We start from the raw sequence: 57,671 nt of genomic DNA on the forward strand, positions 1-57,671 counted from the left end.
GGAACTTTAATTTAGAATATATCGGTGGTATTGAGGATGAGTTATTCTATGAATTACGAAAGGAAGGTATAATCGAGCCTTGGTTTGATTATTATAGCGATTTTCGTTGGGGAAGCGAGATTATAGCTCGTATACTTTTGAAGTTACAACAAAGACCTAAATCAGCGGCTTTGCAGAAAGAAGAAAAGGAGTTTGCTGCTATTCTGCAAAAAGCTGTTGATGCAAAAGCTGGAGTACTGGCGTTTGGTGATTAGCGCAAATTACCAGTTGATTTTTAGAAAGTATGGAAGACAAGTATAAGTCAATAGAGACACTGAAGAAGGTAAGTGATTTGATTGTTAAGACTAATTGTTCTGTTAGGCTTAAAGTAATTGATAATTCAGAGCCTGAAAGATGGGGAGGGATGGTAGGGTTCCCAAGTATGAATTATCTTGAAATCAATGGTCCTGTCCATGTTGGTGAAATAGAATGGTTAGATATTGACCCAATTGAGGTAAAGCATATTGGAAGATTAGTAAAGCCTAAGATTATTGATCATCAAGATTCTTTGTCTTCTTCTTTAGAAGAAGTGGGTTTGGAATATGTTATAGTTGATGGTGTATTTCGAATATTTATAAAGAATATATCATAGCAAATAGTACTACTGTCTGGTATGATTTATATAGAATAAGACGCTTTTGCTATGAGTATACCTGTTCTTTCTTATAACTTACATGATAATATTGTTGAATGTTTTAATTTCAATTCTATACGTGGCCGCCTGATAATACTCATTTGGGATAAGTTAGTAGATAGTCCAACGATTGTCTGGCGGCAACTGACTATTTCAGGTATTATAAATATCAAAGAGGTTGGGAAATATCAGAAGCGGATTGCTGATGATTTGGATAAAACACAACGTGAAACCTTCAGTTATAGGATAGACGAGTTTAAGTACTGTGATAAACCCAAGTCTGAGACAAGGAATTTGCACCTGTCATTAGATATCGATCATTTAGGTACACTAACGATAAACTGTGCAAAGTTTACTATTCAAGTAATAAATAGAAAGCTGTAGAAGCTTAAAACATAACGCCCCCTCATTCGTCTACCATACCATGAAGATCAAAGCTATTGTAACCGGCGCGACCGGCATGGTGGGAGAGGGCGTGCTGCACGAATGCCTGAACCACCCTGATGTGGAACAGGTGCTATCCGTCAGCCGCAAACCGAGCGGCGTGACGCACCCAAAGCTGCGCGAAATCGTGCACAGCGACTTTCAGGATCTGTCGCCCATTCAAGACCAGCTTACCGGCTATAACGCCTGCTTTTTCTGCCTAGGCGTGTCATCGGTGGGGATGAAGCAGCCGGAGTACCGCCGCCTGACTTACGACCTGACGCTGCACTTCGCCGAAACGCTGCTGCCCCGCAACCCCGACCTCACGTTCTGCTACGTATCGGGTGCCGGCACCGATAGCACTGGCCACGGCCGTAGCATGTGGGCCCGCGTGAAAGGGCAAACGGAGAATAAACTGCTGGGCCTAGGTTTTCGCCAAGCGTACATGTTTCGGCCCGGCTTCATGAAGGCAACACCGGGCTTGAAGAACGTGTTACCCATGTATAAATACACCAACTGGCTCTATCCAATACTTCGCAGGTTCACGCCGCAGTACGTTTCCACGCTGCAAGAGCTAGGTTTGGCCATGATTAACGTCGTGCGCGAGGGCTACTCGAAATCGGTGTTGGAAGTGCCAGATATAGTAGCGCTGGCAAAAGCCTGAAAGTCTGTACAAAATAAAAGGCCGTCATGCTGAGCTTGCCGAAGCATCTCTACCGCAATGCTAACTTCTAACGTCAGCAACGAAGCAGTAGAGATGCTTCGGCAAGCTCAGCATGACGGCCTTTATCTAAAGCTTGCTACTATTTTCAGCGCGGACGTATACCTAGGCTAATCCTTCGCTAGCCTTTTATATTTGGTATGAAACGGCGTTTGCTGACACTGCCAGAGTTAAGCTTGATCCTCTTCCTGTTGCGCGACAAACCGGCCGCAGAGAAGTTTTTGGCTTGGCTGCCCATTGCAGAAGTGGAAGAACTAGCCGACGGCGGCATGGGTAGCTTACGGTTTGTGAGCAGAAAAGACGAGCAGCGCTTAGGACAAAAGATTGCTGAACTGCAGTTCCTGGACGAGGATGGCGTGCCGGTGCTGGTGTCTCTTTACCTAGATCAGGAAGGGGCACTATATGAATTAGATAGCTGGAAAACGGACTATTCGCCCCTGAAGCGAATTCCGCTTTTCTGACCTAGCTTCGCACTATTGGCACTTCTCCTTGCGGCGTGTATCAATGATGTGCACGATCTTCCAGCCGTCGGTGTACTTCACCAGTTGAAACGAGTCGTAGCCGCAGTGGCTGAACTTGCTGCCCAGGTAGAACTGGTACGGCGTCCAGACGCTGGCTAGGTTGGCGTCGATAAGCACCCGCTCGAAGGTGATGCGCTCATCCCAGACCTCGGTGTGCGGTGTGCCGACGGCTTTTAGGAAATCGTTGGTTTTTTCGACGCCGAGCTGCGTATTACCATTCCGGTTGCTGATGGTGTGCAGGACCACACCCGGAGCTAGGGTGCTGCGCACGAGGGTACTATCACCCCGCCGCATACCATCGAAGAAGGTAGTAACAGTCTTTTTAATAGCTTCTGTTTCGGCGGCGGGTTGCTGGGCGAAAGCGGTGGTGCTAACGCCGAATAGTAACAGCGACAATAACGTCTTCATAATTTAGGAAGAAAGAATGTAGCGCGAAGCTCCGGCTTCGCGTATCGTTGAACGATAATCAGTAAGCTGTGTGCTGACGTGAGTCGTTCAACGACGCGCGAAGCCGGAGCTTCACGCTACAGACTACACGAGCACAACGGTAAAATTATGTGCTGGTTTCCGAGAGCAAAACGCTAGGAAGTAAGTTTGTGGATCGGAAGCTGTACTGTTGTTAGTTTCTGTTTCGGCCCTTGCTCGTACCATCCATGAAAATTCGTCGCACGTTCGACATACTAACGCACCTTACTACCCGCGCACCGCAAGCTAACTGCCTGGTTGCCAAAATAAACGGTAAATGGCAGCCGCTGAGCGCACAGCAGGTACAAGAGCAAGCTGACCTCGTGAGCCTAGGTTTGCGCCAACTCGGTGTGGAGCCTGGCGACAAAGTCGCTATCATCTCGGCCAACCGCCCCGAGTGGATGCTAGCCGATTTTGGTATCGCGCAGCTAGGGGCCGTAAGCGTGCCCATGTACCCCACCATCACCGTGGAAGACTACCGCCACATCTTCACTGATGCTGACGTGAAGGTGGTGCTGGTGTCTGACCAAAAGCTGCTGGCCCGCGTGCACGAGGCCACCGCCGACCTCGCCGAAGCTCCCGAGCACATTTTTACCTTCGAGAAGGTTGTGGGTTCGCGCCACTTCGGGGAGCTGCTGTCGATGGGGAAACTAGGTAGCATGGAGGAGCTGGAGGCAGAAAAAGCCGCTGTGCAGCCCGATGACTTGCTCACACTCATCTACACCTCCGGCACCACCGGCCGGCCTAAAGGCGTGATGCTCTCGCACGAGAACGTGCTGAGTAACTGCCGCGACCTAACCAGCTATCTGCCATTGCCCGAACAAGCAAAAGCGCTCAGCTTCCTGCCGTTGTCGCACATTTTCGAACGTACGGCCACCTTTCTCTACCTCATGCTCGGCTTCTCGATCTACTACGCCGAGGGCATGGAGCGCATCGCCGACAACCTGCGTGAGGTGCAGCCCCAGGTGTTCACCACCGTGCCGCGCCTGCTGGAGAAGATCTACGACAAGATTGTGGCCACTGGCTCGAAGCTAACGGGTGTGAAGAAGAGCCTGTTCTTCTGGGCCTTGAACCTAGGTCTGAAATACGATACCCAAAAGAACCTAGGTTTCTTCTATAACAAGCAGCTAGCCTTAGCCAATAAGCTCATTTTCAGTAAATGGCGCGAAGCCATGGGTGGAAAAGTTGAGTTCATTGTATCCGGTGGTGGCGCGTTGCAGCCGCGCCTAGCGCGGGTGTTATGGGCCGCGGGCGTGCGGGTGATGGAAGGCTACGGCCTCACCGAAACGTCGCCTGTTATTGCGGCCTGTCGCCCCGAGCCGGAGAATAATATGATTGGTACCGTAGGACCGGTGTTGCCTCACGTTGAGGTGAAAATCGTGCCAGACGGTGAAATCTTGACCCGCTCGGCCTCGGTGATGAAAGGCTACTACAACCGCCCCGATCTTACCGCCGAAGCCATTGACGCCGAAGGCTGGTTTCACACTGGCGACATTGGCGAGTTTATGCAAGGCCGCTTCCTGAAAATCACCGACCGTAAGAAGGAGATGTTCAAGACCTCGGGCGGTAAGTACATCGCCCCGCAAGTCATTGAAGCCAAGCTTTCGGAGTCGCCGCTGATTGAGCAGGTGATGGTGGTAGGAGAGAACCAGAAATTTCCTTCTGCGCTGCTCGTGCCCGCGTTTGCTGAGTTGCGTGCCTGGGCGCAAAGTCACGGTCTACCCACCAACCTTTCTGATGCGGCCCTAACGGCCCACGCGCAAGTGCAGAAGCTTTATGAAGGCTTGGTGCACCAGTACAATGCTAGCTTTGCCAACTGGGAGCAGGTTAAAAAAGTAGTGCTATTGCCTACCTCTTGGAGCGTAGAAACCGGCGAGCTGACCCCTACCATGAAAGTGAAGCGGAAGGTAATCACCGCCAACAATTTGCCGCGCATCGAGGCGCTGTATAGCTAAGTAGTGCTAGGTTGAAGTTAGAAGCTAGCTCCCCTCCTTTTTTAAGGAGGGGGTTGGGGGTGGTTTCAATCGTTGAATGATCCTAGTATCCAGAAGCTAGCTTTAGTTTTCTAGCTTTAGCTGACCACCCCTAGCCCCTCCTTAAAGAAGGAGGGGAGCTAGCTTTTTAGCTTTGTTTTAGACCTAGTTGTGGCCGCAAAAAAGCTAAGAAATAGCCGCTAAATTCTTCTATCTATTTATCTTTCTGGCAAATCTTTCCGGCCTGACCGGTGTTATTAATGCGTACTAAAAGACGACGACATGAACGGCCGCAACTTGTTTAATCTCGGTGAAGTGTTTGGCTACTTCTTTCGCAAGCACGACCCGAACCGCAAAACTAATTTCAACCTGCGGACTATGCACTTCATCAACAAGCTCTCGATGAGCATGTTCTTGGTGTGTCTGCTGGTGATGCTGTACCGCTTGTTTACGCGCTAATTTCTGCTGAAAATGAACATCGAAGATCTGCGTGATTACTGCCTGCTAAAAGTTGGTGTGACAGAAGACATGCCCTTCGGTGATAATACGCTCGTGTTCCGAGTAGGAGGTAAAATCTTCTTGCTCACGGATGTTAACACCTACGCGAGCATCAACCTGAAGTGTGACCCAGAGCGCGCCGTCCAACTCCGCGAGGAGTTCGACTACGTGCTACCAGGTTTTCACATGAATAAAAAACACTGGAACACCGTGCTCATTGGCACCGGTGTCACTAATCGACAACTCCGTGAGTGGGTCGACCATTCATACGACCTCGTGCTAGCTTCGCTGCCGAAGGCTCAGCGGACCACGCTCCTGGAAGCATCGGAGTAGCTCAACGGTATTAGAATAGACTGCATTACTGATCAGGACTGGCCCACGCCAGTCCTGATTTTGTTTTCGGCTGATGCAGAGATGCTTACTTGTATCTCGGGCATTGCTGATGTTGTTCGATTCACAGTGATGCGAGGTGTGTGAGGAGATGAACATGTGGAGCGTAAAGCCTAGCTAAGCAGCCGATTTCTGCCCAAAGTGCCGGGGTTCTTAAAAATGCAGCCATTTTTGATCATCAAGTGCTTGCCTACCTAGGTAGGTAACGCTTGGTGTGGAACCACACTTTATCTCCTCGGTATTTATGAAGAAAGGCTTACTCGTGCTGTGGCTATGTTGCCTTTCGGTGTTAGGGGTTGCTCAATCGCCGCAGCGCTTCTTCCCGAAGGAATTGCTAACGCAGATTGGCGTGTATTACTACCCCGAGCATTGGGACGAAAGCCAGTGGGAGCGAGATATTAAGAAGATTGCCGACCTAGGTTTTGAGTACATCCACGTGGGCGAGTTTGCTTGGGTGTTTATGGAGCCACAAAAAGGCAAGTACGACTTTCGGTGGTTGGATAAAGTGGTGGACCTGGCGGGCAAGTATAAGCTGAAGGTCATTATGTGCACGCCGACTTCTACGCCGCCCGTGTGGCTCACGCAAAAGCACCCGGAGATTTTTATCCGCAACAGCGAAGGCCAAACGGCTTTTCACGGCTCGCGCGATAATTACTCGACATCCAGCGACGTGTACCGAAAATACACGGCGCAAATTGTAGCGGAGCTAGGCAAGCGCTACGGCCAGGATGCCCGCGTAATGGGCTGGCAACTCGACAATGAACCCGCTCGCTCCGTGGACTATAGCCCCGTCTCCGAGAAAAAATTCAAGGAGTGGCTTAAGAAGAAGTACGTTACTATCAGTGCTCTGAATGATGCCTGGGGTACGAAGTTCTGGAGCATGGTCTATAACGACTTCAACCAGGTTCGCCTTCCAAATTCTCGCTTGCAGTACGGACCTAGCCCGCACGCCGTGCTCGATTCGCGCCGCTTCTCCGCCGACCAGTTGGCCGCCTTCCTCGACTTTCAGGCCCAGACGCTGCGCAAGTACATCGGCAAAGAGCAGTGGATTATGACCAACTACACCAGCCTGCGCGACGACCCGGGCTACGATCCGCAACGCACCAATAATCTGGATTTTACGTGCTACACCAACTATCCCGTGCATGGCACCGGCGAAATGCTCGGTGACAAAGGCTTTCGGGTGGGCTCGATGGCTACGCTGGCCTTTATGAACGATTATTACCGCACGGTGCGCGGTGTGTACGGCGTGATGGAGTTGCAGCCGGGGCAAGTAAATTGGGGCAGTATCAACCCGCAGCCTGAGCCAGGTGCAGTGCATATGTGGCTGTGGCACACGTTCATGGGCGGTACTACGCTGAACTGCACCTACCGTTTTCGGCAGCCGATCTATGGCTCGGAACTCTACCACTATGGCATCGTGAACACCGATGGTGTGACGCCTACCCGCGGCGGCCTGGAGTTTTCTAAGTACATCCGGGAGGTGAAAGAACTGCGCAAGCAGTATAAGCCGAACCTAGCGCCGCCTGCCAGCTATACCAATCGTCGCACGGCCCTTCTGATGAGCATCGAGAACTTCTGGGACCAGAATATTCAGCGGCAAACCTCGCAGTGGCAGCCCTACGACCATGTCACGAAGTACTTCAAAGCAATCAAGTCCCTCGGCGCACCGGTTGACTTCGTGACGGAGCAATCGGATTGGTCGGCTTACAAAGTGCTGATTGTGCCTGCGTATCAGTTGGTTGATAAAGAACTGATAGCCAAGATCCGGCAGTATGCGGACCAGGGCGGTCAGGTCGTGATAAGCTGCCGCACGGGGCATAAAGACAAGAACGGCCACTTGTGGCAAGCGAAGTGGGCCGAGCCAATCTCCGAGCTAATCGGCGGAGATGTAGCGTTTTTCGATCTGATGATGCCCACTACCGAAGGGGAGGTGTCCTTCGCTGGCAACTCGTACAAGTGGAACAACTGGGGTGACGTGCTGCAGCCTAACCCTAGCACGCAGGTACTAGCTACCTATACAAACCAGTTTTACAACGGTAGCGCCGCCGTTTCCCAAGCTAAGCAAGGCAAAGGCACCGTCACCTACATCGGCGTCGATACCAACAGCGGAGAGTTGGAGAAAGCAGTGCTGCAAAAAGTGTATCAAGGCATTGGTATTCAGACCACTGATTACCCAGCAGGCATCAACGTAGAATATCGCGATGGTTTTTGGGTGGCCGTCAATTATTCTTCTAAGCCGTATACGCTGCCATTGCCAGTGACCAGCAAAATTCTGGTGGGTGAAAAGGTGCTACCTAGCCCTGGGGTCACCGTTTGGACGGAGTAGATTAGCAGCATAGCATGCTCTATCCTAGTTCGCAGAGGCTAGGTGTCGCCCCAACTTCTTGAGTGGTTGCTCAATCAGCCGCCATGATAAGGTAGCTATCAGTAGCAACCCTATAAGCATAGTGACCAGTGCGGCAGGTGAATGTTCCCAAGCTATAACACTGGAGTATCGCATGCCATTGGCTACACGCAACCCCACGTGATGTAGTATGCGGTGCAGTATAACTGGCAGGAATAGGTGGTAGAGATATAGGGAGTAACTAATACGGCCCAGAAAAACCAGTACCGGCGACGCTACGAATCTTTGCAGCTTGCTTGTCTGCATGGTAAGTAAAGTTCCCAGCAGTGCTGCTGAGGCTAAAGCCAGGAGGCTAGGACTCAATGCAACTGCATTAAGTGAATAAGTTGAAAAAGCGAGAACGAGATACAGTAGAGAAAGTATTATGCTGATAGTCAATAAATAAAGAGGTGGTAAACGCAAACTGGTTGACACAAAGCTGAGCAAGGCGCCGCTGGCAAACAAGTCGATAGAAGCTGGCAGAAGAACCAACGCGTATGATGTGCCACTATAAGAAACGAGCAGCCACCGGAGCAAAGGGCCTAGTACAATAAGACCGCTTAATAGCCCTGTGAGATAACGCCGCGGCGTGAGCAAAATCACCAGAGGCCATACCACGTAAAATTGCTCCTCCACGGCTAATGTCCAAAAATGACCGGTACCCTCTCCCCAGGCTTGTTCGTGAAAGAACAGAAAGTTAGTTCCTTGTAATAAGAACCAAGGTAATTTACCCCGCACATAGCTCAGGTTAAGTAGCCAAGCGGTGAGAACAGCTACATAGTAAGCCGGAATAATCCGGAACGTACGACGGAGGTAAAATGCTTTAATACTTTTTTGAAACGTATTAATTTGACGCTCACGACTCAGAATAGTAGTTATGAGAAAGCCACTTAATACGAAAAAGCCAGTTACCCCAATAGTGCCAGTGTCTAGCTGGCCTGTTAAGCTAGGTCGCCAGTGTTGTACAATCACTAGCAAGACGGCAATAGCGCGAAATGAATCGAGTTCCGGTCGATAGGGGAAAGTAGCCGGTTGGGAAGAAGGCGGCATAAGTGATGGGAGAGGAAATACGACTATAGACGTACTATCAGATCGAGGTAGTAAGTATTAAATCAACTAAAAACAAAAAGCTCGACTACCCCGCTCCTTATAGATAGGAACGGAGTAGCCGAGCCTTTTACAAGCTAGGTCATTCTATTTACAGCACCACGTTCACCATACGGCCGGGCACTACAATTACTTTCTTCGGTGTTTTGCCTTCGCTGAATTTCTCAAACACCTCGGAGGCACGTACTTCCTGCTCGATGTTGCTAGCGGGAGCATTGGCGGCAAACGTCATTTTGCCGCGCATCTTGCCGTTGAAGGCGATAGGGTATTCCACGGTGGCTTCTTCCAAGTATTCTTCCTTGAACTCGGGGAAGCTGGCGTAGCTGATGCTGCCAGGCTCATGGCCTAGCTCCGTCCACAGCTCCTCGGCTACGTGCGGCGCGTAAGGCGAAACTACTACCGTGAGCGGCTCTAAGATGGCGCGCTTATGGCAGTTCAGGGCCGTTAACTCGTTCACGCAGATCATAAACGTGCTGACCGACGTGTTGAACGAGAACTTATCAATATCATCGGCAGCCTTGCGGATAGCTTTGTGCAAAGCCTTCAGTTCGGCGGGCGTAGCAGCTTCGTCGGTCACGGCTAGGTTGCCATCTTCGGGGTGGAAGAGACGCCAGAGTTTCTTCAGAAAACCTGATACGCCACTCATGCCGCTGGTATTCCACGGCTTGAATTGCTCCAAGGGACCTAGGAACATTTCATAAAGGCGAAGCGCGTCGGCACCGTACTGGCCAACTAAAACGTCAGGGTTTACAACATTGAACTTGTTCTTCGACATCTTCTCGACTTCAGTGCCGCAGACGTAGGTGCCATTTTCCTCAGTAACAAATTCAGCGTTTGCATAGTCAGGGCGCCACTTGCGAAAAGCTTCTTGGTCGAGCACATCGTTGTCTACAATGCTGACATCGACGTGAAGCGGTGTAGTATCATACTGACCTTTTTTGCCTAGCGTCACAAACTGGCTCGTGCCGTTGATGCGATACACAAAGTTTGAACGGCCCAAAATCATCCCCTGATTAATCAGCTTCTGGAACGGCTCGTTGCTGCTCACCAGACCTAGGTCTTTCAGGAACAGGTACCAGAAGCGCGAGTACAGCAAGTGACCGGTGGCGTGTTCGGCGCCGCCCATGTAGAGGTCCACGGTTTTCCAGTATTCCTCGGCTTCTTTACCCACAAACCGCTCCTGGTTATGCGGATCCATGTAGCGCAAGTAGTACCACGAAGATCCTGCCCAGCCGGGCATGGTGCTTAGCTCGTACTCGTACTGGCCCTGGTATTTCCAGTCTTTGGCCCGACCTAAGGGCGGCTCGCCAGTTTCGGTGGGCTTGTATTCGTCGATTTCAGGCAGTACCAGCGGCAGCTCGCTCTCAGGCAAACCGTAAGCGGTGCCGTCTTTATAATAAATCGGAATCGGCTCGCCCCAGTAGCGCTGACGACCGAAAATGGCATCACGCACCCGGAAGTTCACCTTACCTTTACCCAAGCCTCGCTCTTCCAACCAGCTAATGAGCGTGGTCGTGGCCTCTTTGTAACCTAGGCCGTTCACAATGCCCGAGTTGATGAAGCGGCCTTCTTTGGTCGGGTCAGCTTCTTTTTCGATATCCTTTTGGGCGTCGAGTACCTGAATGATGGGCAGGCCAAAGTGCTTGGCAAAGGTCCAGTCGCGCTGGTCGCCGCTGGGCACGGCCATCACGGCACCGGTGCCATAACCGGCCAGCACGTAGTCGGCTAGCCAAATCGGAACGGGCTCATTGTTGAGCGGATTGAGGCAGTAGCTGCCCGTAAACACACCCGATACGGTTTTCACGTCGGCCATCCGGTCGCGCTCCGAGCGGTGCTTGCTCTGGGTGATGTAAGTTTCGACGGCCTCGCGCTGCTCATCAGTGGTGAGCTGCTCCACGAGTTCGTGCTCCGGCGCCAGCACCATGAACGTCGCTCCATAGATGGTATCGACGCGCGTGGTGTACACCTTAATGTTCTGGCTTGGGTCGTTCTGCAACGGAAAAACCACCTCAGCACCCACCGAGCGGCCGATCCAGTTGCGCTGCATTTCCTTCACCGCTTCGGGCCAATCGATAGTGTCGAGGCCCTGAAGCAGGCGGTCGGCGTAAGCGGTGATGCGCAAGTTCCACTGTGGCATCAAACGACGTTCCACGGGGAACCCTCCGCGCTCCGACACGCCGTCTTTTACTTCGTCGTTCGACAAAACGGTACCTAGGGCAGCGCACCAGTTAACGTAAGTATCTGATTGATAAGCTAAACGATAGGCAAGAAGCGTCGCCATTTGGGCTGGCTCCGACTGTGCCTTCCACCCGTCGGCTGTGAAGCTAGGCCGTCCTTCGTCGTCGCCCGCGGCGCGCACGCCTGCATTGCCGTTTTGCTCAAACTGCGCGATGAGTGTCTCAATGGGCTCGGCGCGGTCCGAATCGAGGTTATACCAGGAGTTGAACAGCTTCAGGAAAATCCATTGCGTCCACTTATAGTACTCGGGGTCGGAGGTGCGAACTTCCCGGCTCCAGTCGTAGCTGAACCCTAGGCTATTCAGCTGCTTGATATAGGTGTCAATGTTCTTCTCCGTGGTAAGCGCCGGGTGCTGGCCCGTCTGGATGGCGTACTGCTCAGCAGGTAGGCCGAACGAGTCGAAACCCATGGGATGCAGCACATTATAGCCCTGCAAGCGCTTGTAGCGCGTTACTATATCGGAGGCAATGTAGCCCAGTGGGTGACCTACGTGCAGGCCCGCTCCCGAAGGATAAGGGAACATATCTAGCACATAGTACTTGGGCTTTTCTGACTGATTATCAGCCTTAAAGGTATTATGCTCTTTCCAGTGGGCTTGCCACTTTTTCTCAATTTCCTCGGGACGATAACCGGGCATAAGCAATGGGGATAGTGCGACTTTTTGAACAGGCGAAATTACAGAAATGCTGGGAAGGAGCAGGATGATTAGTAAAAGTGAAGCCTAGAGCTATAAAAATCAGAATTAGAGCGAGAAAGCTCCCCTCCTTTTTTAAGGAGGGGTTGGGGGTGGTTCCTTGCCATTGAACGAAAGGCTAGCTCTAGGCTTCTAGTTCTAGTCTGACCACTCCCAACCCCTCCTAAAAAAGGAGGGGAGCTTTCTAGCCCTAATCCTGACTTGTTAATTGTTGCGTTTCCAGCGGGTCCTTGCCATCCCAAGTGCCCTCGCTTCGCGTCACCTGGAACCGCGCAAACAGTTCCTCACTGTACCAGCCTTCTTGGCGGGTGCGCTGAATTACTTCGCGGTGCAGCTCGCCACGGTAGGCGTACTGCTGCATGGCCTGCGCCGACTCCCAAATGCTGAAGGTAGCTTGTCGGATCACTGGTAGTTCACCGAGGCCAATGGACGCTAACACGCCCGGCGCATGGGCTACTGCCGCGCTGGTGGGCGCCACATATTTCCAAAAACGTGGTGTTTTGCGCAGCCGAATAGAGGCGCGCGTAAGTACTGCCACCGGGCCTTCTACCTCAGAAATATCTGATTTGTAGTCAAATGGGTTGATCCCGTCCCACAAACCGTGGGCTTTTAAGGGGGCTAGGTCGATGGTCCAGATTTCGGTGCTGCGCCGCTGGTATTCCTGCCAAAGCGGGTGCGTGTCGAAGAACTCGGCGGCCGCCGCCTGCGATTCCCAAACAGCCATCATCCCGTAGCGGTGCAGGTTGGGGCGCAAGCCAAAGCCGTTATCGGCGCCGCTGCCCAGGAGCTTGAAAAAGCGCAACCCCGGAACCCGGCGCAGGGGCTGCTGTGAGGTGCCCATCTGGGCCAAGCCCCAGCGAACTTGCCCCGGCTTCAGACCGAAAATGGAAAGGGTGGTGTGCAAGGCGTATTAAATTAACAGACGAATGTAGCGCGAAGCTCCTGCTTCGCGTATCGTTGACCGACCTGGGCTAGGTTATCGTGCTAGCTTCATCGTTCAGCGATACGTGAAGCGGAGCTTCGCGCCACTTCCTTACCAACAAAAAAGGGCGAGAATTGCTTCCCGCCCTTTGTATCTTCAAGTATAATAGCCTTACTGAGGCGTTACTTGTACGTGCTCGTCGCCGGTGGGCTGATAACGCTCGCCAGTGGCTACCGCTTTCACGTAGCCGAAGGCGTTTACTAACACGTTGCTAGGCTGGTCCCATACCTCACCGCGCTCAATATCAATTTTGAGCAGCGAAATGTTCGGATCATCAGAACCCTTAGGGAACCAAGAGCGCAGGCCCTCCGTCCAGAGGTCTTTGATTTTCGTGCGGTCGTTTACAATCGTGGCGATACCTGAGATTGACACATACAGGTTGTCGCCAGGCTTCGAATAACCTAGGTTTACGTGCTGCTCGCGCTGCACTTCGTCGATCTTAGCAGAATCTTTCTCGGTGAAGAACCACAGAGTGCCGTCTTCATCTGGCTTCTGGGTGTACATCGGACGGCTGTGCAACTGACCATTCGTTTCTGCCGTGGTCAGCATCGCAATTTTGATGTCTTTGATTCTATCAATCAGCTTCGTCACGTCGTGACTTTGGGCAACATGCTCTGCCATAGTGGTAGGTGTTCGTAAGGGTTTTGGTAGTAGGGGAGAGTAGACAGAAATACGGTGGAGTCGGCTGAAGGTTTAGGGTTCGGCATTTCGGCGTACCTTCCGGGTCCATGAATTTCTTAGCGCACCTGCTCCTTTCCGGCTCACCGGCCGCTCCCGATTACGCCGATGTAGTAGTCGGCAACTTTGCCGCCGAGGCCGTGCGGGGCCGCGCTGGACTGCTTGCGTACCCCGCTGCCGTGCAGCGCGGCATCTGGCTGCACCGCTTCATCGATTCATTTACGGATACGCACCCCGTCGTGCGCCGCACCACGGCCCGCCTGCGCACCGCCGGCCTAGGTAAGTGGGCTGGTGTCGTGTCCGATGTTGGCTACGACCACCTGCTGGCCCGCGACTTCTCTCGCTACCACTACGATGCTGCCGAGCCGTTGCCGGCCTTTAGTCAGCGGCTCTATGCGTTGTTGCAAACGCGCCGCCACGAGTTGCCAGAACAGCTTCAGAACATGTTCCAGTACATGCGGCGCGACGATTGGCTGACGGGATATGCTCAGCCTGAGGGCTTTGCACGCGCATTGCTAGGACTGAGCCGCCGCGTGCCTAGCGCCCAAGTGCTCGCTACCGGCGCCGCGGCATTTCTGGCAGATTTGCTAGCTTATGAGGCAGACTTCCAGGAGTTTTGGCCAGAGCTACAGGCAGCGGTACAGCTCGAGCTAGCGAAAGGCTAGTGCAGCGTAAGTTGTACCTAGCTGGCCGGGCAGCAGCAAAAATTAGCAAGCATCGGCGCCGCTTGGCGCTAGCATCACCTGGTTGAGAGCGGCTTTCTGCTGGCGCCAATCGGGCATAAACTGGTCCATCAGGCCCCAAAAGCGGGCATTGTGCAGGCGCTCATGCAGATGCACCAGCTCGTGCACCACCACGTACTCCAAGCAGGAAAGCGGCTGCTTGATGAGCTCCAAGTTCAACCAGATGCGCTTGGCGGCGATGTTGCACGTACCCCAGCGCGTTTTCATCTGTTTGATGGCCCACGCCTTGGCTTGCGCGCCAACCACGGGTTCCCATTTAGCCGCCAAAGCGGGTAGTTGCTCTTTTAATTGGGCGCGGTACCAAGCCGTTAGCACTTGCTGCCGTTGAGCAGCGGTGCTTTCCGCAGGTACATATAGCTCCAAGCACCGCTCTTCTTCACGCAGAACAACCCGCTGACGCCCAGCAGTAGGGTGAATGTGCAAGGTGTAGCCGCGACCCTGGTAGAAGTGGATTTCGCCCGACTCGTAGCGGAATGCTACGGGTTGTTGCCGCTCCGCAAACTTGGCTTGGTGCCGCCGGATCCAGGCTTGGCGCGCTGAAATAAACTCAGTAATCGAAGCGGTAGGTACTCGTAAAGGAGCCGCGACCCGCACCCGCCCATCCGGCGCATATACTGTCAGGCGTAAGGAACGGATGTTTTTTCGGACGACTTCAATGGTCAAATCTTCAAACTGTAAAATCGGCATGTAGGGCGGCGTGGTGGGTGGCGCGAGCAGGTGGCAGCACGAAGGTAAATGTGAATCGGGAATTGAAGCCGCTCCTGCTTAGCTAGGTCGAGGAGTTTGGGACAAGCTAGGGCCTAGTAGGGCCTAGTAGGGAGCAGTCCTATGGTGCTTTGAAACAAGAAACTGAGGCTTCACATAATTATTTGCACTGTTCAGATAATTAGGACCAGGTGTGCGCTAAGTACATGGCAAGTTTGGGGGTGTGAAATAAGCGCTCTAGTGCAACTGGAGAAGAAAAAGAGCACGCCAAGTTGACGCTGCAACGACAACGGAAGCGTAAGAGGCATGCTGCTGGTGAACACAGGGCGGTCAGTACTTCAGGTGAGCTGACGCGTGAACCGCCCTGGTACGTTTGGGATAAACGTACGCATGCCTTGCTCTTTTTCAGCCTTCACCTTCTTACAACCAAGGTAACTGATTGCAAGCTCCTGTTCTGCGCTCAGACACCTCAAATGCCAGCAGAAATGCATAATGCACATAAGGCTGACGACCTCTAGTTATTGAAAACAAAAAACGGGGCCTTGCGGCCCCGTTTTTTGTTTTCAATAACTAGTATCGATTGTTAGTGCATGTGCCCGCCTTCACCGTGCACGTGGCCGTGGTCCAGCTCTTCTTGCGTCGCGTCGCGCACGCCTTCTACTTTACCATCGAAGTGCATGACCATGCCGGCTAGCGGGTGGTTGAAGTCCATCTGCACGGTGTCGGCGCCGATTTCGACGATTTTGCCTTGCATGTGGTTGCCTTCGTTGTCGGCCATGGGCAGGAAGTTGCCCTCTTGCAGCATCTCTTCATCGATTTTGCCATCGATTTCGAACACTTGCTTCGGGATGCTTACCACGGCTTGCTGATCGTAGTCGCCGTAGGCTTGGTCGGGGGTTAGGGAGAAGCTAAACGTCTCGCCAGCGCCTTTGCCGCTTAGTTGATTCTCAAACTCTTCCGGTAGTCCGCTGTGGCCGAAAATAAAGACCATTGGGGCGTCGGCTTCAGCCGACTCTACCAATACTTTCTCTTGGTTTTCGTCGGTCACGCTCAGGTCATAGGTGATAGTGACGACTTTGTTGGGGCTGATCTGGGCCATACTACAGGGGTGGACGGGGTGTCCGTTTTTTGGGTGTTGGATTAGGCAATTGCAATAGCTAGTTACGGAAATAACCTGGAATGTGACGGTACAAGCAAGGAAGACTCCCAAATTCAGCACCTGTCACCAGCAGGATGTAAGATTTTGGCATTGCCCTAACTGCTTTAGCCGCTTTGCGTTAAGCTGAGCATTAAAATAACGTTAAGATGCTGCTAGCCAAAGTACCCGGCAAGCTTAGGCGGTGCTAGACCTGCTCTAAGCCTAGGCTAACCGCAACAGCATCGGCGTTCTGTTTCTAATCGTCTCTACCTGCATGAACCCGAAGTTTCTTCCGCTGCTTCTGAGCGGCGCATTGCTGGCAAGCTGCCAGTCTAATCCGACCAAAACCGAGACTACTACCGCCACTTCCACCGACTCTACGGCAACAGCCGCGGCCGACACCATGGGCGTGCCCGCTGGCAGCATCCCAACGGTTGGCGAGCCAAAGCTGCTATTCAAGCTGCCTGAGAAGTATAACACCCCCGATGGCCTTGCGCTAGCCCCAAATGGCAACGTACTGCTTTCCATCCCGAACCTAGCTAATAACAGCTACCCGGCTGCTATTCTGGAAATCGTAGGAGATTCGGCCAAGCCGTACATAACGGACCTGCCCGCAGAGCCTACCACTAAGAAGGCCGCGCCCATGGACTTAGCGTTTGGACCCGACGGCAACCTGTACTACGCCGAAAACCAGTACGAGAACAGCAAAAAGTTCGTGTCGCGGCTGATGCGGGTGCGTATGCAAAACGGGAAGCCTGGCCCTATCGAAACGGCTGTGGACAGCTTTGCTTTGGCCAATGCAGTGGTGTGGAAGGGGAACAAACTGTATGTGACCGATAGCCAGTGGGACATGCCCGACAACGACAAGGGCAGCGCCGTTATGGTATTCACGCTCGATGAGCTAAAGCGCGGCCGCATTCACCTCAAGCCTAAAACCAAGGACCCACACGTACTAACTACGTTCACGACCAACGTGAACGAAACCGGCGTGGACAACGGAGCTGACGGCCTCGACTACGACAGCCAGGGTAACTTCTACACCGGCTCGTTTGGCGACGGCACCTTCTACAAAATGACACTAAAGCCCGACGGCACGCTGGCCAAGCAAGAAGCCCTGCCCCTGAAAGGCGACAAAATCACCTGCATCGATGGCCTCGTCATCGACCGCGCCACGGATAAGGCTTACATCACGGGTGCCCGTCAGAATGCCATTTTTGTCGTTAATCTGAAAGACAACACCGTAACAACCCTAGCTCAAAACCCCGACACCGATGGTGCCGGCGGCAAACTCGACCAGCCTGCCGAAGTGCTGCTGAAAGGCAAACGCCTCTACATTTCTGACTACGACAACCCCGTGAAGCACTTCGTAAATACGAAATCGGACGCGCCACATACGGAGTCGTACATTGATATAAAGTAAGAGCCACTGCTCACCTATAAAGACAACGAGCCAGCTACTCACAGTAGCTGGCTCGTTGTCTTTATAGGTGAACACCTTTATTGAATGTTCGACCATTCAAACTTTACTTATACTTAGCCATATAAAAGAGGCTATCTACTTATATGCATACTCCTTTAAGTAATCTTCTAGCTACGTTTTTAGGGCTGACCTTAATGCAGTGCAGTTCCGAACCATCTAAAACTTCCACTATTAAAGAGCCAGCTAGCGCAGTAGATTCTGCCGCTAAGGATCCTTCCGTTGGTTCTTGGCAGGTTGAACCCGATAGCGCGAATAAGACGCAAGGTTATGAAGTAGGGACGCTTAACCCTGATTCAAACGCGCCGTACCAAGACGTGAAGCTGATGAACGTTGAGCGTCAGATAGCTAGCTATACGGCACTAATACCCATTCAAGAAACACCAAGCGGGAAGATAAGCTTGCAGGTCGAACTGAACCCGCAAAAGCATTCTATTAAAAAGCTCACCTTGCTATATGCAAGACAAAACCAATGGCATACTATAAAGCAGATTGGTAATGGAGTAGGACATTATAATACGACAAAGCAGCGCTACTATGTAAATGTAGCTTATCAGGAAGTTCTAGAACTTCCTGATAAGCTACAATCTTCTAGCGACTTACGAGAAGTCAATTGCTGGGTTTCTACCCAGACCAATACAGCAGGAATTCAGCACATTGAGCCTGTTAAGTTGTGAGTTTGAGTTGTCTCTGGGCTGCTCGCTCAATAGACCAAACAAGTCTTATTGCATTTCCCAGGCCGTACGGTAGGCACCGATGCTCTCCACATAGTCCAAGAACGCCTTATAAAACTCGTGGCGACCTAGGGTGCCAGAGTCGCCGACGATGAGAAGCTTGCGGCGGGCGCGGGTCATGGCCACGTTCATGCGGCGGATATCGGAGAGGAAGCCAATGTCGCCCGTATCGTTGGAGCGCGTCATCGTGATGCAGATAATGTCACGCTCTTGGCCCTGGAACGAGTCCACAGTGCCGACGCTTAGTAGGCGGTGCGTCACCATCTCGGCTAGCTCGGGACTGTCTTCTACCTTGTCTTTCAAGTAGTTAATCTGGGCGCGGTAGGGGGCAATAACGCCGACGGTGAGCAAATCGGTGAGGTGGTCTTCGGGCACGTATACGCTGAGCAGCTCCGAGAGGCGGCGCAACAACAGATCTGCTTCCTCGGGGTTCGCCACCGAACGGCTTTCTGCAATACCTAGCTCCTGGAAGCCAAAGCCGGCCGTGTCGAGAAACTCCACAGCAAGGTCGGGTGCAAAGCGGAGGTCGTACTCGGCTAGGTCGGCATGAGCCACGCTAGGCGCGGCCACAAGCTTACCGTCGTAGAATTGCTCCGAGCTAAACTCCATAATCTGCTCGTGCATGCGATACTGCACCGTGAGCATGCGTGCCGATTCTGGCTGACGCGTGATGCACTTCTCAAATAGCGTTTCACGCAGACCGTCGCGCGCGGCTTGCTCGCTTTTCACGGTAGGCGGCAGCTGCTGGTGGTCACCAGCCAGTACTACGCGGTTGCCCTTCGTAATGGGAATCCAGCAGCCGGGTTCCAGCGCCTGCGCCGCTTCGTCGATAAACACCGTTTCGTAGGTGAGGTGACGAATGGCGCGGTTGCCGGCTCCCACGAGCGTACAAGTCAGAACCTGCACTTTGTCGAGCAAATCCTCCGTGATGTAGCGCTCTAGGTTGTCAGAATCTTGCAGCATCTGGTGGGCTTGCTCCTTGAGCATGCGGCGCTGCTCACGCTCCTCCCAGCCGAAGTGACGCTTGAACTTGCCCGCCATTTCGCGGTATTGCTCAGCCGTTTGGCGCATAGATTTCAGCTCGGGGTAGCTTCTATGGGCCATAATCTGCGCGTCCAAGGTATGCTCCAGCAGCAGATCCGAAACCCGCGAAGGGTTGCCCATGCGAATCACGTTGACGCCGCGTTCCGCTAGCTTTTCGGTGAGCAAGTCCACGGCCGTATTACTTGGTGCACACACCAGCACGCGCCGCTCGCGCCGGATCGTTTCCAGGATGGCTTGCACCAGCGTGGTCGTTTTGCCGGTGCCAGGCGGGCCGTGGATAATAGCTACGTCTTTGGCCGCCAGCACGTGGCGCACCGCGGCTAGCTGCGACTCATTCAGTGGGCTAGGGTAGTAGAGGGTGGCTTCGCTTTCATCTCGGAAGCGGGCCGGTTTACCACCTAGCAAAATGTCGCGCAGCTCGGCGAGGCGGGTTTCGTAGGCGCCCATCACCTTCTGCAAGGCGTGCTCCATTTCGCGGTAGCTTACCTCGTCGAAGGTCAGATCGACCCCCAACTTGCCTTCGTCAATCCAGTCGGGCAGGTCTTCTTTGTTGGTGGCGAGCAGAATTTTGTTGCGACGCACGGCCGTAATCACGCCGTTGAGCGTGGGGCGGTCGGTAGCAGCGCGGTTGGGAATGTTACCAAAGAGGGCAGCATTGCGGCCTACTTGAAACAAGTGCAAGCTGTTCTGGCTGGCTGGGCGCTCTAGCTCCAGCACCAGCTTGCCGCCGAAGCCGATTTCTTCTTTGGTGATTTTAACAGGATACCAGGTCAGGCCGCGGTGCTGCCGCTCGGCGATGCTGGTTTTAGCGCTCTTGATTTTGAACTGCTCCAAGTCTTCCTGCTGCTCTAGCTTCATGAGCGCTTGGACTTTGCGTAGTTCTTTCTCTAACGCGTAGGGATCGGTATATGTAGGTTGGTCAGGCAAAATGGTACTCGTTATCGGGTCGTTGATAACAACGAAAACGGCAAAAGGGTGGCCGAAGGTCGGGGAGATTTTTGGAATGCTTTAGCTAATCATCCGTTAGCTATGCGTCTGACATATTTATCTAAATCTTACAAGTCTCGAAAGATGGGACAAACCTGCCATATTAATAAAGGCAAGAGCATGACTCTAAGCTGGGTAGAAAATTGACTTTACCAGATTGGAATAGAGTTATATAGTGGATAATGTCATGCCTCAACAAGTGTAGTATAACGTTTTTTCTACGGATAGCAGTTGCGCTTACATGAACTGTTGCAGCTCCTTCCCTTGAATAGCCGCCGCCATCAGCCCCGGAAATTTGTCGGGGGTGCAGGCGAAGCTAGGTATGCCCATGGCGGCTAGCTTCTCCGCTAGGTGGCGGTCGAAGCTAGGGGCGCCATCGTCGCTAAGGGCTAGGAGGACCACGAACGTGACGCCGGCCGCTTTGAGCGTAGCGGCGCGTTTGAGTAGTTCAGCCGAGTTGCCGCCTTCGTACAGGTCGCTGATGAGCACCAGGATTGTATCGGTGGGGCGGGTGATGAGTTGCTGACAGTAGGCAATGGCGCGGTTGATATCGGTGCCGCCGCCGAGCTGGATGCCAAACAGTAAGTCTACCGGATCTTTTAGGTCTTGGGTGAGGTCAGCCACGGCAGTGTCGAATACCACCATGTGGGTGCGCACCGCCCGCACCGACGCCAGCACCGCCCCAAACACGCCCGCGTACACCACCGACGACGCCATCGAGCCACTTTGGTCCACGCACAGCACGATTTCCTTTAGGGCTTGCCCACGCTTACCGTAGCCAACGAGCTTTTCGGGGATAAGCGTTTTGTAGCTAGGTTGATAGTGTTTTAAGTTGGCTCGAATGGTTGCCGTCCAGTTGATTTCGTGGTAGCGTGGCCGCGGGTTGCGCACCGCCCGGCTTAGCGCACCCTGCACGGCTTGGCGGAGCGGATTCGAAAGCTTTTGCTCTAGCTCCTGCACCACGCGCTGCACTACTTCGCGGGCGGTGTGCTTCACTTTGGCCGGCATCACGCGTCCCAGCGACATCAGCAAGCCAACCAAATGCACATCGGCCTGCACAGTGCGCAAAATCTCCGGTTCCAGGAGCATTTGCTGCAAACCCAGGCGCTCCATGGCATCTTTCTGCATCACGGCCACCACAGAGGAGGGGAAATACTGGCGGATATCGCCCAGCCAGCGCGACACCCGCGGGGAAGAGGCGCCTAGCCCGGCCTTGCGCTCCGTGCTGTCTTGATCGTAGAGGGCGGTTAGTACCTCGTCCATACGGCCGTAGTCTACGGACATCGGGATGGTATTATCGGCATCGGCTGGCGAGCCCAGCACGAGTTTCCAGCGGGCAGGATTGGACATGAGAGAAGCTAGCTTTGAGTAGATTCCAGTAAGATGAGCTTAGGCAGGGAGCGTTATAATAAACTCTGTATAATGCCCTTCCTCGGTTTTTATGTTGATGGTACCGCCGTGCCCCTTGGTGATAATATCGTGGCTTAACGACAACCCCAGGCCCGTACCAACGCCCGCGGGTTTGGTGGTGAAAAAAGCCTGAAAAGCTTGCTGCTTAACCTCCTCGCTCATCCCAGTGCCATTGTCGCGGATGCGAATTTCTATCTGCTGCGCCAACTGCTTGGTCGTGATCCAAACCGTAGGGGAGTAGTCTGCTGCTGCCGTTTGCCCGCGCTGCTGCACGGCGTGGAAGGAATTGGTTAGCAAGTTGAGCAGCACCCGGCCCATGTCCTGCGGTACCAAGCTCACCGGCGCTAGATCGGGTGCTAGGTCGAGGGTGAGGGTGGCATGAAAGGCAGCATCCTGGGCTTGTAATCCTTTGTAAGCTAGCTCTAACTGATCGGCTATCAGGGCATTCAAGTCGTTCGGTTGACGGCGGTTTGTGCCAGAGCGGGAGTGGTCGAGCATGTCCTTGATAATGGAGGAAGCGCGCAGGCCGTGTTGGCTGATTTCCTGAAGGTTCTGCTTCAGCCCGGCCACAATCTCTTGTTCCAACTCATCCGTGTGCCCGTCACTCTTCCGCGGATGCTGCATGTCGTCAAGCATTTTGGTGCTGACTTCGGCGAAGCGCTTCATGAAGTTGAGCGGGTTCTGTAGCTCGTGCGCAATGCCCGCCGACATCTCTCCCACGAATGCCCACTTCTCCGCCGCCACTAGTTGGTTTTGGGCCTGACGTAATTGCGCCAGTGTGCGCTTGTTCGTTCGGAGCTGATAATAGAGCACTACTCCCAAGCCAGATATCAAGGTTACTACGCCCAAGGATATGGCTAGTAGAAAGTTGCGCTGACGCAAACGCAATGTTTGCAGCGCATGCGCATGGCGCAGACCCTCAATTTTTTCATTTTGTGCCTGCTCCGTTCGCTCACCTTCGTACTGCGCAATGTTGAATGCGTTCTGTACCGTATTCATCGAATCGGCCAAGGCTAGGTACGCGTGGGTATAGCGCTGCACTTGCGTAAGCTGTTTCTGCTCGTCGTAGAAGTGGATAATTTGCCTTAACAGCTTGGGACGTAGTACATTAAATTTTACTTCATTCGCCTTCTGGTAGGCCAGAAGCCAGTGCTGTTCGGCGCGATGGTATTGGCCAATAGCAATATAGTACTGTGCCCACGTCTGATCCAGCATGAACTCGCCAGGCCGACCAGAAATGGTAAGTGCCAGCGAATCCGACAAGGATTGCGCCCGCCGCAATAGTGGCAGCGCCTCCTGCGTGCGACCTAGCTCCACCAATACGGCACTTTTTTGCACGAGCCCATACGCGGTGTGTGGGAAGCGGTCTAGCGGATCGCGGCGAGCAGCCAGCAAGGATAAGTCGGCGTAATGCAAGCCCTGCGGTAAGCGGTGTTGCCGCAGGGTGAGTTTGGCAAGGGCATTTAGGGTATAAAAGCGCCGCAAGCCCTCTAGCTTGTACCGGTTTTCCAGCTGCATGGCTAAACTCAAGTATTCTTGCGCTTTATCAAGATTGCCCCACTCTTCATACGCCGAGCCTGCCACCATCAATTCGTTGACGTACAGCATACGGTCAAACGCTTTGAATAAGTCGGCAGCGTGCAAATAGCTGCTGATGGCGTGGTTGAAATCGCCCTGGTGGCGATAGGAACTCCCCAGCACCAAGTAGCACGCCGCGGCATTCTCATTAGCGCCGTGCAATCGGTAGTAAGCTAACTTTCGAAAGAAGTACGCGAAGCGGGCCTCCGGCTGATGCATGCGGTTATACAGCGGTGCTAAGTCGATCAATAAGCGCGGAATTGGCCGGTGCTCCTGGTCAAATAAGGTGACTGTGCGGTGCAGCAGCTGCATCGCCTGCGCATCATTAGTACCCTCTATCCACAGGCCAACCCCTTGGCGCAAAAGCCGGTACGGTTAATCGTTGAATTCCTGCAATTGTCCATTGAGCACTAGCAGCTCATCAAGCAACGGGAGAGCCTCGGAGCGCAAGCGGGCATCGGTTAGTTCTGTTACGTCGAGCAGGTGCACAAGCGTGTGTAGCCGCGCCAAGTCGGGGCGTTGCTGACGCAAAGCATAGTGAAGAGAGTCGTAGTCGGCGTTCCAGTAGCTATCTGCCCGTAGTGGAAAACTAGGGAGCAAAGTAAACAGCAGCAACAGAACAGACAGCAGAAAAACGCGCACAAGAGGATGAGGAGTGGACTGACTAGAATCGGGTTTGCCACGGGCGGCGGCAACCAAATACCCAGCAAGTATCCTGGCTAAATAGGTGGAAAAGAGGGATAAGATCGGTGAGGCTTATCCAAAGAGCAGAGGCTAAAGATACGGGTGCAGAGCAAGAGTTTTGCTGCTGCAAGCGGGGAATAAATAGGAACAAATATGGAGACTGCTTATCACCTTCGGAGCAGCGCCAGTAAGAATGGGGTGAGAAGGTGTAAGTGCTTTATGCTTGCTTGTAGTGGGGCAATGAACCAGTTAGTTATAGCTAATCAAGCGCTATGGCTACGTCATGCCTAACAGCTCTCGTAGTACTGGCAGCACGCGCAGCCCACGCGCCAAGTCAATGTCCGTTTCCTGCTTTTGCTGCGCCATCGGTCCATCTACCGCCAGCGCTAATACCTGCTGCCGTTCGGGCTGGCTAAAATCGGCGAAGGAGCGGCGCAGCAGCGGCACGATTTCCTGAAACACAGGCTCGTCCAGGCTCGTCAGCCAATCGTCGAGCAACTCGAACAGCACGCCGTTGTGGATGAGCAGCAGGCCGCTCCCACGCAAGAAGCCTTCGATCCAGGCGGTGGCATATTCGGTGGGCTGAGCAGGCGCGAGGGCTAGGCCAAGCAGCGTGGCTGTGTCGTCGGGAGCTATCTGCTGGGCATCGAATAGTAGCCGGGTAGCAGCGCCAGCAAGCAGGCCACTGCTGCTAGGTTGTTGCGCAATGGTACGCAGGGCGGCATACCAACCAGCGTGTTGGGCTTCATCGGGCAGCAGGCGGATGGACTGGTGCACGGCTTCAATGCGTTCCAGCAACTGCCGGGCAGCATCCGCATCCAGGCCCGTGCATGCCAGAGGCAGCGAAATGCATAGGCGCGGAACCAAGTGGTGAACTACTTCTGCCACTTGGGCGCTTTCAGTGCGACGCACGTTGCCGTAACGCAGTACGTTCACCAGCGGCGGCAAGGCCGTGAGTAAGTGCACCACGTCGCGCGTGCCGGCGCTCAGCGTTTCGAGGCGGGCCACCAGCGCGGGTAGGGCCGGACCTAGGTCGGCGCGCAGGGCTTCTTCCAGCAGCTGACTAATCTGGCCTAGGTCGGTAGCTTCTTGGGCGCGGTGAGCGGCGGCTCCACTGGCAGCGGCCAAAATGGTGTTGCCCCAACGGCTAGCTTCTAGCACACCGAGCACCATTTCAGGACGCCATTGCAGCTCCCATACCTCGTGGAAGGTGCCGCTCTTGCCTTGCACTCGCTGCGGCTGACCCCACCGAATGCCGAGCAGCTGCAAACGGTGCAGCAAGTGGCTCCGACCTAGGTCGAGGTCTTTGCGCAGGTCGAGTGCAAGCGTTTTGCTGGCAGCTTCGGGCTTGAGACGCAAGGCTTTTTGCTGCTGCGCTAGGTCTTGCTGCAAGGGCGAGGCAGGTAGTTCCTCGGGCACTTCCCCTAGCTTCTCACCAATGACGAGCTGCTGGTGTACCAAGTGCAGCGCCTCCGCGTAGCCGCCCCCGAAGATGGACACCGCCGCTTCTTCCAACTCTGCAATGCCCGGCAAGGCTAGCCCGCGCACGGCCGCCAGCGCCTCCGCCAGCCGCACGCCTTCAATAGCGTGCGCCGACGAAGCGTCGATCTGCTGCGCCCGCAACAGGTGGGCAGCGCGCACCATCCAGTGCGTCACGATCCGGTCGCGGGGCTCGGCAAACAGTAGCTCGTACCAAGCCGGCGAGAGCACGCCCGCGCCGTAGCCCGACTGAAAAGCTAACCGCTCGTAGGTCCAGGGTACCCAGGTGGCTTCGGTGGGCACTTTCTTCAGGCCTTTGAGGCGGGCTTTGTCGTCTTTGGCGTAGCGCGGCAACTCTTCGGCACGCAGCACCGGCGCGTGCCAGGCCCCACACACCACCGCCACGCGCTGGTAGCCTTGTTTGAGGGTGTTACGCAACGTCTCGCGCATGTAGGCCTCACGCAGCAAGGTCTCCTCTGATTCGGGTTGAGCTAGCTCCTCGCGTAACGCCGTCATCATCGATAGCACGACTTCGAAGGTGTCGGCGTGGCCGGTGCTGTGCTCGATGCGGGCTTCCCACCACCGTTCCCCGTCGGAGTAGCCGTCGAGGCGGGCGAGGTGGGCGATAGGGTCGTGCCGGAGTTCGGTTTCTGTTTCTTGCGCTAGGTTTTCAGAAGAAAAGCTAGGTTCCACTGCTGTCTCGTCTGCTTCCGGTGCTTCGGCCGCGCTGGGCGTTTTGTCTTCTCGTCGCAGAAGCTCACGAGGGGCCGCGCTAGGCACCTGCTCCACGGTATCGGGTAGCGCGAAGCGTAAGGCCATTGGCAGATCGAAGCAGCGCAAGTGGGCGTCGTGCTGCGCGCACCACTGCACCGCCTGCCACTCGGGCGAGAAGTGGGCGAAGGGTAGAAAGGTGGCCTGCGCATGCTGCTTGGGATTGTAGACTAGCAGGGCGACAGGCGGCTGCAAATTGGGATTGGCCGCTAGAGCTAGCGCCTTCTCGCCGTCAGCTGGGCATTCGAGCAGCACGATGTCGGGTTGGTAATCGTCCAGTGCTTTCAGGAGGCTGGCGGTGCTGCCAGGCCCGTGGTGGCGGATGCCGCAGAGGTGGAGGTCGGTGGTCATTGTTCTAGGGAGTGGAAGAGCTAAATGGCGGTTGTTTCATCCGCTCATTCTTGTAATTGCCCTTGATATCATCTGGTATCTGTAACCAGATATGATCCGGAATACCAGGCTGACTTTTATTAGCAAATTGTTTTTCTTCGTCCCAAGTCGTTATAAAATCCCAATAAACAAGGAAAAAATCACCTGCTAGAACAAAGTCCATCCAGCCATCAGCAACTAGGCAATCAGCCTCATCAAAAATGGTTATGCCAGAATAATTTTCAAGATACCCGTCTAGGTATATAGCGTCATTTCCTTCAATGCAGCTTTCTGACCAGTCGAATTTTAAAACTGGCTTATCGATATGATAATATCTTAGATCAACGATGAGCTGCTCCTCAACAAGTTTTCGTAGCTGAGGCCCCATAGGGCTGGAAAGGCCTAGGTCAGTGTAATTAGGCTTGTGTTTTTGCATCAGTAAGATCAATCTGACTTGTTACACCTCGCTCATGGAGTATCTGCTTCGCTGCCTCTAATGCATCGGGTACGACATTCTGATTGCGTACCATCTCCAGCAAACTTTCCTCAGACCTCTTGGCGAATGTGGCTTTGAACTTGGCTATACGTTCGCGTTGGTTGTCAGCTTTCTTTTGAGGACTAGGTGACGGAATCACATAAGCTCGTAGAAAGCGGTGAGCACTCTGCTTATTGAGAAAATAGTAAATGACAAGTAGCAGCAGAGAGAGAGGTTGAATTCCAATCGGGCCTATTCCGAAACTATCTTTATCGGGAGTGAAATTGGCGAGGTTGAACAGCCCCATGGTTAAAGTCAGGATGAGAACCGGCTTGAACACGCTTCTTTTTAGGAAGTAAACAAGCAGACTTACGGCGACTCCTGCGAAGCCTACGTAGTGGGGCAGGCTAAATACTCTGTCGTAATATGCGCCTGCATAATACACTTTGTCAAAAAGGATTGTAAGGAGTGTATAGACACATATTCCAGCTAAAGCCAATAGAGGGATAATGTTTCTGTGAATTCGAAGTAGCTTCATGGGATACAATAAAATTGCTTTTACTCCACCACTTCCCGGCACGCCCGATACAAATCTTTCCACCCATCCCGCTCCTTCACCACGGTTTCGAGATATTCTAGCCACACTACGCGGTCTTGCACGGGGTCTTTGATGACGGCGCCGGTGAGGCCGGCGGCTAGGTCGGCGGCTTGCAGGGTGCCGTCGCCGAAGTAGGCGGCTAGGGCTAGGCCGCTGTTGAGCACCGAAATAGCCTCGCCGGTGCTGAGCGTGCCGCTGGGGCTTTTGAGCTTAGTTTTGCCGTTCTCAGTCACGCCCGAGCGCAGTTCGCGGAAGATGGTCACGAGGCGGCTGATCTGCTCTAGAGCGGCGGTAGTGGGCGGCAGTTGTAGGGCGCGGCCGGTTTTCTCCACTCGCGAGTGCACAATCTGCACTTCCTCGGCTACGGAAGTGGGCAGGGGCAGCACGACCGTGTTGAAGCGGCGACGCAGGGCGCTGCTCAACTCGTTCACGCCTTTGTCGCGGTCGTTGGCGGTGGCTATCACGTTGAAGCCGCGTGTGGCCTGCACCTCGGTAGCTAGCTCGGGCACGGGCAACACCTTCTCAGAGAGCACCGTGATGAGCGTATCCTGCACGTCGGAGGGGATGCGCGTGAGTTCTTCCACCCGCACCAAGCTGCCTTCCTGCATGCCTTTGAGCAGGGGCGAGGGCACCAGCGCCCCGGCCGAAGGTCCTTCGGCAATAAGGCGGGCGTAGTTCCAAGAGTAGCGAATGGCATCTTCGGAAGTGCCCGCCGTGCCCTGTATAAGTAGGTTAGAATGCCCGCTGATGGCCGCCGTTAGGTGCTCCGATACCCAGCTTTTCGCCGTGCCGGGTACGCCGAGCAGCAGCAGGGCGCGGTCGGTGGCGAGGGTAGCTACGGCAATTTCCATCAGCCGCCGCTGCCCGATGTACTTGGGCTCAATCTCAAAGCCATTATCTAGCTTACCGCCGAGCAGGTATGTCACCACCGCCCAAGGCGAGAGTTTCCAGTTAGGCGGCTTGGGGCGGTCGTCGAGGGCAATGAGGGCGGCGAGTTCTTCAGCGTATTGCACCTCAGCGTGCGGGCGTAGAATTTCGGAAGAGGGATTGAGCGACATATAGGAAGTTAGAGGCTAGGAGTTGGAAATTAGCAATGTACAATATTGGTTAGCAGCTACTTAGATTTATGGCATGACAAGCCGAAATAGGTTTATAGCGTGATCAAGCCTGATCATACAATTGCGCCGCCTGTCATCCCGAGCTTGCGAAGGACCTTATCACGTTTGAACAAGTCGTTGTTGTGTCTGTCGTTTGAGCATGACAAGGTCCTTCGCAAGCTCAGGATGACAGAGAGGCGTTCAGCCGTCGGGGGCGGGTAGTTCGGTGAGGGTTTCGTGGAGCTGTTGGCGAAAGTAAAGCGCACTTAAAAACTGCTCGGTAGCAGTGTTGATGGAAGAATCTACGTGGCCTAGGTTGCGCAAAGCCTTGGCGCAGTGGGCGTACTCGGTGGGCGGCACCGTTAGCTGCATGTGGCGCAGAAGCTGTGTGAGCCGGTAGATGAGGAGGTACTGCTGCGAGCTGTTGGAGACGGTCAGCGTGTTTTCGATGATTTCCAAAGCCTTGTGCGTGAGAGCTTCCGGCCATGGGCCGGGCAAGTCTACCAGCAGCGTTTCCCAGCGCGCTTCGGGCTGGGTGAAGCGCGGGTGCCGTGGCAGGTGCGCCAAAAGTAGCCGCGTGACCTCTGTGTGGCTAGCTGTTGCTATGGCTTGGAAAGACGTGAGCGGCGGCACGTTGTCGTGGGTGAGCTGCAAACCTAGGTAGGCGAGGGCCCAAGCGGCGGAGCGGTGCAGCAGCAGAGCATACTTCCAAGCTGGTAGCAGCAACGAAGCCCACTCGCTAGTAGCCGCTAGCGCCAGCAGATCGGCAGGGGAGATGTCCCAGTGGGCAGTCCACCGCTCGGGCGGAATCAGGGCTAGGAACTGACCTAGCCACGCCGCCTTTTCGCCAGTGAAGCGGTTGTCTTTCTGCTCAATACCATCCGCTTGCCATGCCGGCGACCACGCAGCGGGCAAGGTGACATCCAGCTTTTTGCGGCCCAGTAGCGGCTTTTTTAGCTCTAGACAAGGCAGGGCGTATTGCCACAAACGTTCTACTAAGGTATTGCCAGGCGTGCGTGCCAGCAAGGGCGTTACCGTTTGGCGAACTTCCTTGCTTTTTGAGGCCAAATAGTGCTCTAGCAGCGGAGCATCGTCGGCGTGTAGGGTAGGAACCGGAATGAGCGTCGATAGGAGTGCGGCTTGCGTTTTGACGGGCTCCAGGGGCAAAGCAACGGCTAATAGCTCCCGGGCCTGCGCGGGGTCTTGCTGTCGTATGGTTTGTAAATAGGTCTGTCGTTGGCTGAGCGTGCCGGTTTCCCACGTTGCTGAGTCGGGCACCTCTGAAGCGGCTAGCACGTGCTGCCACTCCGAATTGAGCCGCACCAGCCACGAGCCCCGCTCCCCGAGCACTGCCGCGGCCGGCGCGTGCAGCTCAGAGCGGGTACGTACATAGTTGAGCAGGGATACCAACTGCTGGTGTGGTACCCGGCGCCCAACTTGCGCTACGCTGACCAAATAATCGGACAGCAACGCAGGGTAGCGTTCCATCAATAGTTGACGCAACGCATCCTGGCCTTTCAAACCTAAGGTCGGCGCGGTTTCAGCTGGCGCCAGCTGCGTTTCGGAAGGGGCGGCTACGGGCGCTTTGAAGCCCGCTTTGCGCACCAGGGCCAAGGAGCCTGCTGCTAACAAAACTTGCTCCTCGCGGGATGCTGGCGTGGGCAACTCTGCCAAGCTAGGTACTCCTTCGCCGCTTTGGCGGGTGCCAAGCAGGGTCACGCGCAGCAATTGTTGCCAGTCGGTGTGCGGGTTCATGCGGAAATGGCTGTTGGGGCCGCTACCGGCGCGGCCCAGTGCATGATGGGAAAAAAGGCGTGGCCATTCCACTCACCGAAGATCGTGAGCGGTTGCCCACCACTGGCGGCCAGGAGTTGCCAGGCTAGCTCTGGGTCGCAGCGTAGGGGCAATTGGAGCTGCTCGGTTGGGTGAAAGAGAATGGGCTGCGCCTTAGGGTCGAACTGGGGTATTACGCCATTAAGCGTCACGGGCCACTCGCGCAGCCAAGGCAAGTGGCTAAGCGCGGTGGTATAAGTGTCGAGGAAACCATGAATGGAGTTGCCAGCAGGCATCAGGCGAGGCCGGATGCCGCTGAATGTCCAGGCGCCTGTCGTCACAGCGCGCAGCGGGCAGGCGCTGGGGTAAAAGGCGAGACTGCCCACGTACTGGCCAGCAGGCACCAACGCTGTGGCAAAAGCTTGGCCGCCAAAAGAATACTCCAGCACCAGTGCGTAACGCCCCGTGCCAATGCCCCACAGCCAGGTTCGGCGGGCCAGTAGCCGTTCTTCCTCCTTTGTGACTTGCCCTACCACCAACCAAGTGTCAGCCACGGCAGGTTGCTGGGCTTGCACGTCTTCCTTCTTGCTATTGATGCCAACGAGTTGAAGAACATCCTGCTGAAGCTCCGGGGATAGTTGCTCTAGCCGCAGGAAGGCACGCACCAGCAAGTATAACTCGCCGAGCCGGGCCAACAGCCGCTCTGGCCAATCGAGGCCCGCGTAGCGCAATGTAGCCAACTCGCGCAGCACGGAAGCTAGGCCAGGGAGTTGATCATCAACGAGGCGCGCCGCCTGGTTTTCCCAGAAGGTGCGGGGCTGATTTTCGGTTTGAGCTAGGCCCGCGCTGATAAGGTCTTGCAGCCAGATCAGTAGTTCCGCTGCGCCGCGCTGCATGCGTTGCAAACGAGCTTCGCTAACGAGGCTAGCCGCCTCTTGTACAGTAGATTCCTCAACTTCCGAAGCGCTAGGGTCATCGATGGCTTTTGCGACGGGCGCTTGGGTGACTTTCTTGGGCTGGTTTTGCTCCCGCTTAGCAAGCCACTCTGCCAGCCAAGGGGGCGATGTGTTGCCCGTAAAGCGCGCTGCTTCACGTGCTAACAAGAGCAGCAGCCCCGCGCCGTGCTTGCAAGGGAATACCCGGCTCGGGCAAGAACACTTGAAAGCAGGCTCCGTGAGGTCGATGCCAACTTGATAGGGCTTGGAGCCACTGCCCGCGCATTCGCCCCAGGCGGCCGTGTCGGTGCGGCCTAGGTTGCTCCACTTGGGAGGCATGGCGAGGTCAAGACCCCGCTTGAGCGTGCCGGCGTCGGTCACCAGCGCGCGTACTTGTTCTTCCGTCCAGATCAACTAACAAGGCCGTTTGCGGCGTAAAAATCAGCGTCGTATTAGATGCCTAAAATAGTAGCTGAGCTTGGAAAGGCAAGCTAATATAATTAGAAAAATTGCTAAATATTGTAGTAATCAGATGCTCAATGTGTTGGGTTTGCTCCTCAAAAGCTAGCATACTAAGTCGCAAACGAAGCGCCGCAGTTTTGGCACTGGTATAAGGTGGTGCCAGCGTAGAATAGGCGTTTCCACCACCGCACATGCGGCGCCGGCAACGTGTCCGTGGAGCCGCAGCGTGGGCAGCGGTTCGGTACTTCCGCCGTGCGGTGCTGCTCAAACTCGGCCACGATGCCCCGTGCAGCTTCGACCTCATCTTCCTCAATCAGGAGCTGGTAATAAAGTCCGTCGCCAAACGGAAAGGAGGGCGGGCCAGCGCTCTTAACCAGAGCAATGATTTCTGCCTCGCGCAGGTCGTTGTATAAAGTCACCGCCTCGGCGTACGTCAGGTAGTCGGCGGCAGGAATGAGCATGAGAAAAGCTAGGGTTAAGAGGCTAACGTGGTTCCTTACCCCCGCCGAGCGCGCCGTACGGGCAACTTTTGGCGCAACCGGTACACGTACACCAACAAGCTCGCGCTGAGCAAGGCCAGCGCTACGGCTATTAGTTCGCGGCTGGTGCGGGTGGCATCAGCAGTGGCGAGCTGCTCCTGCGCTTCGGCTAGCTTTTTCTGTCGCTGCTTGTCGCGAAGCTCGAGGTCTTGAATTTGGTTTTGCAGGTCGTAGAACCGCTCGCGGGTGGAGGACTGGTCGCCCTGCGCTAGGCTTGCTTGCCGCTCGGCCTGGGTTTTCTCCGCCACGATGCCCGCCGTGCGACGAATGCCGCTTTCTTTTACCGCCTGAATTAGCTCGCTGTCTTTGCGAATAATGCCCTTCAGCGCATCCACCACCTCCTGCAGGTCTTTCTTGCTAGGCTTGTTGCCAAAAAGGCTATTGCGCTGGGCATTAGCTTCTTCGTACTGGCGAACCAACGTTTCTCGCTCCTGAATGAGGTGGGGAACGGGGTCATCGACGGGCGCGGGCTGTTGGAGTAGGAGGGCAAGAACCAGGAATTTCATACGGCAAAATAGGCAGATTGTAGGAACGTGCCACGGCGCATTTATTCCTAAACGATCTGGCCGTAACGCAAGAGCATGACCTAGGCTACCCCAAACGCCGCAGACAACGAGCACCTTGGCGCATTTCTACCCACCTAACACCGGCACTTGCTCCCGAATTTCGCGGGGCTTATGCTTGTAGAAAAACAAGATCAGTAGCGGCAACAGCGTCAGCTCGGCTACCACGCCGAAGAGCAGCGTGAGGCCGATGAGCACGCCCACATAAAAGGTGCCGTCGAAGCGGGAGAAGATGAGGGTGGAGAAGCCACCCACCAATATCAATGACGTGACGATAACCGCTTTGCCCGCCATCAAATAGGTCTTGCGCACAGCCCGGAACAAGGTGGGCTCGTGCAGCAGCGTGAGCTTAAGCTTACTGATGAAGTGGATGGTATCGTCGACGGCAATGCCGAAGGCAATTGTGAAGATGATGCTGGTACTTACCTTCATTGCCACTCCGCAAGCCCCCATTACGCCTGCCACGATGATGATGGGCACGAGATTAGGAATGATGACTACCACCGTCATGCGCAGCGACCGGAACAGGGCTAGCACAATCAGCACCACCATCACAATGTCGATGCTCATGCCCTGAATCATGTTCAGCGTCAGGTTCTCGTTGTTCTTGTCGATGAGGTTAGCCGAGCCGGTTAGGCGCGTGTGCACTACCGTGGAGTCGATCTGCTGGCGCAGAAACCGGCGCAGACCTAGGTTCAGGGCGTCGGCGCGGATGCTGCCCACGTCGGGCATGCGGCCGGTGAGTCGGCCTTCGCTGCCATCGGGCGCCACCAAGGCGCGGAACTCCGGCTTCTTGCGGAATAGCTTCACCTTGTTAACGATCCGTCGTAGCTCCGCTTCCGAGTCGGGTAGGCGATATTCTTCTACTCCACCGCCATTCAGGGCCTTTCGCACCGATTTAATGATCGTAACGGGCGAAGCCGCTACTCGCAGGTCGTAGTCTTTCTTCAAGTAATTCTCAATCTGCTCAACTTCTTGCAGCACAGCTAGGTCGTAGATGCTACGGCCTTGAGCCGGCTGCAAATTCAGCTCAAACGGCCGCACCCCGGCGAAACGTTGGTCAAAAAAGCGGAAGTCCTGCTTCACCGGGTCGCTGTCCGACAAGTCATCCAGCAAGGCCGAATTGATGCGAATTTGCATGGCGAAGAAGATCGAGCCGGCTAGGATCAGGCCCGCCGTCGTGAACACCAGCCGCCGCCGGGTAAGCACCCAGCGGAACAGCCGCCCCAGTATGCCATCCCAGCTGTGGCCGTCTTCACGCGCCGTGCGCAGCTGCGGCTTGCGCAGCAGAATCAGCAAGGCTGGCAGTAGCGTAAACGACAGCACAAACGCCAGCAACACCGAAATACCTGTGAACAGCCCGAAGTTGTGAATCGGCTTGATGGTGCTGGTCATCAGCGTGAAGAAGCCGATGCTGGTGGTCAGGGCCGACAGGCCCGACCCAAAACCTGATTCCTTGATAGTAGTGAGCAGCGCGTCCTTCTTACTAGCGCCGTACCCTAGCTCCGTCACGTAGCGCGTGATGATGTGGATAGTATCCGACATGCCCACCACGAACATCATCACCGGCAGCAAGGCCGTCATTAGATCAATGCTGATCCCGCAGGCCGCCATCAGCCCAAGCCCCCACAGGATAGCGCCCAGCACCACGATCAGCGGCAGCACCACACCCCACCACGTGCGGAAGGTGAACCACAGCAGCACCGTTACCAGTACCACCGACAGCGACATGAACACGGCTAGCTCCCACTGCAACCGGTCGACGAACACCGACTGCGCCACTAGGCGGCCAGCTAGGTGGTAGTTGTTTTCCGCAAAACCTAGCTGCCCGAGCTGGGTCTTGATGCTGGTAAGCAGCGAGTCACCTGCCGGTTTTTTCAACTCCGGCGAGGTTTGAATTAGCACCGTGATGGCGCGAGCATCGCGGGCAAACAGATTGTCGACCAGCCCTGGCGTGCGATAAATCAGCGCCGAATCATCCTGAAGGCGAGCGGGTTCGGCTGGGTGTAGGTAGGGGAGGTTGAACACCCCAAGCCCTTCCACGACCGGATTGGTAGCGTTGGTAGGCGACACCACGTGCACCACATTGCGCTGCCGCTGCGCAAAACGCGTGAGCGAATCGACGCGACTCAGAAAAGGTCCGTTGAACACGGTATGGCCCGCTGGCGCTTCTAAGGCCAGCAGCACAAAATCGTTGTCGTTGCCGAAGCGCTCCGAGTACTTTTCGTAGTAAGCTAGGTCGGGGTCACCAGCAGGGTAGAAGTCGTTGAAATTATAGTTGAAGCGCAGGTGCGCCACATGGTACACGCTCACAGCCGATAGCAGGGCTAGAACAATGAGCGTGAGGTAACTAAGCTTGCGAAGCGGCATAAGAGCACGGAGGTTCGTCCGCGGACATGGTCTGTGTAGCGCGGACTTTGTGGTCCGGGCCTAATAACGAGCACGCGCGGACCACAAAGTCCGCGCTACTTTCCCTAGCCTTTTGTACTTTAGGGCAGCGTGAAGCCAACCATGCCCGCTCCGCTTTTGTTTCACTCCACTTCTTTGTTTCAGTTATGAAAAACGCCCTGCTCGCTCTCACGCTGTTTGCCTTCGTCGGCACCGCTGCCGCCCACGACGGCAAAGACGACAAAGCCAAAAAGGCCAAGAAAGAAACTTGTTCTGCCGAAATGAAGGCGCATTGCGCTATGGCAGGGAGTGCCGCCGGCGTTCCCGCCTGCTGCGCCAAGAAAAGCACCAAAACAGCTTCGCTAAAAACGACTATGCCAACGGCTACAGCTGTGCAGAAGTCGCTGTAAGAAGCCCAAGCTTATTCTTCAAAGGGCCCTATCAACAACATGGTAGGGCCTTTCTGTTTTTGCTAAACAAAAGAAGCTGATACTCCTTTATGCCAACTATTCAGGTGATTACTACCATCCAGGCGCCGATAGAAAGATGCTTCAACTTAGCGCTAAGCGTCGATCTGCATACGGTTTCCACCCATCAAACCCAGGAGAAGGTTGTAAATGGTGTGCGAAGTGGAGTGTTGCAGCTAGGTGACTCTGTTACATTTCGAGCGCGCCACTTTGGCCTTTGGCAGACTCTTGCTAGTCAGGTTGTGGAACTGAGTGCTCCAACTTATTTCTGTGATGTGATGCAGCAAGGTGCGTTTAAATGGATGCGGCACGAACACCATTTTGAGCAACGTAATGCAACAACCATTATGCGAGATGTATTTGCGTTTGAGTCGCCTCTGGGATGGTTGGGAAAGCTTGCGGATGTACTAGTGTTGAGAGGCTACCTGCGAAGTTTCCTACAAGAGCGGTGCGCCGTGATAAAGCAATACGCCGAAACAGAGGGTTGGCAAGAGGTTCTACAGTAGAGTCCTAAGTAGCTTCCATTATAATCCTGACCTGAGATTACCACAAAAGCCGCTCCAATCGAGTGGCTTTCGTGCTTAAGACTATAACCAAATGTCGAACTCCGGCGGTGCATTGCGTATTGGCGAATAAACAAACCTTAACGAAATCAACTCGTTATCGGTAAGAGTACCTAGCCATCTTACGGCTGACTACACTCTGCACTGACCCATGAAAAATTCACTGCCCGACCCTAATAACTTGTCTGCCGCTGATGTGGACCGCATCATGGAAATGGGGTGGGAAGACCGCACGCCATTCGAGGCCATTGAAGCGCAATTTGGCTTACCCGAAAAAGGCGTTATCACGCTGATGCGCAAGATGATGAAGCCTTCTTCTTTCAAGATGTGGCGCGAGCGGATGGCTGGACGCCGGACCAAACATGTGGCGCTGCGGGCCGAAGGAATGGACGAATTCAAATCGAACCAACAGCGCTCTATATCCTTGAATAAAATCAGCAAGCGGTAACCTGGCTTGCACAACAAGCTTTTCATGTTGCCAAAAAGCCTTCTCTCTAACTGAGGGAAGGCTTTTTTAATTTTTCGTTTGCTACTACCTAGGTCGATTGAGCTCCACACAACACGTCACAAGCCACTGCTTCGACGGTATCGGGTTATATAATTAATGCATCTGCTGTAACTTCTGATTCGAGGGCGAGTGTCCCGCTGAAATAATCTAGCTCACTCCCTTATGAAGCGTCTTGGTACTCTTGTCGGGCTTTTGGCCTTGTTCCTTCAGATCGCGCTTGGTCAACCTGCCAACGGCGTAGCCAGTGCCAAGCGTAATGCCCAAGTTGACACCGTTGTTCAACGGTTGGGGCGTGGATTCATGGCCCAGCCAGCCCGAGTCGGAGTATCGGTTGGGATCATCAAGAACGGCCAAACGTACTTCTACAATTTCGGCGAGGTCGAGAAAGGCAGAGACCAGGCCCCAACCCAGCATACGGTCTACGAAATTGCTTCCATCAGCAAAACATTTGCTAGCCTGCTCTTGGCGCAGGCTATTATTGAGCAAAGAGTAAAAGCAACGGATGACATCCGAAAATACCTAGGACCTGCTTATGCCAACCTAGCCTACCAGGGCCAGCCGATTCAGCTGATTCATTTAGCAAACACTACCTCTGCGCTGCCCGATAACCTGCCGGACCTAACTGCCTTTTATAAGCAAGTAAACCCTGATTCGGTAGCTGTTGTGGCGAACCGGAAGTTGAAGAACTATACCCAGCAAAACTTCTACGAAGATCTGCGCCGCGCGAAGCCCGATACAATTCCGGGCCTAGTGCCACGCCACTCCAATGGTCGCGACGCAGCTGCTGGCCTACATTCTGGAAGACGTACATCAGACCCCATATAAGGAGCTGTTGGCCAAGTACATCGAAAAGCCCTGCGGTATGCAAGATGCCCGCGCCTTCGAAACCGAGGTTAGCTTGTTGGCGACGGGTTACAATGAGAACGGGAGCCACATGGCTAACCAGTCGATAGCCACTATGCAAGCGTCGGGTGGCTTGCGCTACAGTGCCGCGAACATGGTAAAATACCTGCAATATCAGCTCAACGAACGGACGAAAGCGGTAGTCCTAACGCATCAGCCGACCTGGGGAACTTCTGACGGGGAAGCCATTGGCTATAATTGGAACATCGCTAAAACCGTGGATAGCAAACGGAAGCTGTTCCATTCGGGTGGCTCCTATGGGTTTGCGAGTCATTGCGCGCTCTACCCAGAGCTAGGATTTGGGATTGTGCTGCTAGCAAACGAGTCGGACCGTAATACGCAAGCCAGCCTCTACGACTTGTCGGACCAGATCGTGGAGGGCATCTACGGAACTCCTGCGGCGCTGAAAGCTTTTCAGCAACAACTACTTGCACAAAATTACGAGCAAGCTGCCGCCATCTACAAAGCCGTAAAGGCAGAACACCGCGAATTTTATTTGTCGGAGGAATACGTGAACGAATGGGGCTACAAGCTAGCACGGGCCGGAAAAACGCAGCCAGCTATTGCGCTATTTAAGCTAAATGCGGCGCTATACCCCAAGAGCTGGAATACTTACGACAGCCTAGGCGAAGCTTATGAAATGGCTGGTAATAAGTCGCTTGCCGTAACAAATTACCAACGTTCCTTAACTCTCAATCCGAAGAACACGGGCGCGGTAGAGCACTTGAAGAAGCTTGGTGCAGCAGCCAATAAGTAACAACTGCTAGTAGTTGCAGGCGTTGCTGGCTACTTGCGGTACTTTCAGGAATTGCTCGCTCAACAAAGACTTGGCGGGAAATCCTTCTTTATATAAGCATAGAATTAGTTGTATCTGAAACAATGCAACCATGTTCGTTAGAACAGCCTCTACCTATTAGCAAGTAGAGTTTCTAACTTATAGAAAGCTGTTATGAAGAGCTATTGGTACATGCTGATGCTGCTGGCGACAATGGTGGTCGGCAACGGTTGCCAAAAAAACGATGAGGTAGGAAGAGATTGTGCCATCAACACCAGCGTTACGGGGCAAGCTAATCAATATGAAGGCTATGTGCATTTTGTTACAGAAGAACAGCGCTATGCCATTGTCTATCACATTCCGGGTACATATGATTCGCAGATATACGGCGTAGTTTGCGCCTTATCGGAGGAGTTTCGGCAAGAGGGCAAAAAGGTGAAGTTTAGTGGTACCTATAAAGAGTACAATGGACCAGCCAAACCAGTCTTTGGTGGTCAGGAATACCGGTACCTTGAGTTGAAAACGATAGAAGCATTGTAAGCCTATCTATTGTGTAATTTCGAGATGATTGAAGTGGGGAAGTCGTCTTAACTGGACGGCTTTTTCTATTTTTACCCATTCATCCGCTCACCCATGCAACAATACCTAGACCTCGTTCGCCAAATTCTTGACCACGGCACCCAGAAAACCGACCGCACGGGTACCGGTACGCTCAGCATCTTCGGGCCTCAAATGCGCTTTAACCTAGCCGATGGTTTCCCGCTGGTGACCACTAAGAAGGTGCACCTAAAGAGCATTATCCACGAGCTGCTGTGGTTTCTCAAAGGCGACACGAACATTGCCTACTTGAAGGAGCATGGGGTAAAGATTTGGGACGAGTGGGCTGATGCCACCGGCGAGTTAGGCCCGGTGTACGGCAAGCAGTGGCGCAACTGGCCCAAGCCCGACGGCTCTCACATCGACCAGATCAGCGAAGTAGTGCGCCAATTGCGGCAGTCGCCTGACTCGCGCCGCATCCTGGTTAGCGCCTGGAACGTGGCCGAACTCGACCAGATGGCGCTCATGCCTTGCCATGCGCTCTTCCAGTTTTACGTGGCCGACGGAAAACTTTCTTGCCAGCTTTACCAGCGCTCCGCCGACATCTTTTTGGGCGTTCCTTTCAACATCGCCAGCTACGCGTTGCTCACCCTCATGATGGCCCAAGTGACGGACCTAGCTCCTGGCGAATTCATTTGGACCGGTGGCGATACCCACTTGTATTCCAATCACCTAGAGCAGGCGCAGCTTCAACTCACCCGCGAGCCGCGTCCGCTGCCGCAAATGCATCTGAACCCGGCCGTGAAGGATATTTTTGGCTTCCAGTACGACGACTTTAAGCTGGAGAATTACGACGCGTGGCCGGCCATCAAAGCGCCGGTAGCGGTTTAAAATAGTGCTTTGTATACTTAGGTATAACTTTATTGCGTTAAACTAGTAGGAAAGTAAGCAATTCATGCACCTCCGAACCACCTTAACGTCTGCTAAAGTTATGCTCTCGAAAGCACTACCAGCAACACCACCCAAAACTGTTCGATTCTTACTTGCGGGCGCTCTTCTTTGCGCTGCGCAGGTAAGCCTTGCCCAAAATTCTTTCAATCGTTGGGAGGGCGCTACTCCAACGCCTACGCCCGGCAAAACAGCCGTCAAGCGAGGCAGCGTTGCGCTAAAAGAAAAAGCGTGGGAAGAAGAAAAGACTAAAGCCTTAGCAGAACGTCACGCAAAAGATTCTCTACAATTAGCTAGCGGTCAGTCCGTAACGTTACGCCGTGGCCTAGGCCAGCGGCTCCGTCAGAATTCCTATAGCAAGGAAGACGCAGGCTTCTACGACTTCACCTGGGAGCATTTGCAGTACCCACCCACAGCCCTCCGTGCTGGCCTAACTGGGCAAGTAATGGTGCGCTTGGAGGTAAACCCCGATGGCGGTGTGACGAACTCTACCGTGACTGGCGATGATATTCACCAGAGCGCCAAATCAGAAAAGGGTGCTTCGACTGCTGCCGGTCGTGAAGCCATGCGCCACAACGCGCAACAACTCCTATTGGGGTTGCGCTTTGAGCCCGCGCCTTCCACCACCCAGGAGGAAGTGCCTATCCGCTACGTGATGCAATAGCGCAAAAGTACCAGCTAGGTGGAATGCTAAATACAGCTTTCGCCTAGCTGGTACTATTGCCAAATTGATCCTGTAGTACCGCCAGTGGCCCTCCCAGACTTAAGCTTAGCAAAAATCAGAATCTTGTCTAAGTTTGTAGTAAATTTTTCCGGTGAGAGTGCAATCAAATGCACCTATTTAGCTGTTGAAACGTTCAAACAGCAGCATCCGAAAAAATGCCATAGTGAGTGGTGGTGGTCCTATTTATAAGTGAGAAGGTATGAGAAAGTGGTTTTACGCTCTGGTAGCTTTATTGCTAGCTGCCCCTGCTGTGCAAGCGCAGAACAGCTATAATATTTGGACGGCCGATCCAGCCGCTCCTATCACCCCGCTGCGCAAAAAAACGAGGCCCGTTAAGCCGGCCCCGGCCCCAGTCGTGGCAGCGGCTCCCGCCAAACCCGCTGCCGAAGAACCTAGGGTCAAGCAGTCGAAGCTAATCAAGCGCGGCCTCACGCAGCGTATGCACGAGCATAAGCCGTTGGCTGAGGACAGCGTATCCATGGTGTTTTTTAGGGAGAACAGCCGCTACCCGGTTGAGGCCCAGAAGGCTGGTGCGCAAGGAAGCGTCGTAATTAAGCTCGAAATACAGCCCGACGGCGAGGTGAGCAAGACCTCAATCCTGTCGATGCAGCCCAGAGTTGTGGCAGGACGTGCCGAAACGGTACCAGTTGCCGCTATGCAGTCCTTAGCCGATGAGGCACAACGGATTTTTCGCATGCTGCGCTTTGAGCCAGCTGCACGCACGTCGGTAGAGGAGCTGACTGCTAGCTTCTCGCTGAACTAGAAACTCTAGTAAGTAATAGTCGGTAAAAGGGTCGTCACGCTGTTATTGGCGAGGAATAAAAAATTACTCGCTGATATTCATGAATTTATATTTATATATATATATTCTTCACTTCTACTAAATCCAAAGGATAGGGTTGAGGAGTATGTATAGGAAATGTTATTGTTACTCCTATGACGGCTTCTACTTCCCACTCTTCTGCTAGTACATTCGCTACCTCAACGTCCAGCAAATTATCGCGTCAACACCGCGCCTGGATTGCTCTTTATGCCTTATACTCCGGCGGATGGAACCTTGCTGATGCCCTACGTCTGAATGAAGTTACCGAAGCTGATCTAACTGAGTTTGAGCCTAGCTGGCTGCGCTTACGTTTCCGCCACGTAACCACGGCAATGGTTGCTTAGTTACAAGCAACAGCAGCATCTCTAACTAAAACGAGAGACGTAGGCTAGCTAGCTTCCCAGTTTTGCAGAGCTTGCAATAAAGCGTGAGACGCCGAAGCGAGAGAAACACCTGCTACCCAAGTTAATGGGCGCAGGGCAGCCACGTTGGCAGTAAAAGCCGCTTCCGCTTCTAGCAGTTCGCTAGGTTGGTACAGCCCTTCCGTGCATGGAATGCCATGGGCTTGTGCAACCTCTAGTAAATGCGCTCGTCGCACGCCAGCCACGCACCCCGTAGTCAGCGCTGGCGTGTACAGGTGCCCCGCTCGAATCCAAAAAATAGCTGCTGCTCCAGCCTCCGCAACGTGGCCCGCAGGATCTAGCAGTAACAGCTCATCAAGGCCGCGACGCTGCCGCTCCCGACCTGCTAGCACGTACGTCAGAGCGTTAGGGCCCTTGCAGAAAGCCCACGCTGAAGGATGCGTGCGTACTGTTTCGGCAAAATCGGCTTGGGCGACAGGCGCTGCATGCAGTACGAAGGGTTGCGCAGTCACCAGAAATTCTGCGGTGTTTGATTCAGGTGTGTAAAGGCCGCTGCCACCGCGCCATATTTGCAGCCGCACGCGCGCTTGCGAAAGGCCGTTTGCCGCTAAAAGTGACCGAAACAGACCTTGCAGCGAAGCTAGGTTGCGCAAAGTTTCGGGTAGTTCTAAGCCCAGCACAGCGGCTGCGCACTGCATGCGCGCTACATGATGCCCCCCATAGCGAATCGCATCCTCCGCCCAGATCAGCGTTTCAAAAAAGCCGTCGTTGAAGTAGAAGCCGCGGTTTGGTAAAGCCAGGGTAAGTTCCTGCTGCGCTGTTAGGCGGCCGTTAAGGAGCACGTACATAAGCTAGATCAACACATACTTTTTGCCCGGCAATGATTTCACTACGTTCCTGAATTCTAGGCCGAGTAGGAAGGAGGCTACTTGATGGACTGGCAGTTGCGCTTTCCAAGCTAGGTTATCAAGGTGCTCTTCGCGGTTAGTGGCTGTTTGCAGCACGGTGATGATGGCAAACTCTTCACCGGTAAAATCAGCCGCGTCGTAGGTAGGAGTGGGGGCGAATTTACCGTGTTGGTGCAGGGCCTCATCCCAGTTGAGCAACTCTTCTAGGTCTTTAGGCTCGGCGTAGAGCGCAGCTTTGTTGCTCTTAATGAGGTGATTGCAGCCGGCCGAAGTTGGGTTGCTAAGGTTGCCTGGTACGGCCAGCAAATCTTTGTTATAGCTTAGTGCAATTTCGGCCGTAATTAGGGCGCCGCCTTTGTGGTTGGCCTCTACCACGACCACGCCATCCGCCAGCCCGGCAATAATGCGGTTGCGTGCCGGAAAGTTGTAGCGGTCGGGTTGGGTGCCGAAGGCAAACTCGGTGAGCAGGCCGCCCTGCTCGCGCATCTTCTCAGCCGTTTTGCGGTGGGCGTGAGGGTATATAATGTCAAGCCCTGTAGCCATGACGCCGATGGTTGACAGTCCTTCCTGTAAAGCTGCTCGGTGCGCCGTAATGTCGATGCCATAGGCTAGCCCACTGATAACGAGTGGCTGGTGCGGTACCAAACCTTTCACGATGCGCTCGGTTTGCTCGCGCCCGTAGTCCGTTGCCTGGCGCGTACCGACGAGCGCCACCGTTTTGGCTTGGTTCAGGTCGCTGGTACCTTGGTAATAGAGCAAGGCCGGCGCGTCCGGAATTTGCTTGAGGCGGCTAGGGTAGGATTTGCTCGTGTAAAAGAGCAGCTGCACGCCATCTTGCTCGGCCTTCTTAAGTGCATTTTCTGCCTTACGCAAAGCTAGGGTGCGCTCAGCGCCGGTTAGGTTTGCAACCGTAGTTGGTCCTACGCCCGGAATCTTGCGCAGCTTGCCCGGGGGCAGGTGGAGCACGTTCTTGGCAGAGCCACCGTAACTCATAAGCTGCCGCGTGAGCTGCGGCCCAATGCCGGGGAAAAGAGTAAGTGCGACTTCGTAGAGTAAGGTATCGTTGAGAGTAGAAATAGACATGGTAATAAGTAAACTAGACGTTAATCTTCGACAAGACGATAAGGGTAATACTTAATGCCAATCAATAACCTGAAAATCAGTAAGCAAACGGCATGGTTTATTTTGTGCATCCAAGCCAATGTAAGTAGCATAGGAACCATCACCCCAGCCAGTTGAAAACGTAGCTAGCGTATCGCCATTTGCGGCATACAATAGTCCTGGTAAAGGCGAGTCACTATCTAGCTTAAAGCTGTTGATAAACAGCTTTTCAGAAGCTGACTGATCTGACGATAAATACTGATTAAACGTATGAATGTGAGCCGCATCCATGAAAAGCGCTATTCCTGCATCTACCGAATAGCCATAGTATGTCTCACCAGTAATAGGTAGCAGTTCTTGCCCATTGACCAAGGCCATTTGCCATGTAGCCACAGGTTCGTTTGAGAACACAACTCTAGCAAATGCTACTCGTGCATCATTATCAAAATGTGCTATTGCTAACTCGACAGGAAAACGCCCGTGAGGGAATATTGTCGTAAAGGGGGTATCTCGTAGTGCCACTGGATCAGTAGCAACGATCCGACCAGAAGAGACAGGTAAGTTGCCGAGAAAACGTTGATCTAAGTGTAGCGTTATGCTATCCTGCTGTATTTGTATGTTCGGAAAGAAACTACTTTCAAATAGGATGGGCCGCGCTGTAACTTGATAGGGTTGGCACTTTATCGTTGGTTGAATTGGTGCAATAACACCGCTTTCGTAAAGGTTAAATTTGTTTTTGTCCTGACTGCAGGAAATAAAAAGGACGCTTGCTAGAAGCAGCAAGACATACAAAGAGCGCATAATAACTAACACAAATAATACGGGTACAAACCGAATGCCCTGGCACTAATTACTAGGTGACATCTACCTTATTGTCCCTTATTCCGCTCATCAATCTCCTTTTTCAGGCTCACCAGAAAGCCCCGCATCCTTTCTAAGCTTTGAATCACGTCGATCTTCTCCTTGAGCTGGGGGCCCTTCTGCTTGAGCATGTCGCGGGCGCCGGGAATGGTGTAGCCGCGTTCCTTCACCAAGTGGTAGATAGTGCGGAATGTGTCGATGTCCTGCGGAGTGTAAAGACGGTTGCCTTTCTTGCTTTTGCGGGGGCGCAACTCATCAAACTCCGTCTCCCAGAAGCGAATCAGTGACGGCGCCACGTTGAACTGCGCCGCTACCTCGCCGATGGTGAAGTACTGTTTTTCAATTTCGTGCTCTTTGTAGGGCATGGAGGGAGGGGAGGCGTGAAGGGGTGAACCGCGGAAAGCTAGCTAACAAATAAACTCAAAACCTGGGCCTACTTTGCTGGGGCCTATGGCCTGCTAGGTAGTAGCTGCCAACCAGCAACAAGGCTAGCTAGTTGATCTTAAACTTTTTACTTACCTCATCATAAATCATGAGGAGGTCATTGGATCTGCCTTGCTTGTCGAAAATCTGTTCCCAGGTGTTCAACGGCTCCCAAATGAAAGTGCCTAGGCCTTTGCCGTCGGGGAGGTTAAAGGCCACATCGTTCACCTCGCGCTTGCGCGCTGAGTATTCGACTACCACCACGTCTTGGGGGTAGCGTTTGGCTAGGTCCGTTAGGTTGCGTTGCAAGTCGGGGATGGTGCGGTGCCACTGCGGGTAATACGATTCGCCGATGACGTCGAACGTCACGCCGCGCTTTCGCATGTTGTCGAGCCAATACACCGACTGTTCGTTCTGGCCACCTAGGGCAATGTGTAGCATCACGAGGCTGTTAGGCGTGGTTTCGCGCACGGCTGCCACGCCTGCTTTCAGCAACTCAGCTAGGTTATCGAGCCGGGCTACGCTGTCGGCACTGTGAATGTCGCCATCGGGCCAAAGCATCCCATGGTTGATTTCGTTGCCCACCTGTACCATATCAGGCGAGGTGCCTTGGGCTTTTAGGGACAGCAGCACGTCGCGGGTATAGTCGTGCACGGCCTGGGTGAGTTGGGTGCCGTGCAGGTCTTTCCACGCTTCAGGCTTGAACTGCTTCTGCGGGTCGGCCCAGGTGTCGCTGTAGTGAAAATCTAGCAGGAATTTCAAGCCCGCCTTCTTGATGCGCTTTGCCATCTGCTGGGTATGGGCCAAGTCGCAGAAGCCTTTCTGAGGTGAGTAGCCGCTGTCGGCTGCTGGGTTGTTGAAGATTCGTAGCCGGATATAATTGATGCCGTGGTCTTTGAGAATCTCAATGGCGTCTTTTGGCCGGCCCTTATCGGAGAATGTTACTCCCCGCGCTTCCAGTTGCGGCAGAAAGGAAATATCGGCCCCAAGCATCTTGCCTATTTTCTTCTTGGGCTTCGGCGTACGTGCTACTTTCATTGAGGAAGGCAGCGACTCAACGGGCTGTGAGTCAGCGTAAGAAGCAACGTATAGTAGTGTGAGTAGTACCCCTAGGAGCAGCTTTGGTTTGCAAACAAAGCGAGTGGCAGAGAGGGGCCGCAAAAAGAATAGCTTCATACGTAGTGGAAAAACAGAGCTAGGTAAACGTACTGCCCTCAACTCCGCTCCGACTTCGGGGCGAAGTGGCTACCTTTGCATAATTGCCTTTATAGCCCTGTTATTTGGGTAACTAAAGTCGCAAAGTAGCTAAAATTGCCGTCGTCGCCAATCCGGCGCGGCGCTCTTACCCCTTCCTTATGTCCCAACCGACTGCCGCTCACGTTCGCCAGCAATTCCTCGATTTCTTCGCTTCGAAAGGTCATCACATTGTGCCCTCGGCGCCGCTGGTGGTCAAAGATGACCCCACGCTGCTGTTCATCAACAGCGGCATGGCCCCGTTCAAAGACTATTTCCTGGGCAACAAGCCCGCACCCTACAAGCGTGTTGTTGATACGCAGAAGTGTTTGCGCGTCTCGGGCAAGCACAACGACCTAGAAGAGGTAGGCTATGATACCTACCACCATACCTTGTTTGAAATGCTAGGTAACTGGTCGTTTGGCGATTACTTCAAGAAAGAAGCCATTGCCTGGGCCTGGGAGCTACTGACGGAAGTGTACAAGTTGCCGAAAGACCGCCTCTATGTGACCTACTTCGAAGGCGACCAAGGTGATGGCCTAGGTGCCGATACCGAAACGCAGGACCTGTGGCGTCAATACACTACTGACGACCGGATTCTGCCTGGCAACAAGAAGGATAACTTTTGGGAGATGGGCGATACGGGTCCGTGTGGTCCGTGCACCGAAATCCACATCGACCTGCGTAGCGAGGAGGAAGTGGCCCAGAAACCCGGCCGCGAGCTGATCAACGCCGACCATCCGCAAGTAGTGGAAATCTGGAACAATGTGTTCATGGAGTTTCAGCGTTTAGCTGATAAATCGTTGATAAAACTCCCTCAGCAACATGTCGATACCGGTATGGGCTTCGAGCGTTTGATGATGGCTGTGTCGGGCGTGCGGTCCAACTACGACACCGACGTTTTTCAACCGCTCATTCAGTTCATCGCCAAAGAAGTCGGCATAGAATACCACGGTACGTCGCCCGCCACGGTGAACGACCAGCCGGCTACTGAAAACGAGCGCACTGATATTGCCATTCGCGTGATTGCTGATCATATCCGGGCCATCAGCTTCACCATTTCTGATGGGCAGTTGCCAAGCAACGTGAAGGCGGGCTACGTGATTCGCCGTATTCTGCGTCGCGCCGTGCGCTACGCCTTCTCGTCGCTAGGCCAAAAGCAGCCTTTCCTCTATAAGATCGTACCCGTGCTGGCCGATCAGATGGCGGGTATCTTCCCTGAGTTGAAGCAGCAGCAGCAGTTTGTGCAGCGCGTGATTGAGGAAGAAGAAATTGCCTTCTTGAAGACCCTGGAAACCGGTCTGCGTCGCATTGATGCGCTGGAAGAAATGTTTAAGAGTCAGGGCAATACGATTGACGGCAAGGCGGCTTTCGAACTTTCGGATACCTTCGGTTTCCCGCTCGACCTCACGGCGCTGATTGCCCGCGAGAAGGGCTTAACGGTGGATGAAGAAGGCTTTAAGAAGGAGTTGGAAGCACAAAAAGCTAGGTCGCGCAATGCTCAGGAAGCCGAGCAGAGCGACTGGACCATTGTGAACGCCGACGACGAGCAGCCAACCTTTGTCGGCTACGACTTGGAAGAAGCACCAGCGCGCATCCTGCGCTACCGCAAGCTGACGCAGAAAGGTAAAACCGAGTACCAGGTGGTACTTGACCAAACGCCGTTCTACGCAGAGTCGGGCGGGCAGATTGGTGATACAGGCTACATCGAGTCGGGCCTGTCGAAGGTGCGTGTGATTGACACGAAGAAGGAAAACGACCTGATTGTGCACACCGTTCTCGACCTGCCAGACGCTGAGGACCTAGGTGGCGAGTTCTTTGCCCGCATCGACCACGCCCGTCGCGAGCTGATTCGCAAAAATCACACGGCCACCCACTTGCTCCAAGCCGCTCTGCGTGAAGTGGTAGGCAGCCACGTGGCGCAGAAAGGCTCGCTGGTGAACGACAAGCTCTTACGCTTCGACTTCTCGCACTTCACCAAAGTGACCGACGACCAACTGCGGCAAGTGGAAACCCTGGTGAACCAACGCATCCGGCAGCAAATCCCGCTCGACGAGCGCCGCAATGTGCCCATTAACGAAGCGAAAGGTCTAGGTGCCACGGCCTTATTTGGCGAAAAGTACGGCGAGTTCGTGCGCGTTATCACCTTCGACCCTAGCTTCTCCGTGGAGCTTTGCGGCGGTACCCACGTGCGCACTACCGGCGACATTGGCTTCTTCAAAATCACGGCGGAAAGTGCCGTGGGTGCTGGGGTGCGCCGCATCGAGGCCGTAACGGCTGAGGCGGCTGAGAACTTCGTACAAGCCCAAATGGATCAGCTCACGGCTGTGCGCGAAGCTCTAGGAAACCCGCAGCACTTGCTGACGAGCATTCAGAAGCTGAGCGAGGAAAACACAACTTTGCGCAAGCAGCTGGAGCATTTCGAGCTGCAAAACGTAACGGCACAAAAGGAGCAGCTAGCTGCTCAGGCGAAGGACTTGAACGGCGTCAAGTTCTTAGCTGCGAAGGTGAACGTATCTTCGGCTGACCTGCTCAAAAAGCTAGCTTACGACCTGCGCCAGGCCGTGCCTACTCTTGTGGCCGTGCTTGGCGCCGAAATCGATGGCAAGCCGCAACTGGCCGTTATGCTGGATGATGAAATTGCCAAGGCTGGCAAGCTCAACGCTTCGACGCTGGTGCGCGAGCTCGCCAAGGAAATTCAGGGTGGCGGCGGTGGTCAGCCGTTCTTCGCCACCGCTGGCGGCAAGAATGCCGCTGGCTTGGATGCGGCTATTGGCAAGGCCGAGGAAGCCGTGCGTAAAGGCTTAGCATAGCAATAATTAAGGCCAAAAGAGAAGGCGGGTTCCTCACATTCAGCAGTTGCTAGGTGTGAGGAACCCGCCTTCTCTCTATTTTATCGTGCCAGTAACTTTCTATATTTAAATCTGTGGGCTGAGGTTAGCCTCTCATTTCAAGAGAAAGCCTACCTTTTCCATCAAAGCTAGGCACCATGGAACTGCACCGTATCTCCGACGTCGTAACGGCCATCAATACGATTGTACAAACCTGTGAGCAGACGCAGAACCGAGCGGGCTACTTTGCCGCTTTGTATAAGCGCATGACGGTGGCCGTAGCGGAAGGCATTGCGGCTGGGGCATTTGAAGACGGTACCCGCATGGAAAAGCTCGATATCGTATTTGCCCGGCGCTACCTAGATGCCTGGCAGGCATATGGCCAAAAAGAGGGCTGTAGCACTTCGTGGAAATATGCTTTTGACGGCTGCCTCAACCAGTCACTTACTGTGATTCAGCAGTTAGTGCTTGGTATCAACACGCACATCAACCTAGACCTAGCTATTGCAGCCGCGGCTGTCGCACCGGGCTCGCAAATACAGGCGCTGAAAAACGACTTCGACCGTATCAACAACGTCATTGCTTCGCTGGTAGACGACATTCAGAAGTGTTTGGAAGAGGTGTGGCTGCCCATGCGTTGGCTGACCCGCGTAGCCGCTACCCAACAAGCGAGTGTGCTCAACTTCAGCATCGGGGTAGCACGCAAAACCGCTTGGACGAATGCCATGCTACTGGCCAATATGAATGCAGCACAGCAGCGCACACACATTGCCACGATGGATATGATGGTATATAACTTAGCCCGAAAAATTATCAATCCAGGGCTAGGTCCAGAATTGTTGCTGAGCTTAATTCGCCGAACAGAGTACGCGGACGTAGCCCGGACCATACGGTTAATTGACACGACTGTAGTCGCTTAGTTATCAAGTGCTGCTTACATGTAGTAGCGCTTAATATTTTATTGCATAGTAAACTATAAATCAGAAGATAATAAATGTTGTTTGCTCGAGTAGTATCGCTAGCCAGTCTCTGTATCTCTACAAATATTCTTCACGCCCAACAAGCTGCGGCCACCTCAGATCCTCAGAAGGTTGTCGAGTATTTTGACGCTAATGGGGTGAAAGTGACTTCTGAGGCGTGGGCTGATCATCGCGTCGAAACTACCTACCGGGATAGTGTTGGCGGCTCGGTGCGCGTGTTCTACCCCTCAGGAAAGTTGCGCTCGTATGTGCCGTACTTGAATATCAAACGGCATATTCATCACGGCGTCAGCAGCTATTACTACGAGAGCGGGCAGGTTCGAACGCAGGAAGATTACATTGGGGGTAAGCTCCAGGGACAGCGACTGACGTTTTATCCTGATGGCAAGCCGAAGCGGAAGGAAAGTTACGACAAGGGCGTGTTTGTGTCAGGTGAGTGCTACGGCCCCGATGGCACGCAAGTGGCCTTCTTTCCCTACGAAGTGATGCCCGTATACTCGGAAGGAACAGGCGACAAAGATGCTGTGGTGCAAGCCGTGATGGCAAAGGTGCAGTACCCAATGGAGGCATTGCGGCGGCATGTGAATGGCGTCGTGAGGATCTTATTTGTGGTGGATAAAAACGGCAAGGTGCAAAACGTGAGACCCGATAAGAAGACGTTGGAAGCCGAGGTGCCGGCTAACTTGCGAGACGTGTACGAGGAGTTGCAAAAGGCGGCTATGTACGGTGTACGCCACCTCAAGTCCTTTACGCCGGGCAAGCAAGATGGGGAACCCGTGGATGTTTCTTATACCGTACCTGTTACCTTTCGGATTAAATAGTGAATTTTGGGCGTCGCTTATCAAGCAAAGCGCCCATGACCTACTAGTATGGACGAAACGATAAAAGCTAAATACCAGCCCGTTATCGGTCTGGAAGTGCACGCGCAGCTGCTGACACACAGCAAGATGTACTCCTCGGATGAGAATGAGTACGGCGCCCTCCCCAACAACAACCTGAGCGTAATTACCCTAGGTCACCCTGGAACGTTGCCCCGCGTAAACCGCACGGCCGTGGATTATGCTATCAAAATGGGCTTGGCAACGAACTGCCAGATCACGCGCAACAACATCTTTGCCCGCAAGAATTATTTCTACCCCGACCTTCCTAAGGGCTACCAGATTACGCAGGATAAAACGCCGATCTGCACCGCCGGTCACGTGGACATCCGCCTGCCCGATGGGACCGAGAAGAAAATCGGCCTGACGCGTATTCACATGGAGGAAGACGCGGGCAAGTCGATGCACTTGGCGGGCGAGGTGGAAACCCTCGTGGACCTGAACCGCGCCGGTGTGCCGCTCATCGAAATCGTATCGGAGCCCGACCTGCGCACCGCCGATGAAGCCTACGCGTACTTGGTGGAAATCAAAAAGCTGGTGGAGTACCTAGGTGTTTGCGACGGCAACATGGAGGAAGGCTCCCTGCGCTGCGATGCTAACATCTCGGTGATGCTGAAGGACGCTAAGGAGTTCGGGATGAAGGTGGAAGTGAAGAACATGAACTCCTTCCGCAACGTGCAGCGCGCCATCGACCACGAAATCGAGCGCCAGATTGCCATCCTGGAAGCTGGGGAGGAAATAACCAGCGAAACCCGCGGCTTCGACGCGGCCAGCGGCACCACCAACGGCCAGCGCAGCAAGGAAACGATGAATGACTATCGTTACTTCCCCGAGCCCGACCTAACGCCCGTAATTATTGACGACGCGTGGCTGCACCGCGTGCAGGCCGAGTTGCCGGCGCTGCCGCAGCAGCTCTACGCCCGCTTCACCGGTGAGCTAGGTCTGTCGGCCTACGACGCCAACGTGCTGGTTGACCAGAAGGAAGTGGCCCTCTTTTTCGATGAGCTAAGCCGCCTAACGACCAACGCCAAAGCCGCCGCTAACTGGGTGCAAGGCCCCGTGAAGTCGTACCTGAACGAGCGTGCCGTGACAATGGAAGACTTCCCGCTCACGGCCCAGCACCTAGCTGACATCATCAAGCTCATTGATGACAATAAGATCAGCCATTCGGTAGCAGCTAAGCAACTCTTCCCGTATCTGCTCGAAAACCCCACGCAAACCGCTGCGGCCGCAGCGGAGGCACAAGGGTTGTTGCAGCAGTCGGATGCGGGCGCCTTGGAAGCCTTGATTCAGCAAGTACTCGACGCCAACCCGGCGAAAGTAGCGGAGTACCGGGCCGGCAAAAAGTCGCTCACGGGCATGTTTATGGGCGAGCTGATGAAGCTCACCGGCGGCAAAGCCGACCCGAAAGCGGCCAATCAATTGCTGCGGCAAAAGCTAGAAGCCGTGTAAGCTAGCTCAAAACGAGGATCAATAAGAAAGCACAGGTTACGTGAAGTAGCCTGTGCTTTTTAGTTATATCTTTCTCGAAACCTATTGAATATAACTATGATACTAAAAATCTATTCATCGTTGGCTGCTCTGAGCCTCGGAATGTTTTGTGTAGGTGGCGGGCTGAGCCGCGTCATGGGGGCGCAGGAAGCTAGTTTAGCCACAGGCTATGAACTACGCGGCACGTTGCTGAACGCGCCAGCAGGAGCCAAGATCTTGATAAGTGATAGGCGAGAGGGGCGCCACGTGCACCTAGATTCGGCTTACGCCGATGCGCAAGGACAATTTGTATTGCGAGGACAAGTCACGGAACCGGCTATTTATTCGCTAACCGTGGGCGAAAAAAGAATGATATTTCCGCTGATGCTACCATTAGCTAATGGGGTACAACTGCGACTGACTGGCGATGCCGCCCAATTAGCTAGCTCATACTGGCTCGAAGGGTCCTCAGAAGCGGCGCTACAGCTCCAGTTTCGGGCGGCTCAGACCCAAGCTAGCTGGAGTTACGCTGACGCCATGCAAGAAAAACGGCTTAAAGCTGGTTCAGCAGCAGACTTTAAACCCGGTGAACTACCTAAACCAGATGAGGGCCTGATGCAAATCAGTAGGGAGAGTGCCACCGCCACGAGGAAGAAGCTAATTCGCCAACATGCTGATTCTTATGTGGCTGCTTACGAAACAACCCTGCTAATGCGTGATGGGAAACAGCGGACGTTTATTGATTCTATGACTACCGCTTTTCAACGGAACTTACCCGCCTCTCGCTATACCAAGATGTTGGCTGCCTACCAGCAGAAAACGGTAAGCACAACGGTCGGTCAACTCGCTCCAGAAATTAAGCTAGCGGCACCCGACGGAAAGAAAGTTGCGCTGACTTCGTTGCGGGGCAAGTACGTGCTAGTTGATTTTTGGGCTTCCTGGTGCGGACCTTGTCGGCAAGAGAACCCAAAGGTTATCAAGCTGTATGAGAAGTACAAAGACAAGGGATTTGAGATTTACAGCATCTCGCTCGATGATTCACGCGATAAATGGGTGAAGGCCATTGCCGCCGATGGATTGCCGTGGAAGCAAGTATCCGACTTGCAGGGGTGGAAAAGTGTCGCAGGTACGGCCTACGGAGTGGATGCTATTCCGCAAACATTTCTCATTGACCCCAAAGGCTTTATCATTGCAAGGAACCTGCGTGGACCCGATCTGGAAGCCAAAGTAGCGTCGTTGTTGCATTGATTAGTTGGTAAGGGCTAGGTGAGGAACTAAGGAGAACTTTCTGTGTTGTAAAAACAATGCTTACGTAAGCACAACGCTAGATTTTCCAGTTCGTACCAAAAGTGGCAACTTGCAACTTCAAATTCCGAACTTTGCAAACGGATACGCCGGTACCCAGCTGGCCAACCACCTGAGATGATGCATAACATGAAAAGCCTTTTGCTATTTAGCGCCCTGTTGGGCATGGCCAATGCTTGTAATAAAGCTACCCCGCCCACTGGTGCCGCCAGCGGAACCTATGAGGTAAAGGGTGAGCTGACCAACGCGCCTGCCGGCACGAAAGTGTATTTAGCAGAGCTAGGTGATAATCAGTTTATTACCCGCGATACCGCGACAACCGACGACAAAGGTCGTTTCACGTTCAAAGGTTCTGCCCCTGAAGCCAGCGTGTACCAGGTAAAGATGAATGATGCCAACCAGGTGCTCCTGATGCTGAGCAATGGTAGCAACGTGCAGCTCAACGGCGACGCCCAAAAGCTAGGTACTACCTACTCCGTGCAAGGTTCCAAAGACTCAGAACTAATGCAGCAGCTGACCCGCATTATGCAAAGCTCCAAAACCGCTATGAGTAAGTTGGAGCAGCGCTACGAGCAAGCCGCGCAAGCCGGCAAGACCGACTCGCTGCAAAAAATTCAGGCAACGGCCTTCGCTATTCAAGCTCAGAACACCAAGTCCACTAAAGAATTAGTGCGTCAGAATCCGAACTCGGTGGTGTCGGCGTTTGTGGTAGGCAATCTGCTAAACCCGGATGAAGAGTTCACCTTCGCTGATTCGATGGCAACGCAGTTCAAGAAGGTGCTACCCGATTCGCGTTACACAAAGATGCTGGCTGCCAAGCTAGACCCTTTGCGTTCTACCGCAGTAGGCGTGGTCGCACCTGACATCAAGCTAGCCTCTCCTGATGGCAAAGAAGTGGCCTTGTCATCGCTACGGGGCAAGTACGTACTGGTCGACTTCTGGGCGAGCTGGTGCCGGCCCTGCCGGGCTGAAAACCCTAACGTAGTGCGCATGTACAACAAGTTCAAAGACAAAGGTTTCGCTATTTATAGCGTTTCCTTTGACCAAGACCGCGACAAGTGGCTCAAGGCTATTGAGACTGATAAGCTTAGCTGGACGCAGGTATCGGACTTGAAAGGCTGGGAAAGTGCTGCTGGTCAAACCTACGGTGTGAAAGCCATTCCGCAGACGGTGTTGCTCGATCCTCAAGGCCGCATTATCGCCAAGAACCTGCGTGGTCCGGAGTTGGAGGCAAAGCTAGCTTCGCTGATACCCGGCGCGTAGTTAGTCAGTAGTAGACTATAGCGAGAAGCCTGCACTTCGCGTATCGTTGCTTGACTAGGCTAGTACAACCTAGTCAAGCAACGATACGCGAAGTGCAGGCTTCTCGCTTACAGGTAGTTAGCTCAGGAACATGCGCTGCATGGCTTGCCAGAGCAGCTTCTTGCGGCTGTTGTCTTCCTCAATCAACTCAATCTCAGCAGCGGGTAAATAAGCTACGTCGTTGACCAGCAGCACTGGTTCGTACAGTTGCGTTTTGTAGACGGCAACATCGAGTAGATTTTTACCAAAACCGATAATTTGCTTGGCTGCTAATGTCTTGCGTAAGGTGCTGAGCGCTACTGGTAAATGTGACTCCACATTAATGAGTACTATATCCTCCATGATCAGCCGAATAGCCTTCAGAACGTTGTTGAGGAACACGTTTTTAGGCAAGCGCTGGAACCGTACCGGGTCTAGCCGCACCAGAATAACCAGCCCATTTGGGTTGCTACCTAGGGTGGAAAATGGCGTGTCGGCCACTGGCGAAGACGTAGCCGTGGGCTGCCGTGGTACGCTCGGCGTGGGCGCCGGGGCTGGTGGGGGCGTAGGTACTGGAGCCGGTGGCGGTGCCGGTTGTGGCGCGGGGTTTGGCTGAAGATTCAAACCGGCCAGCGAGGGTAATTTACCGGGCGTCACGGGTGCGACTGCCGGTGCTGGTTTCGGCGCAGCAACTGGCGCAACAACAACAGGCCTAGGCTCCGCTGCCACCGCTGGAGGCGGCGCAGGAGCTACAACCGTTGCGGGCGCAGCCGGCACCGCCGCTGGCGGTATAGCCGCGGGCTCCGCCACTACGTAGAGCGACGTATTGGTGTAGAACGCTGAGAAGAAAGCTAGGTCGGCTTGCTGTTCCACGGAAGTTAGGGTTATTCGAGTTCAAAAAGGGCTTTTAGCTCGTTCGCGTCGCGCGGGTGCAACCGTCCTGCTAGTACTAAGCGCAACTGGCGCCGCCGCAGGGCTCCTTCATACAAGCTGATTTCGTCTGGTGTCTCCGGCGTTGCTTCCGGCACGTCGATGGGACGGCCCGATTGATCAACGGCCACGAAGGTGAAGAATGCCTCGTTTGATTTGAACTTGGTGCCATTCGGTACGTCCTCCGACCACACCTCAATGTGCACTTCCATCGACGAGCTGAACGCGCGTGTTACTTGTGCCTGCAAGGTAATAACGTTGCCCAGCCGAATGCCCGCCTGAAACGACACGTTATCGACGGAAGCCGTCACGACAATGCGGTTGGAGTGGCGCTGGGCGGAAATAGCGGCGGCAATGTCCATCAGGTGCATCATGCGGCCGCCCATCAAATTGTTGAGCGTATTGGTATCGTTGGGCAGCACCAACTCGGTCATGATTACGAACGAGTCTTTAACGGGCTTTTGTTTGCGCATTCAGGTGAGAATTATTCAGCGGAAATTTCGCTGTAAAGATAGAACAAGCGTTCCGTCCACTTACCTAGGGCTTAGGGGAAAGTGTCTTAAGCTTTTGCTCCAAAACTGCCAGATCACTCGTGCGTTCTACCACTATTCCCTGTTGATCAAGCAACAAGTAAGTTGGAAACGCATTGATATTATACTGCTCAATAACCCCCTTATCACCTTTTAGATCAGAAAGCTGAAGCCAGGGTATCTGTTGCTTTCGGATCGTTTGCTGCCAAATCTGCTTATCATCGGCAGCTTCCATCCCAATCCCGATGACCTGTACTTGCGACGCATATTGGGTTTGCAGCCTTTTAAGGTGAGGTATGGCCTTGATACAAGGTCCGCACCAGTGTCCCCAGAAATCTAATACCACATATTGCCCGCGAAAACGACTGAGCGATACAGCTACGCCGGCCGTATCTGGCATGGTAAAATCTGGGGCTTTGCGGCCTACTATAGGCTGATTTTTTAAGATGGTTAGTCGTTTAGCGGCATCCGTTCCTTGCAAGCTAGCTTGTACATCGGGCGAAAGAAGATGCTGGAGCTGCTCGTATTGTTCGATTGGAGTAGCATCGTAGCGCATTTGCCAACCAAGCAGCCAAGCGCTGGTGCGAGCTTTGGGGTGCGCTTTGATAAACGCCAGTGTTGCTTTCCGATTT

Annotated in this window: 54 protein-coding genes (2 of these 54 running past the window's edge); 26 read left to right on the forward strand and 28 right to left on the reverse strand. The window is 53.9% G+C overall.

Going from position 1 to position 57,671, the window contains the following annotated elements; genetic code table 11:
* The 4 genes from SD425_RS11940 to SD425_RS11955 all read left to right on the forward strand — a co-directional run.
* Positions 1-254: the 3' portion of a hypothetical protein gene (locus tag SD425_RS11940; protein WP_324678808.1), read on the forward strand. It extends 46 nt beyond the left edge of the window; 254 of the gene's 300 nt are visible here — the last part of the coding sequence; the start codon falls outside the window, past its left edge; the stop codon is at positions 252-254.
* Positions 255-283: 29 nt separating this feature from the next.
* Entirely contained in the window at positions 284-631 is a 348-nt protein-coding gene (locus tag SD425_RS11945) for a DUF6678 family protein (protein ID WP_324678810.1), read from the forward strand.
* A 466-nt stretch (positions 632-1,097) separates the two neighbouring features.
* Positions 1,098-1,760 (forward strand): NAD-dependent epimerase/dehydratase family protein, encoded by a 663-nt coding sequence (locus SD425_RS11950; RefSeq protein WP_324678812.1) that lies wholly within the window; start codon positions 1,098-1,100, stop codon positions 1,758-1,760.
* Positions 1,761-1,957: 197 nt separating this feature from the next.
* Positions 1,958-2,278 (forward strand): DUF6984 family protein, encoded by a 321-nt coding sequence (locus tag SD425_RS11955; RefSeq protein WP_324678814.1) that lies wholly within the window; start codon positions 1,958-1,960, stop codon positions 2,276-2,278.
* 12 nt (positions 2,279-2,290) lie between these two features.
* Here the strand turns inward: SD425_RS11955 and SD425_RS11960 are convergent, their stop codons facing one another.
* The gene (locus SD425_RS11960) at positions 2,291-2,746 is read right to left on the reverse strand and encodes a nuclear transport factor 2 family protein (RefSeq protein ID WP_324678816.1); all 456 of its coding nucleotides are present in this window, start codon (positions 2,744-2,746) and stop codon (positions 2,291-2,293) included.
* 245 nt (positions 2,747-2,991) lie between these two features.
* Between SD425_RS11960 and SD425_RS11965 the strand changes: the two genes are divergently transcribed.
* From SD425_RS11965 to SD425_RS11980, 4 genes are all read left to right on the forward strand, one after another.
* Positions 2,992-4,758: a long-chain fatty acid--CoA ligase gene (locus SD425_RS11965; protein WP_324678818.1), complete on the forward strand. Its 1,767-nt coding sequence runs from the start codon at positions 2,992-2,994 to the stop codon at positions 4,756-4,758.
* Between the two features lie 300 nt (positions 4,759-5,058).
* On the forward strand, positions 5,059-5,235 hold the full coding sequence (locus SD425_RS11970) for a DUF6728 family protein (protein WP_179197637.1): 177 nt from the start codon (positions 5,059-5,061) through the stop codon (positions 5,233-5,235).
* A gap of 12 nt (positions 5,236-5,247) precedes the next feature.
* Entirely contained in the window at positions 5,248-5,607 is a 360-nt protein-coding gene (locus SD425_RS11975) for an MmcQ/YjbR family DNA-binding protein (RefSeq protein WP_324678822.1), read from the forward strand.
* A 301-nt stretch (positions 5,608-5,908) separates the two neighbouring features.
* The gene (locus SD425_RS11980; protein WP_324678824.1) at positions 5,909-7,993 is read left to right on the forward strand and encodes a beta-galactosidase; all 2,085 of its coding nucleotides are present in this window, start codon (positions 5,909-5,911) and stop codon (positions 7,991-7,993) included.
* A gap of 24 nt (positions 7,994-8,017) precedes the next feature.
* On the opposite strand, the gene SD425_RS11985 is transcribed toward SD425_RS11980, so the two are convergent.
* The 4 genes from SD425_RS11985 to SD425_RS12000 all read right to left on the reverse strand — a co-directional run bounded on the left by SD425_RS11985 (position 8,018) and on the right by SD425_RS12000 (position 13,692).
* Positions 8,018-9,100, reverse strand: a complete 1,083-nt coding sequence (locus tag SD425_RS11985) for an acyltransferase (RefSeq protein ID WP_324678826.1) — start codon at positions 9,098-9,100, stop codon at positions 8,018-8,020.
* 148 nt (positions 9,101-9,248) lie between these two features.
* Positions 9,249-12,032, reverse strand: coding sequence for a leucine--tRNA ligase (leuS, locus tag SD425_RS11990; protein ID WP_324678828.1), 2,784 nt, complete (start codon positions 12,030-12,032; stop codon positions 9,249-9,251).
* Positions 12,033-12,279: 247 nt separating this feature from the next.
* Positions 12,280-12,993 carry a spheroidene monooxygenase gene (locus SD425_RS11995; RefSeq protein WP_324678830.1) on the reverse strand — a complete coding sequence of 238 codons (714 nt, stop codon included), beginning with the start codon at positions 12,991-12,993 and terminating at the stop codon, positions 12,280-12,282.
* Positions 12,994-13,182: 189 nt separating this feature from the next.
* Positions 13,183-13,692: a pyridoxamine 5'-phosphate oxidase family protein gene (locus tag SD425_RS12000; protein ID WP_324678832.1), complete on the reverse strand. Its 510-nt coding sequence runs from the start codon at positions 13,690-13,692 to the stop codon at positions 13,183-13,185.
* A 107-nt stretch (positions 13,693-13,799) separates the two neighbouring features.
* Here SD425_RS12000 and SD425_RS12005 point away from each other — a divergent pair, with 107 nt between their 5' ends.
* Positions 13,800-14,414, forward strand: coding sequence for an acyl carrier protein phosphodiesterase (locus SD425_RS12005; RefSeq protein WP_324678834.1), 615 nt, complete (start codon positions 13,800-13,802; stop codon positions 14,412-14,414).
* 42 nt (positions 14,415-14,456) lie between these two features.
* Here the strand turns inward: SD425_RS12005 and SD425_RS12010 are convergent, their stop codons facing one another.
* Together SD425_RS12010 and SD425_RS12015 are read right to left on the reverse strand one after the other, a co-directional pair.
* Entirely contained in the window at positions 14,457-15,179 is a 723-nt protein-coding gene (locus SD425_RS12010) for a SprT family zinc-dependent metalloprotease (RefSeq protein WP_324678836.1), read from the reverse strand.
* A gap of 601 nt (positions 15,180-15,780) precedes the next feature.
* Positions 15,781-16,296 carry an FKBP-type peptidyl-prolyl cis-trans isomerase gene (locus SD425_RS12015; protein ID WP_324678838.1) on the reverse strand — a complete coding sequence of 172 codons (516 nt, stop codon included), beginning with the start codon at positions 16,294-16,296 and terminating at the stop codon, positions 15,781-15,783.
* Between the two features lie 313 nt (positions 16,297-16,609).
* On the opposite strand from SD425_RS12015, the gene SD425_RS12020 reads away from it, so the two are divergent.
* Complete coding sequence (locus SD425_RS12020; RefSeq protein ID WP_324678840.1) at positions 16,610-17,755, forward strand: hypothetical protein; 1,146 nt, start codon at positions 16,610-16,612, stop codon at positions 17,753-17,755.
* A 143-nt stretch (positions 17,756-17,898) separates the two neighbouring features.
* A complete protein-coding gene (locus SD425_RS12025) occupies positions 17,899-18,489 on the forward strand; it encodes a hypothetical protein (protein ID WP_324678842.1) in 591 nt (196 codons plus the stop codon).
* Between the two features lie 45 nt (positions 18,490-18,534).
* On the opposite strand, the gene SD425_RS12030 is transcribed toward SD425_RS12025, so the two are convergent.
* The 13 genes from SD425_RS12030 to SD425_RS12090 form a co-directional block, all read right to left on the reverse strand.
* Positions 18,535-20,517, reverse strand: a complete 1,983-nt coding sequence (locus SD425_RS12030; RefSeq protein WP_324678844.1) for an AAA domain-containing protein — start codon at positions 20,515-20,517, stop codon at positions 18,535-18,537.
* A 297-nt stretch (positions 20,518-20,814) separates the two neighbouring features.
* Entirely contained in the window at positions 20,815-21,927 is a 1,113-nt protein-coding gene (locus SD425_RS12035; protein WP_324678846.1) for a VWA domain-containing protein, read from the reverse strand.
* Between the two features lie 39 nt (positions 21,928-21,966).
* Entirely contained in the window at positions 21,967-23,928 is a 1,962-nt protein-coding gene (locus SD425_RS12040) for an ATP-binding protein (protein WP_324678848.1), read from the reverse strand.
* 12 nt (positions 23,929-23,940) lie between these two features.
* On the reverse strand, positions 23,941-24,207 hold the full coding sequence (locus tag SD425_RS12045) for a hypothetical protein (protein ID WP_324678851.1): 267 nt from the start codon (positions 24,205-24,207) through the stop codon (positions 23,941-23,943).
* A 318-nt stretch (positions 24,208-24,525) separates the two neighbouring features.
* Positions 24,526-26,850: a DUF5682 family protein gene (locus SD425_RS12050; protein WP_324678853.1), complete on the reverse strand. Its 2,325-nt coding sequence runs from the start codon at positions 26,848-26,850 to the stop codon at positions 24,526-24,528.
* 4 nt (positions 26,851-26,854) lie between these two features.
* Positions 26,855-27,304: a hypothetical protein gene (locus tag SD425_RS12055; RefSeq protein ID WP_324678855.1), complete on the reverse strand. Its 450-nt coding sequence runs from the start codon at positions 27,302-27,304 to the stop codon at positions 26,855-26,857.
* The gene (locus SD425_RS12060; protein ID WP_324678858.1) at positions 27,285-27,881 is read right to left on the reverse strand and encodes a hypothetical protein; all 597 of its coding nucleotides are present in this window, start codon (positions 27,879-27,881) and stop codon (positions 27,285-27,287) included. The genes SD425_RS12055 and SD425_RS12060 overlap by 20 nt, the downstream gene beginning before the upstream one ends.
* 20 nt (positions 27,882-27,901) lie before the next feature.
* The gene (locus SD425_RS12065) at positions 27,902-28,999 is read right to left on the reverse strand and encodes an ATP-binding protein (RefSeq protein WP_324678860.1); all 1,098 of its coding nucleotides are present in this window, start codon (positions 28,997-28,999) and stop codon (positions 27,902-27,904) included.
* Positions 29,000-29,239: 240 nt separating this feature from the next.
* Positions 29,240-30,793, reverse strand: a complete 1,554-nt coding sequence (locus SD425_RS12070; RefSeq protein WP_324678863.1) for a DUF5691 domain-containing protein — start codon at positions 30,791-30,793, stop codon at positions 29,240-29,242.
* Positions 30,790-32,160: a hypothetical protein gene (locus SD425_RS12075; RefSeq protein WP_324678865.1), complete on the reverse strand. Its 1,371-nt coding sequence runs from the start codon at positions 32,158-32,160 to the stop codon at positions 30,790-30,792. The genes SD425_RS12070 and SD425_RS12075 overlap by 4 nt, the downstream gene beginning before the upstream one ends.
* 158 nt (positions 32,161-32,318) lie before the next feature.
* Complete coding sequence (locus tag SD425_RS12080) at positions 32,319-32,669, reverse strand: hypothetical protein (RefSeq protein WP_324678867.1); 351 nt, start codon at positions 32,667-32,669, stop codon at positions 32,319-32,321.
* Positions 32,670-32,704: 35 nt separating this feature from the next.
* Positions 32,705-33,253: a hypothetical protein gene (locus SD425_RS12085; protein WP_324678869.1), complete on the reverse strand. Its 549-nt coding sequence runs from the start codon at positions 33,251-33,253 to the stop codon at positions 32,705-32,707.
* Positions 33,254-33,379: 126 nt separating this feature from the next.
* Positions 33,380-35,680: an efflux RND transporter permease subunit gene (locus SD425_RS12090; RefSeq protein ID WP_324678872.1), complete on the reverse strand. Its 2,301-nt coding sequence runs from the start codon at positions 35,678-35,680 to the stop codon at positions 33,380-33,382.
* Between the two features lie 185 nt (positions 35,681-35,865).
* Here SD425_RS12090 and SD425_RS12095 point away from each other — a divergent pair, with 185 nt between their 5' ends.
* The 9 genes from SD425_RS12095 to SD425_RS12135 all read left to right on the forward strand — a co-directional run bounded on the left by SD425_RS12095 (position 35,866) and on the right by SD425_RS12135 (position 41,886).
* Entirely contained in the window at positions 35,866-36,108 is a 243-nt protein-coding gene (locus tag SD425_RS12095; RefSeq protein WP_324678874.1) for a hypothetical protein, read from the forward strand.
* Positions 36,109-36,197: 89 nt separating this feature from the next.
* Positions 36,198-36,671 (forward strand): SRPBCC family protein, encoded by a 474-nt coding sequence (locus tag SD425_RS12100; protein ID WP_324678876.1) that lies wholly within the window; start codon positions 36,198-36,200, stop codon positions 36,669-36,671.
* Between the two features lie 208 nt (positions 36,672-36,879).
* On the forward strand, positions 36,880-37,176 hold the full coding sequence (locus SD425_RS12105) for a TIGR03643 family protein (RefSeq protein WP_324678878.1): 297 nt from the start codon (positions 36,880-36,882) through the stop codon (positions 37,174-37,176).
* Positions 37,177-37,398: 222 nt separating this feature from the next.
* Complete coding sequence (locus SD425_RS12110) at positions 37,399-38,061, forward strand: serine hydrolase domain-containing protein (RefSeq protein WP_324678880.1); 663 nt, start codon at positions 37,399-37,401, stop codon at positions 38,059-38,061.
* On the forward strand, positions 38,003-38,896 hold the full coding sequence (locus SD425_RS12115; protein WP_324678882.1) for a serine hydrolase domain-containing protein: 894 nt from the start codon (positions 38,003-38,005) through the stop codon (positions 38,894-38,896). The genes SD425_RS12110 and SD425_RS12115 overlap by 59 nt, the downstream gene beginning before the upstream one ends.
* A gap of 192 nt (positions 38,897-39,088) precedes the next feature.
* Positions 39,089-39,454, forward strand: a complete 366-nt coding sequence (locus tag SD425_RS12120) for a hypothetical protein (protein ID WP_324678884.1) — start codon at positions 39,089-39,091, stop codon at positions 39,452-39,454.
* Positions 39,455-39,547: 93 nt separating this feature from the next.
* Positions 39,548-40,342 (forward strand): thymidylate synthase, encoded by a 795-nt coding sequence (locus tag SD425_RS12125; protein ID WP_324678886.1) that lies wholly within the window; start codon positions 39,548-39,550, stop codon positions 40,340-40,342.
* Between the two features lie 100 nt (positions 40,343-40,442).
* Positions 40,443-41,063 (forward strand): energy transducer TonB, encoded by a 621-nt coding sequence (locus SD425_RS12130; protein ID WP_324678888.1) that lies wholly within the window; start codon positions 40,443-40,445, stop codon positions 41,061-41,063.
* Positions 41,064-41,322: 259 nt separating this feature from the next.
* Positions 41,323-41,886 carry an energy transducer TonB gene (locus SD425_RS12135; RefSeq protein ID WP_324678890.1) on the forward strand — a complete coding sequence of 188 codons (564 nt, stop codon included), beginning with the start codon at positions 41,323-41,325 and terminating at the stop codon, positions 41,884-41,886.
* 448 nt (positions 41,887-42,334) lie between these two features.
* Here the strand turns inward: SD425_RS12135 and SD425_RS12140 are convergent, their stop codons facing one another.
* From SD425_RS12140 to SD425_RS12160, 5 genes are all read right to left on the reverse strand, one after another.
* Positions 42,335-43,156, reverse strand: coding sequence for an aminotransferase class IV (locus SD425_RS12140; protein ID WP_324678892.1), 822 nt, complete (start codon positions 43,154-43,156; stop codon positions 42,335-42,337).
* Positions 43,157-43,159: 3 nt separating this feature from the next.
* Positions 43,160-44,299 carry a DNA-processing protein DprA gene (dprA, locus tag SD425_RS12145; protein ID WP_324678895.1) on the reverse strand — a complete coding sequence of 380 codons (1,140 nt, stop codon included), beginning with the start codon at positions 44,297-44,299 and terminating at the stop codon, positions 43,160-43,162.
* A 51-nt stretch (positions 44,300-44,350) separates the two neighbouring features.
* The gene (locus SD425_RS12150) at positions 44,351-45,118 is read right to left on the reverse strand and encodes a DUF4241 domain-containing protein (protein WP_324678897.1); all 768 of its coding nucleotides are present in this window, start codon (positions 45,116-45,118) and stop codon (positions 44,351-44,353) included.
* Between the two features lie 68 nt (positions 45,119-45,186).
* Complete coding sequence (locus tag SD425_RS12155) at positions 45,187-45,543, reverse strand: MerR family transcriptional regulator (protein ID WP_324678899.1); 357 nt, start codon at positions 45,541-45,543, stop codon at positions 45,187-45,189.
* Positions 45,544-45,670: 127 nt separating this feature from the next.
* Entirely contained in the window at positions 45,671-46,639 is a 969-nt protein-coding gene (locus SD425_RS12160; RefSeq protein WP_324678901.1) for a glycoside hydrolase family 53 protein, read from the reverse strand.
* Positions 46,640-46,956: 317 nt separating this feature from the next.
* On the opposite strand from SD425_RS12160, the gene alaS reads away from it, so the two are divergent.
* The 6 genes from alaS (at position 46,957) to SD425_RS12190 (ending at position 55,561) form a co-directional block, all read left to right on the forward strand.
* Positions 46,957-49,647 carry an alanine--tRNA ligase gene (gene alaS, locus SD425_RS12165; RefSeq protein ID WP_324678903.1) on the forward strand — a complete coding sequence of 897 codons (2,691 nt, stop codon included), beginning with the start codon at positions 46,957-46,959 and terminating at the stop codon, positions 49,645-49,647.
* Positions 49,648-49,823: 176 nt separating this feature from the next.
* Positions 49,824-50,585, forward strand: coding sequence for a DUF5995 family protein (locus SD425_RS12170; RefSeq protein WP_324678905.1), 762 nt, complete (start codon positions 49,824-49,826; stop codon positions 50,583-50,585).
* Between the two features lie 197 nt (positions 50,586-50,782).
* The gene (locus SD425_RS12175; RefSeq protein WP_324678907.1) at positions 50,783-51,466 is read left to right on the forward strand and encodes a TonB family protein; all 684 of its coding nucleotides are present in this window, start codon (positions 50,783-50,785) and stop codon (positions 51,464-51,466) included.
* 48 nt (positions 51,467-51,514) lie between these two features.
* Positions 51,515-52,975, forward strand: coding sequence for an Asp-tRNA(Asn)/Glu-tRNA(Gln) amidotransferase subunit GatB (gene gatB, locus SD425_RS12180; protein WP_324678910.1), 1,461 nt, complete (start codon positions 51,515-51,517; stop codon positions 52,973-52,975).
* A 96-nt stretch (positions 52,976-53,071) separates the two neighbouring features.
* Complete coding sequence (locus SD425_RS12185; RefSeq protein ID WP_324678912.1) at positions 53,072-54,241, forward strand: TlpA disulfide reductase family protein; 1,170 nt, start codon at positions 53,072-53,074, stop codon at positions 54,239-54,241.
* A gap of 186 nt (positions 54,242-54,427) precedes the next feature.
* Positions 54,428-55,561 (forward strand): TlpA disulfide reductase family protein, encoded by a 1,134-nt coding sequence (locus SD425_RS12190; RefSeq protein WP_324678915.1) that lies wholly within the window; start codon positions 54,428-54,430, stop codon positions 55,559-55,561.
* Positions 55,562-55,678: 117 nt separating this feature from the next.
* Here the strand turns inward: SD425_RS12190 and SD425_RS12195 are convergent, their stop codons facing one another.
* The 3 genes from SD425_RS12195 to SD425_RS12205 all read right to left on the reverse strand — a co-directional run.
* Positions 55,679-56,452 (reverse strand): hypothetical protein, encoded by a 774-nt coding sequence (locus SD425_RS12195; RefSeq protein ID WP_324678917.1) that lies wholly within the window; start codon positions 56,450-56,452, stop codon positions 55,679-55,681.
* 11 nt (positions 56,453-56,463) lie between these two features.
* A complete protein-coding gene (locus SD425_RS12200; protein WP_324678919.1) occupies positions 56,464-56,982 on the reverse strand; it encodes an acyl-CoA thioesterase in 519 nt (172 codons plus the stop codon).
* A 64-nt stretch (positions 56,983-57,046) separates the two neighbouring features.
* Positions 57,047-57,671: the 3' portion of a TlpA disulfide reductase family protein gene (locus tag SD425_RS12205; RefSeq protein WP_324678922.1), read on the reverse strand. 434 nt of this gene lie beyond the right edge of the window; the window shows 625 of its 1,059 coding nt (coding positions 435-1,059); its start codon lies off the right edge, out of view; its stop codon occupies positions 57,047-57,049.

Origin of the sequence: Hymenobacter sp. GOD-10R, from assembly GCF_035609205.1 — a bacterium.
GTDB lineage: Bacteria > Bacteroidota > Bacteroidia > Cytophagales > Hymenobacteraceae > Hymenobacter.

Coding starts and splice junctions, on each gene's coding strand:
- SD425_RS11945 (WP_324678810.1), top strand. CDS start 284: ATGGAAGACAAGTATAAGTCAATAGAGACACTGAAGAAGGTAAGTGAT.
- SD425_RS11950 (WP_324678812.1), top strand. CDS start 1,098: ATGAAGATCAAAGCTATTGTAACCGGCGCGACCGGCATGGTGGGAGAG.
- SD425_RS11955 (WP_324678814.1), top strand. CDS start 1,958: ATGAAACGGCGTTTGCTGACACTGCCAGAGTTAAGCTTGATCCTCTTC.
- SD425_RS11960 (WP_324678816.1), bottom strand. CDS start 2,746: ATGAAGACGTTATTGTCGCTGTTACTATTCGGCGTTAGCACCACCGCT.
- SD425_RS11965 (WP_324678818.1), top strand. CDS start 2,992: ATGAAAATTCGTCGCACGTTCGACATACTAACGCACCTTACTACCCGC.
- SD425_RS11970 (WP_179197637.1), top strand. CDS start 5,059: ATGAACGGCCGCAACTTGTTTAATCTCGGTGAAGTGTTTGGCTACTTC.
- SD425_RS11975 (WP_324678822.1), top strand. CDS start 5,248: ATGAACATCGAAGATCTGCGTGATTACTGCCTGCTAAAAGTTGGTGTG.
- SD425_RS11980 (WP_324678824.1), top strand. CDS start 5,909: ATGAAGAAAGGCTTACTCGTGCTGTGGCTATGTTGCCTTTCGGTGTTA.
- SD425_RS11985 (WP_324678826.1), bottom strand. CDS start 9,100: ATGCCGCCTTCTTCCCAACCGGCTACTTTCCCCTATCGACCGGAACTC.
- leuS (WP_324678828.1), bottom strand. CDS start 12,032: ATGCCCGGTTATCGTCCCGAGGAAATTGAGAAAAAGTGGCAAGCCCAC.
- SD425_RS12000 (WP_324678832.1), bottom strand. CDS start 13,692: ATGGCAGAGCATGTTGCCCAAAGTCACGACGTGACGAAGCTGATTGAT.
- SD425_RS12005 (WP_324678834.1), top strand. CDS start 13,800: ATGAATTTCTTAGCGCACCTGCTCCTTTCCGGCTCACCGGCCGCTCCC.
- SD425_RS12010 (WP_324678836.1), bottom strand. CDS start 15,179: ATGCCGATTTTACAGTTTGAAGATTTGACCATTGAAGTCGTCCGAAAA.
- SD425_RS12015 (WP_324678838.1), bottom strand. CDS start 16,296: ATGGCCCAGATCAGCCCCAACAAAGTCGTCACTATCACCTATGACCTG.
- SD425_RS12020 (WP_324678840.1), top strand. CDS start 16,610: ATGAACCCGAAGTTTCTTCCGCTGCTTCTGAGCGGCGCATTGCTGGCA.
- SD425_RS12025 (WP_324678842.1), top strand. CDS start 17,899: ATGCATACTCCTTTAAGTAATCTTCTAGCTACGTTTTTAGGGCTGACC.
- SD425_RS12035 (WP_324678846.1), bottom strand. CDS start 21,927: ATGTCCAATCCTGCCCGCTGGAAACTCGTGCTGGGCTCGCCAGCCGAT.
- SD425_RS12050 (WP_324678853.1), bottom strand. CDS start 26,850: ATGACCACCGACCTCCACCTCTGCGGCATCCGCCACCACGGGCCTGGC.
- SD425_RS12055 (WP_324678855.1), bottom strand. CDS start 27,304: ATGCAAAAACACAAGCCTAATTACACTGACCTAGGCCTTTCCAGCCCT.
- SD425_RS12060 (WP_324678858.1), bottom strand. CDS start 27,881: ATGAAGCTACTTCGAATTCACAGAAACATTATCCCTCTATTGGCTTTA.
- SD425_RS12065 (WP_324678860.1), bottom strand. CDS start 28,999: ATGTCGCTCAATCCCTCTTCCGAAATTCTACGCCCGCACGCTGAGGTG.
- SD425_RS12070 (WP_324678863.1), bottom strand. CDS start 30,793: ATGAACCCGCACACCGACTGGCAACAATTGCTGCGCGTGACCCTGCTT.
- SD425_RS12080 (WP_324678867.1), bottom strand. CDS start 32,669: ATGCTCATTCCTGCCGCCGACTACCTGACGTACGCCGAGGCGGTGACT.
- SD425_RS12085 (WP_324678869.1), bottom strand. CDS start 33,253: ATGAAATTCCTGGTTCTTGCCCTCCTACTCCAACAGCCCGCGCCCGTC.
- SD425_RS12090 (WP_324678872.1), bottom strand. CDS start 35,680: ATGCCGCTTCGCAAGCTTAGTTACCTCACGCTCATTGTTCTAGCCCTG.
- SD425_RS12095 (WP_324678874.1), top strand. CDS start 35,866: ATGAAAAACGCCCTGCTCGCTCTCACGCTGTTTGCCTTCGTCGGCACC.
- SD425_RS12100 (WP_324678876.1), top strand. CDS start 36,198: ATGCCAACTATTCAGGTGATTACTACCATCCAGGCGCCGATAGAAAGA.
- SD425_RS12105 (WP_324678878.1), top strand. CDS start 36,880: ATGAAAAATTCACTGCCCGACCCTAATAACTTGTCTGCCGCTGATGTG.
- SD425_RS12110 (WP_324678880.1), top strand. CDS start 37,399: ATGAAGCGTCTTGGTACTCTTGTCGGGCTTTTGGCCTTGTTCCTTCAG.
- SD425_RS12115 (WP_324678882.1), top strand. CDS start 38,003: ATGGTCGCGACGCAGCTGCTGGCCTACATTCTGGAAGACGTACATCAG.
- SD425_RS12120 (WP_324678884.1), top strand. CDS start 39,089: ATGAAGAGCTATTGGTACATGCTGATGCTGCTGGCGACAATGGTGGTC.
- SD425_RS12125 (WP_324678886.1), top strand. CDS start 39,548: ATGCAACAATACCTAGACCTCGTTCGCCAAATTCTTGACCACGGCACC.
- SD425_RS12130 (WP_324678888.1), top strand. CDS start 40,443: ATGCTCTCGAAAGCACTACCAGCAACACCACCCAAAACTGTTCGATTC.
- SD425_RS12135 (WP_324678890.1), top strand. CDS start 41,323: ATGAGAAAGTGGTTTTACGCTCTGGTAGCTTTATTGCTAGCTGCCCCT.
- SD425_RS12140 (WP_324678892.1), bottom strand. CDS start 43,156: ATGTACGTGCTCCTTAACGGCCGCCTAACAGCGCAGCAGGAACTTACC.
- dprA (WP_324678895.1), bottom strand. CDS start 44,299: ATGTCTATTTCTACTCTCAACGATACCTTACTCTACGAAGTCGCACTT.
- SD425_RS12150 (WP_324678897.1), bottom strand. CDS start 45,118: ATGCGCTCTTTGTATGTCTTGCTGCTTCTAGCAAGCGTCCTTTTTATT.
- SD425_RS12155 (WP_324678899.1), bottom strand. CDS start 45,543: ATGCCCTACAAAGAGCACGAAATTGAAAAACAGTACTTCACCATCGGC.
- SD425_RS12160 (WP_324678901.1), bottom strand. CDS start 46,639: ATGAAAGTAGCACGTACGCCGAAGCCCAAGAAGAAAATAGGCAAGATG.
- alaS (WP_324678903.1), top strand. CDS start 46,957: ATGTCCCAACCGACTGCCGCTCACGTTCGCCAGCAATTCCTCGATTTC.
- SD425_RS12170 (WP_324678905.1), top strand. CDS start 49,824: ATGGAACTGCACCGTATCTCCGACGTCGTAACGGCCATCAATACGATT.
- gatB (WP_324678910.1), top strand. CDS start 51,515: ATGGACGAAACGATAAAAGCTAAATACCAGCCCGTTATCGGTCTGGAA.
- SD425_RS12185 (WP_324678912.1), top strand. CDS start 53,072: ATGATACTAAAAATCTATTCATCGTTGGCTGCTCTGAGCCTCGGAATG.
- SD425_RS12190 (WP_324678915.1), top strand. CDS start 54,428: ATGAAAAGCCTTTTGCTATTTAGCGCCCTGTTGGGCATGGCCAATGCT.
- SD425_RS12200 (WP_324678919.1), bottom strand. CDS start 56,982: ATGCGCAAACAAAAGCCCGTTAAAGACTCGTTCGTAATCATGACCGAG.